The sequence below is a fragment of the Streptomyces tailanensis genome, from assembly GCF_008386495.1.
Classification (GTDB): domain Bacteria; phylum Actinomycetota; class Actinomycetes; order Streptomycetales; family Streptomycetaceae; genus Streptomyces; species Streptomyces tailanensis.
Genome location: NZ_VTHJ01000065.1, coordinates 1 through 56,234 on the forward strand (window position 1 = coordinate 1; position 56,234 = coordinate 56,234).

Genomic DNA, 56,234 nt, shown 5'->3' on the forward strand with positions numbered 1-56,234 from the left:
AGCATGGACCCCAACTCCCCTTGCGTGACCTGCGAAAACGCTAACTACCCGGCCTTGGGACAAGGCCCCAGCTCGCCTTCGCCGGGGTGCTGGCACACCAGCTGAAGCGGCGGGCCGGGGAGTTGGGGTTCGTCGTGCACAAGCGGTCCGGCCCCGTCAGCCGCGCACGTGATCGAGCCCGGACGATGCTGACCAGGGAGCGGGTGACATCGGCGCCGATGGATCCGGGGCAGCTGATCCTGTTCACCATGCCCGTACCTGGCAGCGCGAGAAGCACGTCGCCACCACTGCCTTGTGCCCGCTGCCGGACCGGGCGCAGGAGGTGTTGGACGCGTTTACCGTCGGCTACCCGAAATCCTGGATTGCCGACAAGGGCAGCGTCGTGGGCGGCGCGGCCTTGGTTCTGCATACCCTGCTGGCCAGGGTGGGCCCGCACGCGCCGATTCCTGAGCGGGATGTGCGCTCCCTTGCCGGGGCGGTGGCGGCCGGCACCGCCGCGACCCGCTGCGTGATCTCGTTCCTCAACGGCCAGGCCCTGCTGGAGGAGGACAAGATATTCGAAAGCGATGGCCAGTTGCTCACCGACGTTCAGCGCCAGCTCCACCGTTGCATCCCGGATCTGGGGGCCGAGCAACGGGACCGGCACGACGAACGGGCCCTGTCCGAGCGAATCGAACAGCTACCCGAACCGATGGCCGACCAGCTGCGCGCCTGGGTACGGGTCATGCGGGGCCGCGGCCGGTTCCAGCATCCTCCGGCGCACTACCGGCGTATCCGCCACTATCTGCGCATCGCCTGGCCTGCCCTTACGTCTTGGGCCGCTGCCGGGGAGGATCTGCGGCAGATCACCGCCGACGACGTCCGGGCCGAACTGGCCCGGCACCAGGGCAATGTGGCTCGCGGGCTGCTCAGCGTGCTGCGCAGTATCTTCCGGGCCCTGAAGCAGGAGCAGCTGATCTTCCGCAATCCCACCGCTGGGATACAGGCGTCCGCCGGAGTCCACCTGCCGCTGCCGCTGTCCAGCGACCGGCTGGCAGGGGCGCTGGACCGGCTGGACGGGCCTGCCTCCCGGCTCATCGTCGGCCTGGTCGCTATCCATGCCGTGCGCGCCGTGGAGGTCGCTCGCCTCGACCTGGCCGATGCCGATTTAGTCCGGCGGACGCTGGCGGTGCACCGCGGCGAGCACACCCACACCGTCTATCTCGACGACCTGAGCGCCCACCTCGTGGCCGACTGGCTGCGCGAACGCAGACGCCGCTGGCCCCAGGCCAGTAACCCGCACCTGATCATCACCACCCACTCCTATCGGCATCCGGCATCGCCACAGCTCAGCTACTGGCTCTGCGGGCTGCCTTCGACCGGGTCGGACTGCTGCCCCGGCAGGTGTGGGCCGACCGCATCCTGTATGAGGCACGAGAGACCGCCGATCCCGTGCACCTCGTCCATCTCTTTGGCATCCACCCCAACATCGCGGTGAAGTACGTGCACGCCGCACATCCGGACAAGGCCCTGCCCCGCATCCGCTGACCGGGCGGCTGGTCCGGTGTACTTGCTGGTCACCAGCCGGTGACGCGCTGCCAGATGTTCTGGATCGCCGGTGTGGTGTTCGTGGTTCGGGTGCTGTCGATAACGTGGTAGCCCTGGTGCTGGGCGGCGGTGGCGCAGGCGTGGTTGGGCAGGATGCGCAGGCGGGTGCCGACGGGCAGGTCGGGCAGGCGGGTGCCGTCGCGGGTGGTGAGGGTGCCGTGTTCCTGGCTTGCGGCCGTCATGACCAGGTCCGGAATGAGGGTGCCGTCCAGGTCGGTGACCAGGCCATAGCCCTGGTCCTGCGCCTGGACGGCAGTGCCGCGGTCGCGGGACATGGCCATCCAGCCGCCGTCGGTGATGATCCAGCCGTATTCGGGGCGGTGGCCGATGACGGTGACGACGACCGACAGGGCGAGGTCCTCGATGTGGCAGAGGCCGATGCCGGCCATCACCAGGTCGAAGAAGACGTAGTTACCGGCGCGCAGTTCGGTGACGCCGGTGAGGTCCTCGGCCGCGTGGGCGGTGGGGGTGGAGCCGACGCTGACGGTGGCCACGGGCAGGCCGGCCGCGCGCAGCCGATCGGCCGCGGCGACGGCGGTGTCGCGTTCGTTCTTCGCTGCCAGGCGCTGTTCCTCGGCGGTGTAGGCGAAGTACGACTCGCCCGCGTGGGTCAGCACTCCGTCCAGACAGCCCGCGTCATGCAGGATGCGGCCGATCTCGACGAGCCTGGGTGCGTCGGGCTTGAGGCCGCCGCGGTGGCCGTCGCAGTCGATCTCGATCTGGGCGGGGACGGGAAGGCCGGCCTCGCGGGAGGCTTGGGCGACGAACTCCGCCTGCTCGGTGCTGTCCAGCAGGATGCGCAGGGTGACGCCGCGGCGCAGCAGCTTGAGGACGCGCGGGAGTTTGTGGGGGTCGATGCCGACGGCGTAGGTGATGTCGGTGTAGCCGCCGTCGGCGAACGCCTCGGCCTCGGCGAGGGTGGAGACGGTGATGGGGCAGGGGGTGCCGTGGTGCAGGAGGGCGGCGACGTCGAGGCTCTTGGCCGTCTTCACGTGAGGGCGCAGGGTGACTTGAAGCCGGTCGGCCCTGGTTGCCAGTCGTTCGATGTTGCGCCGCACCTTGTGGGCGTCGACGACGGCGAACGGGGTGTCGGGATCGGCCAGGGTCCGGGGGGTGCCGGGGTCGGCGGCGGTTGCTGGATTGTTCACAGGGAGATGTCCATCTTCTTCAGGAGGGCCAGGCCCAGATACAGGTCCTGCGCGCCGATTCCGGAGCTGTCGAAGACCGTGATGTCGCTGTCGTCGGTGCGTCCCGTGGCGCGTTGGGTGAGGACCTCGCCGAGCGGGGTGAGGACCGTCTGGGCCGGGGCGTGCTGGCTCTCGCCCATGCGGCGGGCCTGCTCGGGCAGGTCGCAGAAGACGCGGGCGCGGGCGAACAGTTCGGGCGGGAGTTCCCGCTTGCCGGGGGCGTCGGCGCCCATGCAGGAGACGTGCGTACCGGGGCGGACCCACGCAGCCTCGAACAGCGGCGGAGTGTCGGCCCGGGCGGTCGTGGCGGTGACGATCACATCGGCCCGGGCACAGGCCTCTTCGGCGCCCACGCTCCGGGCGGTATACCCCTGGGCTGCCAGTACCGCGGCCATCCGCTCGGCACGCTCGGCAGTGCGTCCCACAACCAGGATCTCACCGATGGGCCGGATGCGGCTGACGGCCGCCACCTCGTAGGCGGCCTGGTGGCCGGTGCCGAAGATGGCCAGCGTGGTGGTGCCGGCGCGGGCCAGCAGGTCGACGGCGAGGGCGTCGGCCGCGGCGGTCCGGTAGGCGTTCGCGGTGCCGACCTCCAGGACGGCCGCGATCCTGCCGATCGTCTGGTCCAACAGCAGCAGGGTGGAGTGGTGGCGCGGCAGCCCGTGCTCGGTGTTGCCCGGCCAGTAGGTGCCGATCTTCACCCCGGCGTGGGTCGCGGACGCGGATGGCTTGAGGGTGAACTGGTTGCGCGGGTCGGACCCGTGTACGGCGAGACTGGGAAAGACCGTGCCGTCCACCGTCGCGGCGAAGGCGGCGCGGGCTGCTTCCAAGGCCAGATCCTCGTCCACGAGCGCGGCGGTCTGCTCCTCGGTGATGTGCAGCAGAAGGCGCGCGGCCGGTGACGGGCCGGAGCCGGTCGAGGAAGCGGGCACGGGGCCGGTGGTCGATCCTGCGGCGTTCACGAAATGCCCCTTCACTTGGCGTAGTTGTAGACGGTCGCCCGGGACACGCCCAGCAGGTCCGCGATGGCCTGTGCGGCATCACGCGAGTCGAAATGGCCGTCCTGGTGCAGCTGCCGCACCAGTGCCTTCTTGTCCTCCCGCCCCAGCGACCGGGGAGTCGCTCCGCGCTCCGCGGCCAGTTCCTCCACCGCCTGGCGCAGCTCGCGCGCGCTGCGGTCCCGCAGGGTCTCCAGGGCCTGCTCGCGGTGCTCGGTGTCCGTTGCCACGAGGCTCGACAACGCGAGCGTCACCGGTGACAGCACCGAGACGTCGAGGTTCAGGCAGAGAGCCGCGATGTACTCGCCGGCGGCGTTCTTGATCCCGATGGATGTGCTCTTCGCCGGGCGACCGTCGGGGAACTGGTTGGGGTAGTTCTGGATCACGCTGGGGTAGCCGGAGTCCTCGATACGAGCCAGGCCCAGCTCGGTGACGGAGTCCCCGACCTCGCGGCCCGAGAGGTTGTTCTCGATCACTCGGATCGCGTGCTGCGGATCCCGCAGGTCGTGCAGAACCACCTCGCACAGGCCCGGGAACATGCGGCCCAGCGCAACAGCGATCTTCTCGGCCTCATGGATGAGGTGCTCGTCCGCCTCAGCCGAGGCCGAGGTGACGATGCCCTCGCGTTCGCCCCTCTCCACACCATCAACAACGCGTGCCACAGGGCCCCCATCCTCGACTTGAACTAGATTTCTATTCTATATCTAGATAATGAGTCTAGGAATCCTCTCGACGATTGTCCAGCAGCCCTTCAGCCGACGGGGCGGTGAGCATCAGGGCGTCGCCACAGAGCCACCCGCCGACGGCCACGTTCACCCGCCTCGCTACCTGGATGATCCTCGACCAGGCCGGACTCCCACGGACCGTCCGTTGCTCCTGATCGCCGCGAACTCGCCACTGTGGCTGGCACCAACGCAGACCCTCGTGTGGGTTCGCCCGCAGACCGCTCCAAGAATCCGCGAACCCATGCGCTTCCAACTTCGACTTCCTCATGGCCAGCTGGGACCTCAAGGACCTCCGCACGATCATCGACGACTCCCTCGCCACGCTCAGCGACGTGGGAGCACCGGCCACCTGAGTGCTCTCCAACCACGACGTCATGCGCCACACCAGCCGCTACGCCCGCAAGACCGTCGCACGCTGGGTACCCAACGAGCGGTACCAGCCCCAGGGACCCGTCGTCGACCTGGACCTCGGCACCCGCCGCGCCTGCGCCGCAGCCCTGCTCATGCTCGCCATGCGCGGCGGCGCCTACATCTACCAGGGCGACGAACTCGGCCTCCCCGAAGTGGAGGACCTGCCCGAGTCCGTCCTCGAGGACCCCATCTGGGAACCTTCCGGCCACACGGAGCGCGGGCGCGACGGCTGTCGCGTGCCGATTCCCTGGTCCGGACAGACCGCACCCTTCGACTTCAGCCCCGACGACGCCTACGCCGCACCCTGGCTGCCCCAGCCCGCCAACTGGAACGAACTCACCGTGGAGGGCACAGACCGGCGACGAGACCTCGATGCTGGAGCTGTACCGCACCACACTCCACCTTCGCCGCGAGAATCCTGCCCTCGGCGACGGCACCATGACCTGGCTCGAAGCTCCCGCCGGCGTCCTCGCCTTCAGCCGCACTCCCGACTTCGTGTGTGCGGTCAACCTCTCGACCGAGCCATACCGGCTTCCCGCACAGAATCGGTCCTGAACCGCCCCGGGTTCGGTAGAGATCTCAGATTGTGGTTGTGACCTGGGGTTTCGTGGATTCCATGTAGTGGTTGGCCTCGTACTCGACGGGCGGAACGTGGCCTATCTCACCGTGGAGGCGCCGGTGGTTGTACCAGTCGATCCACTCGGCGGTGGCCAACTCGACTTGGGAGAGCGACTTCCAGGGACGCTGGGGTTTGATCAACTCGGTTTTGTACAGGCCGATCGTCGATTCCATCAGGGCGTTGTCGTACGCGTCCCCGACTGATCCAATACTCGCCGCGATGCCGTCCGCGTCGAGGTGTTCGGCGAGGCGGAACGACGTGTATTGCCCGGTGGTCCGGTGAGATCTGCCAGGTGTCACGCACACTGGTGTCGCTCAGCGTCTGTTCGCCCCGCCCGAACAACGCCGGCCGTGCCACCGAGATCAGTCGCTTCACCTGGGGCGCCCGCAGCGGAAGGCTCACCGGCCCGACCCCGGCCACCTCAAGGCCCAGGCCGGCCACCGGCACCTCCAGCCGGGCACTGAAAGCCCCCGCCGCCTTCGCCCCGCCGAGCAGCCCAGCCAGCCGTTCCCTCGGTGCCGCCACCACACGCCTGCCCTCCGGCCCCCGCGGGCCCATCGTCCTCGGCCCGATCCTACGAACCCGAGGGCACCGCCAGGACCGTAACCGTGGATGGGCCCCGCACGAGGGATCACATCCAGGTTCCGTGAGATGAGCCGCAGCGCCTGTCGGTAGGCTGCGCGGACGTGAGCGAGTATCAGTACTACGAGTTCCAGGCCATCGATCGACCGTTGACCAAGGACGAGCTCGAGCAGATGCGGGCCTTGTCGAGCCGAGCCACGATCAGCGCGACGTACTTCGCCAACGAATACCACTACGGCAACTTCCGCGGCGATGAGCGCAAACTGATGGAGCAGATGTACGACGCCCATCTGTACTTCGCCAACTGGGGCTCGCGGCGCCTGATGCTGCGGCTGCCCAGCACCCTGCTGCCCGCCCGCAGCGCCGAACCGTACTGCGTGGAAGATGCCTTGACCTGCTGGACCAGGAAAGGGCACCTGCTGCTCGACTTCTCCTATGAGGCCGAGGACGGCGGCGAGTGGGACTTCGAGACCTCCTTCACCCTCGCCTCGTTCACCACACTGCGTACCGAACTCGCCGCAGGCGACCTACGCCCCCTCTATCTGGCCTGGCTTTCCGCGCTCACCCGCTGGGAGTTGGAGGAGGACGTCGACGAGGACGAGTACACCTCCACCGTCGAGCCGCCCGTACCCGTCGGCCTTGCCCAACTCACCGGTCCGCAGCAAGCCTTGGCCGACTTCCTGCACGTCGACCCGCACCTGCTCACCGCGGCTGCCCACGCCAGCGGTGCCGCTCCTTCCCAGGCAATCGACAAGGACGCGCTCGCCGCCTGGATCCGCGCCCTGCCGCAACGTGAGAAGGACGCCCTGCTGCTGGACGCCGCCCTGGGCGCCGCCCCACAGCCGGGCCCCGCGCTGCTGACCCGCCACCGCGCCGCGACCCGCGGTACGGCCGAACCGTCCACCACCACCCGGCGCCGCTCAGCCGCGGAGCTCCTCGACGCCGCCCACGAGGTGCGCAGCGAGCACACCCGGCAGCAGAAACAGGCCGACGCCCAGGCCCGCCGGGCCAAACAGCTGGCCCGCGAGAGCCACCTGGACCGCCTGGCCGAGAACGCCGAGCAAGCCTGGCAGGACATCACCAACCTGATCGGGCAGAAGCAGCCCGGCCCCTACGACGCCGCCGTCACCCTCCTGAAGGATCTCCGCGAGGTCCACGACCGGGCGGACACCCCCGAGGCGTTCGCCCGGCGCCTGCACGACCTGCGCGAGCAGCACCGCGGCAAGCCCTCGCTGATGCGGCGCTTCACCGACGCCGGCCTGACAGCACGCTGAGGCACGCTCAGATGTGGTGGCGCGGCCCTCGGCCAGGAGGCGGAGTGCGGCGAGGGCGGCCGAGCGGCCAGTCGTGGACAGGGAGATCAGGGCGTCGATGGACCGTTCCGGTTCGAGGCAGCCGAGTTCACGACCGATGGTGCCAGAACCTCCACAGCAGCCGCTCGGTGCCCTTCACCTCCATCGCGGTGCCGTCGCCGTGGGTGAAGCCCGCAGCAAGCACCGGATGGATGGCATCGCGCAAGTCCTCGCGGAGCCGGGGCTCCGCCCACAGCGCGCCCAGGGCGCACTCGGCCACCTGCCGATCCGCTGCGGTGGTGCCGAGCCAGGCCAGCGCAGCCGTGTGCTGGCGCAGCTGTTGGCCCGTCAGCTGCGCACGGCCGGCAGCCGAGAGCTTGAGCGTACGAAGGCGCTTGGTCACCAGTCGGTGGGTGCGGGCGAGTTCGTGCAGGTCGGCCAGCTGGAACAGGTCCGCCTCGGAGCGCGGCCCCTTGCCGATCGGGTACCAATGCGGGTAGCGGGCGAACGCGGCTGCCACCAAACCGAACCTCGGCGCCCGCGCCCTGATCGGCACAGCGGCACGCACAGCAGCAACAGTGCCCCCGGCAGGAGCGGTCCTCGTCTTTCCTCCGCGCCTCACCAGCCGAGCCTTCGGCAGCCGAAGGCTCCGGTTCCTCGATGTGCAAGAGCATGAGCAAGTCGGCCGTGATCACACGGTACGCGTTGCCCAGGCGAAGCACCGTGCACGGATACTGGCCGAGCTCGGCCGGCGCGTACCCGGTGGTCCTACTGAGCGACAGTGCGCGGTTCGCCCCCGTGTCCTGGATCCGGCAGATCAGAAGATGCCCGGGCCGGGGGTCAGGATGCCGCTCGGGTCGTAGCGGTTCTTCCACGAGACGAACTGCGTCCACATCGAGCCGTAGTGCGCTTGCCAGTCGGCCTGCGTGAACGCGCACGCGCCGTGCGGGTAGCGCACGCCGCCGACGGCGGCCGCCTCCTGGTAGAGGCGGTAGTTGCGCTCCATCATCCGCGACGCGAATTCGGGATCGGGACCGGGCTCCGCCGAATCGGTCAGCACGCTGACCAGCCAGACCCAGGGGCCGCTCGCCCCGCTCGGGAGTCGCAGCAGCGGTCGGCCGTAGCTCGAACGCAGCATCGGGAAGACCAGGCCGAAACCGGTCGGGCCCAGGTCATCAGGGGTCAACGCCGGGAACACCGACTCGACGTACTGCTCGACGGCGCCGTCCGGCAGGAACAGGTCCGACCAGGGCTTGACCTTCGCGTCCCAGTCCAGGTTCGCCGAGAAGGTGTCGTACATGTTGGTGACCAAGGAGATGTAGTCGAGATAGTCGGAGTCCTCGAAGGGCGCGGTGTCCGCGGCAGGGCTGAGCCCGCGGAGCAGTCGGGACGCGTCGGGCGCATCGCCCGGGTTGTAGAAGACGGTGGCCCACAGCGTCATGGGCTGTGCCGTGCCCGGCTGGGGAATGCTGCCGAGCGAGTCGAACTCACCCCGGTTCGCAAGCACGCGGATGTCCTGGAAGAAGGTCGGAATTTCCGAGTACCCGATCCGATACGTTCGTGCCAGCTGTTTGACAGGCACCAGGTCGATGGTCGCTCGCGTAATCACGCCGCACTGGCCGAGTCCGGCGAGTGCCGCCTCGAACAGGTCACTGTTCTGTGTGTCGGAGCACCACATCAGCCGACCCTCGCCCGTGACCACCTGGAGCTGCCGCGCGTGATCGACCTGCGCGCCGGCCTGATAGGCCGACATCATCCCGATGCCGCCCATGGAAAGCGTCCCGCCGACGGTCGTCTTGATGTAGCTGGTGATCGACGCCGGCGTGAGACCCTGCTCGTACGCGGCCTTGATCAGGTCCTTCCACAGCACGCCGGCGTCGACGTCGGCGCCGCCCGTGCCGAGCGAGTGGATCGTGTTCAGTGACTGCGTTTCGATGATCAGGCCATCGCTCACGAGCGGTTGACCGAACATCGCGTGGTGCGTGCCGGCCGGTGCGACCTTGATGCCGTGCCTGTCGCAATAGCCGACCATCTTCCGGATGTCCTCGACCGACCCCGGCCGGAGCACCGCACACGGTGTGTTGAACACGATGTTGCCCTGGTCGTGCGAATTCGCCGCGATGGACTCCGCGTCGAACGTGAGGGTACCGTCAAGAGACGGCGCGGCGGCGAACGACGTACTGTCCGCGGCCTCGGCTTCGGTCACCCACTGCCGGGCGACCAGGTCGAATCCCACCACGAGCGCTACGGCCCCGGCTCCGAATCGGGACAGGAACTGACGTCTGTTGACGGGACCGCGTTCTCTGAGTGACATACCAGGCTCCGTGGTAGTGACGCGGCGGATCGTCGGCACACCGCGTCAGATTTGTCGTCACGCCTCGGAAAAAATCAGCTGAGCGAGTTATGCGGGGCCGACGGCCGTGGTCCAGCGCACGGTTCGGCGCCCAACTTCCGAACCTCGGAGATGCCGCGCCCTGCTTCCGGTGGGCACCGGACAGCGGTGCCGACGACGGGACGACCTGGCCGTCGGCGTGGCCGGTCAAACGAGTGCCCGGCCCCGGCCCCGGGTCCGGGGCCGGGGCCGGGTCTGCGGTTCCCGCCTATAGCGATCGCCCCCTGAATTCCGCTCAGTTTTCATCATTGCACCCGAGGCGCCGCCGCACGATAGGGCAAATCACCAACGGCAGCCGGATCTGCGGCCATTGACGTACCGGTCCGTGGTGGACCCACCTTGCGAAGCGGGAGGCTGCATGCCCATACCGGGCCATAGTGGCCACGATGCAGCCCGAGTCGCCACACCCCCGGCCGCAGCCGACACCACGGTCGGCCCGTGGTGTCCACCGGGGGCTTCGTGCTGCACCATGCCCTGCACATGCGCTCGGGGTTCCGTCGGCTCATGGGACGGATCAGCAAAACGCAGCGACCTTGTGCGGATTGCCCAGCGCCCGGCCAACCATGGGCAGGTTCGCGCGGGGCGCCCGTACCGTCTGGCACTCACACTGCCTGGGGCAGACCTTCTACGTCGACGAAAGCATTCATTGCTTCCCAACCCGGCTCAGTTGGGCCGGCCCCTGCTGCCGGACGGCGTCGCTGAGGGGTGCGGGACCTTCTCCTCACCCGCCCGCCTCTGGTCCTGCTCCGGTACCCCCGCCAGGGCTGCTACTTCGAACGCGACCACCAGGACTTACGGAAACGGGAGCCGGATCAGGGCCAAGTGGGCCTCCAACCGTTTTACGTGCCCAGGTTGATGAGGCGCCGGCCCTCTTCGCAGCTTGGAGGCGGCCGACCTGCAGGCGTGGCTGGTGATCAACGCTTACGCCCAGCTCCGGCTCGCGCGTCCACTGGCCACCGCTCTACGGCGCGCCCGGGGAAGCCGGCTCCGCCGGACGGACCCCACGCCCGCCGCGTCCTCAGAGGGTTCCGCAATCGCCACGTTCTCGTCCCTCACCCGTACTGCCGCGCAGTGAGACCCTCGGAGCGGCCAACCCTCGTACGAGTCCCACATATTGACGACCCGTCACCATCCGGTGCGGTGATACGATCAGCCGCACTTACCGAAGGGACGGATAGGCGCAAAAAGAGCATCTTTCGCCAAATGGTGCGGCCTGGGCGGTAACCCTGGAATGGCCGCCCTTCGGTCTGTGTGAATTGACGGGAATTCAGTAGCTGGCCTTCAGCCGCCTGAAGAGGGTCTCATGACGCAATACATACAAAGTCCGGCGCTCTGGGCTCTCCTTGCCGTAACCCTTGTCGCCATCGCCCTAGTCGTTCGCCAGCGAAGGGCGGCGCGGAAATTACGGCAGGAGATCGCGGGGCTCAGAAACCACTACGGTGAGCTGGAGAGCCATTACTCGGAGTCCGTCCGGGAAGCCCAGCAGGAAGCCGAGGGAGAAACGAGGACAGCCCTGAAGTCCGCCATGCGGACACTGCAGGGTCTCGCTGCCGAGCAGCAGCGCATCATTTCCGGGCTGCAGCGGAAGTACGGCGACTCCGTCATGCTCCAGGACCTCCTGGAGATCGACCACATGAACGCGCAGTTCGGTCGGCGTGCGCAGTCCATCGCCGTGCTGTGCGAGGGCTGGCTCGGGCGGCACCGTGACGTGGCCTCGGTGTTCGACGTGGTCCGCAGCGCCCAGGGCAGGATTCGGCACTTCCAGCGGGTGGAGATCCTGTCGAAGGTCGACTTCGGTGTCACCAGCCGGGCCGTGGAACCGGTGGCGCTGGCGCTGGCCGAGCTGCTCGACAACGCGACCAGCTACTCCAGCCCGGACACCGTGGTCGAGATCAACGTCCGTACCGTGCCCAAGGGCGTCTGCATCGTCGTCGACGACGCCGGTGTCGGTATGAACGAGGAGGAGAAGGCCAGGGCCGAGAAACTCCTGACGAGCGAGCGGGCCACCGGCGTCTCGGGCCTGGGCAACCCTCCGCAGTTCGGCTTCGCGGTGATCGGTGTGCTCTGCGAGCGGTTCGGCTTCACGGTCTCCGTGGACTCCACCTCCCCCTACGGAGGTGTGCGGGCGGTCGTGCTGCTGCCCGACGAACTGCTCACCAGCATGCCCGAGCCGAGGCAGCCTTCGGACCCGACGGAATCGCCGGCGCCGCGGAAGACGCCGTCGGCCATCGACGCGGGTCCCGCGGTGTACGAGAACGAGCCCGAGCCCTCGCTGCCCGTCGGCACGACCGACGACGGGCTGCCCAAGCGGCGGCGCAAGCGGCCGATGGCTCTGGTCTCGACCGGCCCGTCCACCTCCTCGCCCTCCTCGCCGACCTCGAAGCGCCGGAGTGAGGAGACGGCAGCGATCATGGCCGCCTTCAAGCAGGGCACGGACGCCGGCCGCGCCACGCATTCGGAGGCCGCGGAGCGGCCGAGCAGCACCCGTGAGGCAAGCAGCGAAGGACACGAGGGCCGATGAACAACGATCTTTCATGGATGCTTGACAGCGCCTTGGAGATCCCCGGAGCTCTGCACGCGGTTCTGGTCTCCGCCGACGGGTTGCTGAGGGCCCGTTCGAAGGACGTACACAGGGACGACGCGGAAAAGGCGGCCGCCGCGATGAGCGGCATGCAGTCGTTGAGCCGATCGCTGGCGTTCTTCTGCTCCCGGTCGGATCTGCGGTGGCAGCAGACGCTGGTCGAGTTCGACGGCGGCTGGATCTTCCTGATCTCGGCCGGTGACGGCGCCTATCTCGCCGTGTCGGCCTCCTCCGACGTCGACATGGCGGACATCACCTTCCGCATGCAGCAGCTGGTCGGCCAGTTGGGCAAGGTAATGACCGCTCCGCCTCGGGAGAGCAGCGTGATAGGGCCATGACCGATTCCGACAAGCGGGAGCACGAGGCCGCCGAATTAGTACGTCCGTACGTCATCACAGGCGGCCGCAGCCTCCCGGGCGAGCACCAGTTCTCCCTGATCACGCTGGTCACGGCGGCGGCCGACCAACAGCAGCGGCCTGCCCGCCTCTCGCCCGAGGAACAGAACCTGCTGCGGATGTGTGTCGGCGGTTATCTCTCCGTCGCCGAGATAGCGGGCCATATGCACCTGCCGGTGGGGGTGGTGAGGATTCTGCTGGCCGCTCTTTCCGAGGCCGGTTATCTCGTCGCCCGCCCGCCGGTGCCGCGTGCCCCCGTCGCCAACCTGCAGATTCTCCAGGAGGTGCTCAATGGTCTCCAGTCCAAGTTTGGATGAGCGGGCGTACGTCCAGGGCGGCGAGACGCAGACCGCCGTGAAGATCCTGGTCGTCGGGCACTTCGCGGTGGGCAAGACCACGTTCATCGGGTCGATCTCCGAGATCTCTCCGCTCTCCACCGAGGAGACGATGACCCAGGCGGGCGAGGCGATCGACGACCTCAAGGGGGTCCAGGGCAAGACCACCACCACGGTCGCCATGGACTTCGGACGCCTGACCGTCAGCGACCGCGTGGTGCTGTATCTCTTCGGCACACCCGGCCAGCAGCGCTTCGTGCAGATGTGGGAGGACATGGCCCGCGGCGCCCTCGGGGCGCTGGTGCTGGTCGACCCTGAGAGGCTGGCCGACTCCTTCGCCGTGATCGACCTGATCGAGCAGTACGGACTCGACTACGCGATCGCGGTCAACCGCTTCGACGGTACGTCGAAACGTGACGAGAGAGCGCTGCGCGAGGCGCTGGATCTGCTCGACGACACCCCCATCGTCACGTGCGACGCGCGTGACGAGCGGTCGTCGGCCGAAGCACTGATCACACTCGTCCGCTATTTGATGGACCGTGCCCGTTAGGAGCAGAGCAGACATGACCCCCGATTCCACCCTCCCCGCACCCCCACCCGGCTGCCCGGCCCATGACAGCGGACAGCGCGTGCCGCTGTACGGCACGGAGTACGCGGCCGATCCCCAGGCGTACTACGCGCACATGCGTCACTACGGGCCGACGGCGCCGGTCGAGATCGCGCCCGGCGTGGACGCGACCCTCGTCACGGACCACGCGACGGCGCTGCAGCTGCTCCAGGATCCCGGCAACTTCCGTAAGGACGCACGCCGTTGGCGCGACGTCGCCGAGGGCAAGGTCGGCCCGGACAGCCCGGTCGTGCCGATGCTGGGGTACCGGCCCAACTGCATGTTCACCGACGGCGCCGAGCACGCGCGCCTGCGCCAGGCGGTCACCGACAGCCTCGCCAAGGTGGACTCCCGCCGACTGAGCGACATGACCAAGCGGGCCTCGGACTACCTCATAGCCCAGGTGGCCTCCCGCGGTTCGGTCGACCTGATGAACGACTACGTCAAACAGCTGCCGCTGCTCGTGTTCAACGAGCTCTTCGGCTGCCCGGCGGACATCGGTGACCGGGTCGTCTTCGGCATCTCCGGAGTCTTCACGGGCGTCAACGCCGAGAAGGCGAACGCGGTGCTGGGTCAGGCCGTGTTCGAGCTGGTGGCGCTCAAGCGGGCCAGGCCGGGCGACGACGTCGCCTCGTGGCTGATACGGCACGAGGCACGGCTGACCGACGAGGAACTGGTCCATCAGCTGATCCTGCTGCTCGGCGCCGGCGCGGAACCGCTGCGCAACCTCATCGGCAACACCCTGCACCGGCTGCTTCTCCACGACCAGTACGCCGACGGCGGCCTGATCGAGGAGGCCATCGACGACACGCTGTGGGAGAACCCGCCCATGGCGAACTACGCGCCGCACTATCCCGCGGCCGACATGGAGTTCGGCGGGACGAAGCTGAGGGCGGGCGATCTGATCCTCGTCAGCATGACGGCCGCCAACACCGACCCCGCGCTCGCGGCGGCCCGCCGGGCGGGCGGCAGGCGGGCCCACTTGTCATGGAGCGCCGGCCCGCACGCCTGCCCGTCCAAGGAACTCGCCCGGCTCGTGACCATGGTGGCCATCGAGAACCTGCTCAACCGGCTGCACGACATCGAACTCGCGGTGCCCGAGGACAGCCTGACCTGGCGGCCCGGCCCCTTCCACCGCGCGCTGGCCGCGCTTCCCTGCCGCTTCACCCCGCAGGTCGTGCCGCAGCCGAACCCGCCGCGCGCGACGGAGACATCCGTACGCGGCGACCACGCCACGGCGGGGCGGAAACCCGAGCGCGCGGGCGTGTGGGGCTCCTTCCTGTCCTGGTTGAAGGGGTGACGTACACAACAGCCTGTAACACAGGACACTGCATGAGTATTCAACCAAGGGGGTAGTAAAGCGGCGGCATTCGTGGTGAACAACGAACAAAGGGAGGTGTCGTGGACCACATATCCACCGACGCCGCTTCAGCTCCACATCCGGACGTTTCCCGCCGCTCCCGACGACACACCGCGTTACGGAACGCAAAGCCTCCCAGGGGCGTGACCCGCCTCCACCAGTCGCCACGAGACGAGATACCCGCCCTGGTCGGCGGGTATCTTTCTATGTCCCCTCGCGCCCTCGGCCCCCGCGCCCTCGGCCCCCGCGAGTCAGGGCTCCTGCCCGGGGGCTCGCGCCCGCACCCCGAGCAGCGGGGAGACCACCGTTGAGCGCCTTCGGGTCCGGCGCCGGGAGGGCCCAAGGCGCTCAGACGCTCGGCGGGCTCGTGACAGGCCAATTGCTGCGGTTGTGCCAGGTGTCGGGGCTCGAACGATCCGACGCGGAGACGTACGCACACGTACTGACCGACTCGCTGGGCGCAGTGGCCGAACGGCCCCTGGACCTGCCGCCCCCCTCCCGGAGTTTCCTGTCCGACGATTCCACGCCGGTGGAGTTCTCGCTCTCCTTCGCGCCGGACGCGCCGCCGACACCGCGCGTGCTGCTGGAACCAGGATGCGGTGCCGACAACCTGAGGGAGAACGGCCGAACCGGGCTGCGAGTCGTCCGGTCGATGGCCCGGCGTTGGGGCTTCGCCACCGATCAACTCGACGTTCTGGAGGACCTGTTCTTCCCTCCCGACCCCGAGGGTCCCCTGGGGCTCTGGATCGCGCTGGAGTTGCGCCCCGGCGGTATCCCCAAGGCCAAGGTGTACCTGAACCCCGCGGCGGCCGGCTCGACGCGGGCCGCCGAGACGGTACGGGAAGCGCTGGACCGCCTCGGCCACCGGCACTCCTTCGACTCGATACCACCGGCCGACGACTACCCGTTCTTCGCACTCGACCTGGGCGACTGGGAAGCGCCGCGTGTGAAGATCTACGCCACTCATCACGGGCTGCCGGCAACAGCCGCGGGCGGTCTGTGCCGGATGGAATCCGGGCCCGACGGCGAGACGTTGGAGGAGTTCCTCCGCCTGGCGGGCGGATTCGACGAGGGAACGGAGAACTCGCGGGCCCCGCTGGAGGCGCGATTCGACCGGCGGCCCATCCTCTCCTGCCATTCCTTCACCCGGACGGTCGGCGGGCCCACCGGTTTCACCCTGCACGTCCCGGTCAGGGACTACGCCCGGAACGACAGGGAGGCGCTCAAGCGGGCGAGGGCCGTCTTCGGCCGCCACGGCCTGAACGCCGCCGTACTCGACCGGTCGTTGGCCGCCGTCACCTCGCGGCCGCTGCGGGACGGCGTGGGGCTCATCGCGTACGTGGCACTGGCCCACGAGCAGGGCCGGCCGGCCCGGGTGACCACGTACATCTCGTCGGAAGCCTACGAGGTCCGGCCGCCGAACACCCCGCTGCCGCCTCAGGAGATGGCTCCTATCGGACAGTATGAGCCCAGTCGTCGACACATCAGCCATGAAGCAGCCCACAGCACGTCAGGAGCAAGGATCAGCGTGGAGCCCTACCGCATCAAAGTCGTCGAGCCCATCGCGCTCACCACTCGGGAACAACGCGAAGCGGCATTGAAACGAGTGCACTACAACCTCTTCGACCTGCGTGCCGAGGAGGTGACCATCGATCTGCTCAGCGATTCGGGAACCGGTGCCATCTCGGCCGCGCAACTCGCCGCGGGCATGGAGGGCGACGAGTCCTACGCCGGCTCGCGTTCCTTCTACCGCTTCCACGAGACGGTGACGGAGCTGACCGGCTACTCGCACATCCTGCCGGCCCATCAGGGACGTGCCGCGGAACGCATCCTGTTCACGACGCTTCTCGAACCTGGCGGAATCGTCCTGTCCAACACTCACTTCGACACCACACGGGCGAACGTGGAGCTCTCGGGATGTCAGGCGCATGACATACCCTGCGCCGAGGCCCGGGACCTGGACAGCGCGCGGCCCTTCAAAGGGAACATCGACCTGAACGCGCTACGGCGAACGCTCGACGGACCGGACGGTTCCCGCGTACGCGTGGTGATCATGACGATCACCAACAACGGCGGCGGCGGCCAGCCGGTCTCCATGGAAAACCTGCGGCAGACCGCCGAAATCTGCCGCCAGCATGGTATTCCCATGATCCTGGACGCCGCCAGGTTCGCCGAGAACGCCTGGCTGGTGACCCGCCACGAAGCGGCCTACCGCGGCCGCACTCCCCGCCAGGTGGCTGAAGAGGCGTTCCGCCTGGCCGACGGCTGCGTTATGAGCGCCAAGAAGGACGGCATCGTCCACATCGGCGGCTTCATCGGGCTCAACGACCCGGAACTCGCCGAAAAGTGCGAACGGCTCCTCATCGCCACCGAGGGCTTCGCCACCTACGGCGGCCTCGCGGGACGCGACCTCGACATGATGGCCACCGGCCTGCTGGAAGTGACCGAGCCCGCGTACCTCGCGGAGCGGGCCGACGTCGCCTCCCATCTCGCCGACCGCGTCCGCGCTGCGGGCGTCGACATCCTCGAACCCCCGGGGCTGCATGCCCTGTACCTCAACGCCGGACGCCTGCTCCCCCACATACCTCCACACCACTACCCCGGCCACGCCCTCGCCTGCCGCCTCTACCTCGAAGGCGGCATCCGATCGGCCGAACTCGGTTCCCTCTACCTCGGCGAGGAGGACGAGGAAGGCAACCCCATCAAGAGCGCGCCGTACGAGCTGGTCAGGCTGGCGCTCCCGCGCCGTGTCTACACGCGCAGCCACTACGACCACGTCGGCAGGACCCTGGAACGGATCGCCAAGGACGCGGAATCCGTACACGGCTACAGGATCGTCGACCAGTCCCCGATTCTGCGGCACTTCCGCGCCAAACTGCAGCCGGTGACCAACTGAAAGCCGCCTCTCAAGCGCCCCTGACAGGACAGACCTTGGCCGCGGAAGGTCCCAGCCCGAGGCACCACCGCGGCAACACCATGTGAGCTACCCTCTGCGGCCTGCCTTCAGTTGATCAAAAACCCCCTGAGCGCTGTCCCGTAATTGATCTACGACGTGCTGATTGACCGGCCTGTTTCTTCGTCAGCCGGCGAGGGCGAAGTTGTACAGGCGGGCGATGCCGAGCATGGCGTGGTGGACGCCACCGCCCTTGAGGCGGCAGCCGCGGAGGACCTTCCAGGTCATCATGCGGGCGAAGGCGTGCTCGGCGCGGGCGCGGACCTTGCGGTGGGAGGCGTTGTGTTCCTCTTTCCAGGCGGAGAGTTCGGCCTGGCCTTTCTCGCGGCGGTGCGGGATGACCAGGCCGGTGCCCTGGTAGCCGCCGTCCGCGATCACCGTCGTACGGCCGACGGCGGCTTTCGCACCGGACAGCTCCCACGCCTTGCAGTAGTTGCGGTTGCCGGGCAACGGGCGGCCGACCGCGACGACCAGCCGGGTGTCGGCGTCGATCACGACCTGGTGGTTGGTGGAGTACCGGTAGTTCTTCGACTGCTCGGCGATGCTGTGGTCGCGGGTGGGGACGAGGGTGCCGTCCACGATCAGCACGGTGTCCTTGCGGAACCGCTTGCGCTGCTGGAGAGCCAGCGCGGGCCCGAGGTGGTTGATGATGCGGTCGGCCGCCGACTTCGACACCCCGAACAACGGGGCGAGCTGGCGCAGGGTGAGATTGGTGCGTCAGTAGGCGGCGACCAGCAGGACCCGGTCCTCCAGCGGCGGGCTCCAGGGCCGGCCCTCGCGAACTGGGTCCGCCCCTTCGCGTCGCAACGCACAGCAAGATCATCTCACCCGTGACCAGCAGTTACGGGACAGCCCCTAGGTGCTACGGAAGGCATTCGATCGCCTCGGTCGGTAGCACGACGGGACCATCCGGGTGCTCGTCGCCGATCACAGCAGTCTGCACCAGCCGCCGACAAGGTCAGCTCCGGACCAGGTTCTTCTCCATGACCTCGATGTAGTTGAAGATGAAGTGGTCCCTGATGCCATCGCTTCCCGGGGCGAGGAGGTCGGTCGTGAGGCCCTTGGCCCGGTCGGTCAGCCCACTCAGCAGAGGCAGGGATTCGCGCAGCTTGCCGGTGGAGTCGAGGTACCGCAGCAGTTGGGTGTGGGTGTAGACGGGCTCGGGTGGCAGGTGGGGCACGATGTCGTTGTTGTTCACAAAGCGGTGTGTGCGCTTGGCGAACGCCTTGTCACAGGCGGCGGCAAGCACCCGGTCGGACACGCGGGGCTGACCGAAGGTGATGATGCCGTCGGCCAGCAGATTCGGCTCCTCGAAGTGCAGCCGCGCGCCGGCGAGCATGGCGAGGGTACCCCCGAGGCTGTGCCCGGTGATCCACACCGTCTGGCCGTTGGTCCGCGAGACCTCCAGCACCTCCTTGACCTGCGGAAAGACCGAGTCCAGTGCCTCGCCGAAGCCGTAGTGGACGAACCCCTTCGCCCCCCGGGCCGGGCCACGGCGTGCTGATGTCCGAGAGCCAGTCCTTCATGTTCAGCGGCTCGGTCCCCCGGAAGGCGACGACGATCATGTCGTCGCTCGCCATGGTGTACGCCTGCGTGTCCTCCGCAGGAAGGGCGGCGTGAACGCCGTGCGGTGGTGATAAACCTGGCCGAAGCCCCACTGCTCGGCCTGGGCCTTGATGGTGGCCTCGTCCTTGTAGGCGAGCTCGGAAGCCCGGCACATCCAGTAGGCGTGCTGCAGGTTGTAGGTCTTCGTCTGGTGATCGATTGCGGGGATGGGCATCGCGTTCTCCCGGTGCAGACAGGTCAGGGACAAGGCCACGGAATGGGGCCTTGATTGTCATAGCCGCACACAGCCCGTATGGGATGCAGTCGGCACAAAGATCACCTGGACGAGGCGCCGCCGAATGGACGATCAGCAAGTCGGCGTGTTAGTCCGTACTTAGCAGCGGGCCAAGGCACGGTGGCGGGCTGGTCCAGCGCGGAGGGGGCGGTTTGCACTAGGCGCACCAGCCGGTGCGCGTGCCGGCCGCCAGTCACTGCGCGCTCCTCAGCTTCAAGGTGCGGGAAGGACAGCCAGTACTCCCGCAGAAATGTCGTCGGCATGGCCTGCCCAACTGGCGAATCAGTGGGGGCGTTGGTGGAGGGCCGAACTCGCGGGAAGGGCTCGGCGGCGGGAGGGGACCTGGCCGGCGATCCGCGTGAGGGCGAAGGCCGGGTGCGGCTCTTCGCCGACTGGGTCGGCGTCCGCTCCGGCAGGGGCACCGGCCACACCTGGGGTGTCGGGGGTACCCCCGGTCATGCGCCGCTCGGGCAACCGGTTCTCGATGAGGCCGCGGCCCCCCACACCGGCATGGCCTCCCGCGACAGCACCGCCGCCTTCATCGGCCACGACTGACGCCGAACGCCTCCTCCGGATCCCCGAGGACACGGCATGCGGGCAGCCGCCCGCACGCCCACCGATGCGGTAGCGGCCCGTCCTCACTTCGCGGGCGACGGTGTCGAGCCGGCCGCGTGGCGTGAACTGAGACGGAGCCTCAGTCCGGCCGCCGGTCTCTACCACCCGGAGGGCGCGGAGTGCGCGGCACGGGCGACGCCCGACAACCAACGTTACGCATCCGTCCGCCCGGCCGGTGTCCTCGCGTGCGCGACCGAAGGCGACGTGGCGGCCGCGATCCGGTGGTGCGCCAAGCACGGCGTGACCTTCGCGCCTCGCTCCGGCGGGCACAACTACGCGGGCTACTCCACCACTCCCGGTCTGGTGATCAGCCTGCGCGCGCTGAAAGGGGTGGTCCCACAAGGGCGGCGGCTGCGTCTGGAGGGCGGCGCCACGAACTCGGACGTGTACGCGGCCCGTGCGGCCAACCTCTACTTCCCCGGTGGGCGCTGCCCGGACGTTGGCGTCGCCGGGCTCACCCTCGGCGGCGGGCTCGGGTTCAACGACCGTAAGTGGGGCCTGACCTGCGACCGGCTCACCGAGACCCGGGTCGTGCTCGCCGACGGGACGCTGGTACGCGCGGCCCACGACGAGAACGCCGACCTGTTCTGGGCCTGCCCGGGCGGGGCCGGCGGCAACTTCGGCATCAACACCGGCTTCGTCTTCGACGCCGTGTCCGTCGCCCGGCTGCGCGCCACCGTCTTTGACCTGACGTTCGCACTGGACGCGGGCCTGAAGGTGATGGAAGAACTGCGGCACATCCTCGACGCGGACCGCGACAACGACTTCGACGTACGGATCGGCTTCAAGCATGCCGGCGACGGCACCACGCTCTGGCTCCTCGGGCAGCGGCTCGGCGACGAGAACGCCCTACGACGCCTGCTCACGCCTCTTCTGCGGCTGCGACCGACGCGGACCTTCATCGAGGAACGCGGATTCTGGTCCGCGCAGGACTACCTCATGGAACCCCTCGGAGCGAAGGAGGCCTACGCCCCAAGTCCCTTGTCCCCGACCAGTGGCCCACTCCCGACACGGTGGCCGCCGTCGCCGACTGGACACGCGGCTGGCAGCCGGGACCCGGCCGGGCCACCGGCTACGTGACCCTGTTCGCCATGGGCGGCGACAGCGCCGCGCCCCGTCCGGACGAGACGGCCTACCCGCACCGCGGCGCGACCTTCGTGATCGACATCGGCACCCACTGGAAACCCGGCACCCCGCCCACCGAGGTATACACCCTCCTCGAACAGACGTGCACCGCCCACCACATGCTCCGCCGCCGCCTGTCCACCCACGCGGCCTACGTCAACTTCCCCGACCCAGACCTGTACGACTGGCAGCACGCCTACTACGGCCCCAACTACGACCGCCTCGTCGCCGTCAAGCGACGCTACGACCCCGCTGCCCGCTCTGTTCCGCTACACCTCACTGACGCCGGCCTGACAACCCGGTGAGGCGCGCGCAGATCTGGTCGCGTGGGCCCTCGGCCACGAGGCGGAGGGCGGCGAGGACGGCAGGGCGGCTGACCGGCCCGCGGTGCATGGGGGCCAGCACCTGGACGTCGCGGCGCGGGTCGAGGCGGAATTTCCGCGGAATCCGCCTGGCCACCACGTCGACGTTGAGACCGGCCGCGTTGTCGGTGTCGTCCTCCGCGAAGAGAAAGAAGTCGCGCAGGCCGTCCGTCAGCGAGGGCAGGCCCTGGTTGATCCAGTGGGCGTTGGTCACCACCGTGGACTGCTGCGCCTGTCGGAAGATCCTGGTCAGCCGTACCGAGGGGATCGGGCCGCAGGTAGGGGCCATCCATGAAGCGCCTGCACAAGCTCATTTGATGCTCACCACAGAAACCCGCCAAGCCCAGCGACCAACCTCGCTGTCTGTCGAAACTGCACAGCCCCATGCCGTCCGTCCCCTTCCCTCGGACACGCGACACATCACACACCGGTCGAAAGGAGCGAGAGGCCTCTGACGACGCATCACGCACAGCTGTCCACCGGCTGTCCACCGGACGCGCCGCCCCTCGGACCAATTCAACACTTCAGTGCAGCAAAACCGCAGGTCAAAGCCCCTTGGGCTAGCCATGCGCGACAGGTGGTAGATCAACGACCTACGCATTGCGATGCGTAGACGCCAACTGTCCGATTAGCCCGAATTCCAAGGTCACCCTAAAAAGAAACCCCAGGTCAAAGGCTTGACCTGGGGTTCACCACAGAGCCGCCTTCGGGATTCGAACCCGAGACCTACGCATTACGAGACCATGAGTGATCGTGTTGCGTAGTGCCTCGTCGTGCTACCCAGTGACGTTTGCGCTGATCAGAGCATGCGCAGCGGGTTGACCCCTGCCGGCCTGTGATGCGCTGTCCAAAGGCGTCTGTCCACCGGCTGTCCACCGGACGGGACTACACCTGCATTGCACGAGCGCGCCAGCCAACCCTCGGAGGACTTCCCACTCGCACCCTGAGTGAGTGCAGAAGCTATTGTCGACAACTGACAGCGCGCTCAGCACCACATCGCTTGCGCATCACGACGGACCGAATTTCTGACCGTACCCACGACCGTCAGCCAGCCACCGTTCTCTTCAGCCCGGCGTCGCGCCTCTGGTTCAGCACCGCGTCGGCCGGGCTCAGGTCCGCCACGCCAGTGCCGCGGTAGGCGATCCGGACCACGGTGACCTTGCCGAACACCGTGGCCAGCGTCCGGTGCTGGCCCCGCTCGATCCTCGAGCGCCGACACCGGCGCTGTCCACGACCTCTTCACGACGCGCCTCGTTGCTGGCCCGCAGAGTTAGGTGGTCCTGGAACAACTGGGCGGGTGACCTCGCGCGTCCTCACCCCCAGCAGATTCTCCAACTGCGCGTGCGTCATCACCGCCACCTCCGAGGCCGCCAACTACGCACACGACGCCGCGAACATGCCCACCGAGGCAGCGAAAGCATCTTCACCTCCGCGAGCGCGCTCTGGGCGGGCCCCACCACGCTCACCATCCCTGCTTCCTGCCGTCGACCTTGAACGGCCCGAACGACGGCTCGGCCAGGATCCCGCGCTCCACCAGCCGCTACAGCTTCGAGCGCATCCCCTCGACATGCCGCGGCTCGGTCGCCAGCCCCAGCTGCTGGCAGACCTCTCCCCTTACGGCAGGCTCGACCCCGGCGACGGTAGAAGCCGACACGACCAACCACATCCCGAACCTCTGCGAATCACCCCAACGAGGCACCCTCAGAAGATCTACACCCAACTCGCTTTCCAACTGTTCGTGTGAAGCACAACAGCGACGGCTCTGCAGGACTACCCGCTCACCGGTCCGGACAAAAAAGAACCTTTGGGTCTTTGACCTGGGGGTTCATCACGGAGCGGGTGGCGAGAATCGAACTCGCTCTCTCAGCCCGGGAAGCGACGGCGCTCGGGCACGGGCACGCTCTGGGCACGGCTCCGCGGATCGGGGTGCCCGGTTGGCCCGGCAGAGCCCGGACTGGCCCTGACACTCGGAGCGGCCCAGCAGGGCCGTCGCGACCGCACATGGCTGAGGTCACCGCGGTCACCAATTCGGCACTTCGATGGTGGCGTCATGAGGGCTTGGAGCTCGTGGCTCGCTTCCTGGCGATGCAGGTTGTCCGGGCGCCGGAGCCGGACCTGGGAACGGATCGCCGCAGGGCTTTGACATGGTCGTCGCCGGGTCGATTCCCACGCGGTCAGACCCAAGGCTGACCGAGATGACCTATTCCGTACGACGCCCCGCTGGCTTTCTGTGTGGGAAGGGCGCATTGACCAGCGCTGAGGCGGCTGTGACGAGTAGGGGCTCGAGATGTCGAATGGCTTGTTTGGAGTAGTTGCAGGAGGCACTTTATTAACGCATGATGATTTAATCTTTACCTTTGTGCGGGATTTGTTGGCTGCCCGTTCCGCGCTGGTGAGTGAGCGGCACAGTCAGTGGTCGATGGGGGAGATGGCAGTGGGGTACGAGGCACACGACGATTTAAGACGCCGATTCACCTGCCGGATGGAGCCTCGGGCGCGCAGGCGGCCGTGTGTACGTCCTCCCCGGCCGTTCGGGGCGTCATCGGAGATCAACCACCTATGCGTCGAACGCCGTCGGGCGCGTCCGAACGGGCTCCGATACACCCGTGTGAGGGAGTGGCACGGCGCGAGGTGCTCGCGGCTGTCTCCTATCGCCTGTTGGGATGTTCCCCGAGCCCTGTTCGAACGGCGGCCCGCGGCCGCCCCTGGCGTCTTGATCCTGACGCAGACGTAGGTCTAGGCGCGTAGGTGTAGGCGCATGCGGAAGGCCGCGGGCCACCGTGTCAAGTATTCGTGTCAGTAGGGGATCTGCGCCTCACGGGCTCAGTGGGCGCGCTTCAGGGATCCCTTTTTGCACTGCAGCGAGAAAAGCTCCTCGGGAGGAAAATCAGCCATGTCCGTCGTCCGTGTGCTCCTCGCCTGCGAGAACAAACTCCTCCAGGACGCTGTGGCCGGGGTTCTCTCCCTGCAGCAGGACATCCAGGTGCTCGGCGCGGCGGGAGTGAGCGAAACTGTAGGCCGCGCCGTCGCGTTACACCCCCACGTCGTGGTACTGGCCCCGTGGGCGACTCCTGTGGCGGCCCGCACCGTGCAAGTCCTGCGAAGAGCGGCGCCGAGGGCGGCGGTGCTGGTGTTCGGCGCGCCCGGTGTCAGCCGCACGCAGATCATGGCGGCGGGTGCGCACCGGTACCTGCCCGAGGGATCGGGTCAGGAGGAATTGCTGTCTGCTGTACGGGAGTTCGCGGAGACCCATGCGGCTGCCGCACCCGTGCCGCAGCCCGACATCAGACTGTCGCCACGCCAGCAGGAGGTACTGGCGCTGGCCGCGGAAGCCCTGTCGAACAAGCAGATAGCCCGAAGCTTGGATATCAGCATCGGCACGGTCAAACGGCACCTGCACGTCGTCTTCCAGAAACTGGGAGCGGTGTCCCGGCTGGACGCTGTCGCGCGAGCCCATGCCGCAGGGCTGCTGTCCGTCGTCGGCGGACCGGCCGCAGCAGGCTCCAGGCCCGCCGACCGTCTGGTCCTCACGAAGATCTGACGGGACTTAACGCAGATCTGACATGGACAGCATTGTGCCCGGGGGAGAGAGCGAAGAAAGTAGTGAGTACGTTCCGGTGAGTTGTTCCCGAGGGTAATCCCGGGGCGAGGCGGAGTGGGATAGCTCGAACCGTTGAACCTTGTCTCTGATGGCAGGGTTACACATGGGTGAATGGAGCCCCCGTGATCAATGTGTTTCAGCCCAGCCTGGGTCAGGAAGAACTCCAAGCTCTCGCGGAGGTTTTCTCGGACAACTGGCCCGGGCACGGGGCGCGGACCGCCGGGTTCGAGAAGGAGTTCGCGGACCATATCGGTGTGCCCGGCGAAAACGTGCTCTTTCTGAACAACGCCACGGCGGGACTTTTCCTCGCCATGGAGCTGCTGATGTTGAAGCCCGGCGACGAGGTGGTCCTGCCCTCGGTGAGCTTTGTGTCGGCGGCCAACGCCATCGCGGCCACCGGTGCGGTCCCCGTCTTCTGCGACGTGGACCCGCACACGCTCAACCCCACCGTGGAAGACATCGAGAGCGCGCTGACGCCCAGGACACGAGCCGTGTGCGTGCTGCACTACGGCGGATACCCGGGGGAGGTGGCCCGGATCGCGGACCTGTGCCGCAGCCGTGGCATTCCGCTGCTGGAGGACGCGGCCTGTGCCGTCGCCTCCCGTGTGGAGGGGCGGTCCTGCGGCACGTTCGGAGAGTTGGCTACCTGGAGTTTCGACTCCATGAAAACCCTCGTCACCGGAGACGGTGGAATGCTCTACGTACGGGACGAGAAGCTGATGGCAACCGCCCGTCGACTGGCCTACTACGGCACTGGACAGCGGAGTGGCTTCACCTCCGCACGGGTCTCCGACCGGTGGTGGGAACTGAACGTGGAGGGGTTCGGGCGGCGGCTCATCGGAAATGATCTGACGGCGGCGATAGGCCGTGTACAACTGCGCAGGCTGCCCAATTTCATTTCCTCCCGTGAAAAGGTCGCGGCACGCTACACCGCGTCGCTGGCCGATATGGAAGGCGTGCGGCTCCCGCCTCCCGCGCCGTCCGGCCACACCCTTTCCCACTATTTCTACTGGGTGCAACTGGACAGCAGTATTCGGGACCAGGTGGCCGCGGACCTCCGGGACCGGGGTATCTACACCACGTTCAGGTATCCGCCGCTGCACCGGGTCCCGGCATACGGATCCCGAAAGATTCTGCCGGCCACCGACCGGGCGGCCGAGGAGACCCTGCTGCTGCCCCTTCACCAGGGGCTGTCCGAGGAGGATGTGGAGCAGGTGGTGCGCGAGTTCAGGGCGGCCGTGGCCCGGCGGGGCGGTGGGGGCACGTGAAGATCCAGACCACCGCACTCGAGGGGGCGTACGTCGTCGAGCCCGAGCACCTCGACGACGTACGCGGCACGTTCTACGAGGCGCTGCGCACCGAGGAGCTCCAGCGGGTCACCGGACGGTCCTTCTCCGTGGCGCAGGTCAATTACTCGGTGTCCCGGTACAACACCCTGCGCGGCCTGCACGGCGTCACCGATCCGCCGGGGCAGGCGAAGTTCGTCACCTGCGTACGGGGCGCGCTGCGTGACGTCATCGTCGACCTGCGGCCCCAGAGCCCGACGTTCGGCGCCTTCCACATGAGCGTCCTCGACGCCGCCCGGGGGAACGCGGTCATGATCCCCGAGGGGTTCGGGCACGGCTTCCTCGCGCTGACGGACGACACCTGCGTCTGTTACCTGCTGTCCACCGCCCATGTCCCGGGCACGCAGATCGACATCGACCCCCTGGACCCCGAACTGGCTATCCCGTGGGGGTTCGAGGAGCCTCCGCTCATGTCGCAGAAGGACGCGCGGGCGCAGAGTCTGCGCTCCGTGCTGGCGTCCGGAGTGCTCTCTTCCAGCTCCCCGAAGCCGTGATTGACCTCAACTGCGGTTGAGGTCCTAGGGTCTGAGCGACCCCCACGGGCCGATCCCGTCGGCCGTCACCGAAAGGAAGAGTGCTGATGCAAGAGAGCTCGTTACGGGCGACCAAACGGGAGTGGATCGGCCTGGCCGTACTCGCGCTTCCCTCCATGCTGGTCACGATGGATCTGACCCTGCTGCACCTGGCGGTGCCGCAGATGAGCGCGGACCTGAACCCCAGCAGTTCGCAACTGTTGTGGATCACGGACATCTACGGCTTCCTCATCGCCGGATTCCTCGTCACGATGGGCACGTTGGGCGACCGCGTGGGACGCAGGCTCCTGCTGATGCTCGGTGCCGGCGCCTTCGGTGTGGCCTCCGTCCTCACGGCGTACGCCGAGACGCCGGAGATGCTCATCCTGACGCGCGCCGTGCTGGGCGTGGCCGGAGCGTGTCTGGCTCCCTCCACCCTGTCGTTGATCCGTAACATGTTCCCCTCACCCACCCAGCGCACCACCGCGGTCACCATCTGGTCGACGAGCTTCATGCTGGGCGGCGCACTGGGACCGGTGGTCGGCGGCGTCCTTCTGGAGTACTTCTGGTGGGGCTCGGTCTTCCTGCTGGCCGTACCGGTGATGGTGCTGCTGCTCGCCCTCGGCCCCTTCCTGCTGCCGGAGTACCGCAACCCGCAGGGCGCGCGGGTCGACCTGATCAGCTCACTGCTGTCGCTGATCGCCGTGCTCGCCGTGATCTACGGCCTCAAAGAGGTGGCCAAGTACGGCCTGGAACCTGTCCCGCTCGTGGCGATCCTGGTCGGCGCCGCCGTTGGCTACGTTTTCGTGCGGCGTCAGCGCACGCTGGCCCACCCGCTGCTCAACCTGAGCCTGTTCACCAACCGAGCCTTCAGCGCCTCCCTGTCGACCCTGCTGCTCACCGTCATGTTCCTGATGGGGATCCAGTTCGTCATCGCGCAGTTCCTGCAGAGTGTGCTCGAACTCTCCCCGCTCGACGCAGGGTTGTGGCTGCTGCCCGCAGTGATCTCCGGCATGGTCGCGGCCCTGGCCGCCTCCGGCATCGTCGCCAAGGTGCGCCCGGCCTATGTCTTCGGTGCCGGGATGATCCTGGCCGCCGTGGGGTTCATGGTTCTCTGGGGAGTCTCCGCGGACTCCGGGCCCGGCGTGGTGATGCTGGCGTCGATCCTGATGTTCGCCGGTCTGGCCCCGGTCTCCGCGCTCGGAATCGACATGATCGTCGGCGCCGCACCGCCGGAGCAGGCCGGACCCGCCGCCGCGATCTCGGAGACGTCCAACGAGTTCGGTGGCGCCCTCGGCATCGCCGTGGTCGGCAGCATCGGCACCACCGTGTACCGGAGCAGCATGGCCGACAGCTACCCGGACGGCGTGCCCGCCGGTGCCGACGACACGCTGGCCGGGGCGCTGGAAGCCGCAGCGCGCATGCCGGGTGTGGCGGGCGAGGCCCTGGCCGCTGCGGCACGCGACGCATTCGCCAAGGGCCTGCAGGTCAACTCGTTCGTGGCCATGCCCCTGATGCTCCTCATGGCACTGGGCGTCGCCTTCCTGCTTCGGCAGGTGAAGCCCGCCGCGCACGAGGAGGAGACGTCGGCCACCGCCGAGCAGGTCGTCCCCGCCACCGGCGGAACAGAAGTTTCGACGATCCGGTAAGAGCCACACCGCACAACAGAAGCCAGCCCGCACGTCTCACCTTCGCAGGGGTGTCGCCTCGCCACGGGGCGGCGCCCCTGCTTCCTATGCGCCGCCGTGGTCCGCCGCACGCGGCACGTGGCGGAGGAGAGGAAAGCCATGAAGGCCCTGGTGCTCGCGGGCGGAGCGGGAACCCGCTTACGCCCGTTCAGCTACTCGATGCCCAAGCAGCTCATACCCATCGCGAACAAGCCCGTCCTCGCGCACGTCCTAGAGAACATCAGGGACCTGGCCGTGACGGACGTCGGGATCGTCGTGGGTGACCGCTCCTCGGAGATCGTCGAGGCGGTCGGCGACGGATCCCGATTCGGCCTGAGGATCACGTACATACCGCAGACGGAGCCCCTGGGACTGGCGCACTGCGTGCTGCTCGCCCGCGACTTCCTGGGTGACGATGACTTCGTCATGTATCTCGGCGACAACATGCTCCCCGAAGGTGTCAGGGACATCGCCGCCGAGTTCCGCGCGCGGCGGCCGGAGGCCCAGGTCGTCGTGTACAAGGTGGCCAACCCCCAGGCATTCGGCGTCGTCGAACTCGGGGCGGACGGTTCTCTCCTGCGGCTCGTGGAGAAGCCGCACGTGCCACGCAGCGATCTCGCCCTCATCGGCGTGTACTTCTTCACGCCGGCCATCCACGAGGCGGTCGCGGCGATCAGCCCGAGCGCCCGCGGGGAACTGGAGATCACCGACGCCGTCCAGTGGCTGCTCAACAGTGACGCGCAGGTGACGGTCAGCAGGTACACGGGCTACTGGCGGGACACGGGACGGGTCGAGGACGTCCTGGAATGCAACCGCGACCTCCTGCGGGACCTCAAGCACTCGGTTGAGGGCGTGGTGGACGAGTCCTGTCACATCCGCGGGCCGATCGTCGTCGAGGCTGGCGCCCGCGTGACCCGCTCATGCATCGACGGGCCGGCCATCATCGGCGCCGGCACCGTCGTGGAGGACAGTCACATCGGTCCAGACACCTCGATCGGGCGAGGGTGCGAACTTCGGGGCACCCACATCGACTTCTCCATCGCCCTGGACGGTGCCCGGATTTCGCACGTGACCGGACTGCACGGTTCGCTGATCGGTCGTGGCGCGACGGTCGGACCCCGGACCGACCAGACCGCGCACCACCGGCTGGTCGTCGGTGACCACACACACATCGAGGTGTCGGCATGAGGATCATGGTGACCGGCGGCGCCGGTTTCATCGGTTCGCACTACGTACGCACCCTCCTCGCCGGAGGGTACCCGGGAAGCGACAACGTCTCGGTCACCGTGCTGGACAAGCTCACGTACGCGGGCAACCGGGCGAATCTGCCCCCGTCCCATCCGTACCTGGATTTCGTACACGGCGACGTGTGCGAGCCGTCCCTGCTGCGGGACCTGCTCCCAGGACATGACGCCGTGGTGCACTTCGCCGCGGAGTCCCATGTGGACCGGTCCGTCGCGTCCTCCGGGGAGTTCATCCGGACGAACGTCGGCGGCACGCACGCCATACTCGACGCGGTCCTGGCCACGGGCGTTCCTCGGGTCGTGCATGTCTCCACCGACGAAGTGTACGGATCCATCGACCAGGGGTCCTGGACGGAGGAGTCGCCGCTCCTGCCCAACTCCCCGTACGCCGCGAGCAAGGCGGCCGCCGACCTGGTCGCCCGCTCTTACCACAGGACGCACGGCCTGGACGTCTCGATCACCCGCTGCTCCAACAACTACGGCGCCTACCAGCACCCGGAGAAGCTGATCCCCCTGTTCGTCACCAACCTGTTCGAAGGACGGACCATCCCGCTCTACGGCACCGGTGACAACCGGCGCGAGTGGCTGCACGTGGACGACCACTGCCGCGCGGTGCACAGCGTGCTGCTCGGCGGCAGGGCCGGCGAGGTCTACAACATCGGCAGCGGCAGCGAGTACAGCAACCTCGCGGTGACGGAACTGCTCCTCAAGTTGTGCGATGCCGACCGTTCCATGATCCGCCACGTCACGGACCGCAAGGGGCACGACCGCCGCTATGCGCTCGACGACACCAAGATCCGTGAGGAACTGGGCTACGCGCCCGCGGTCTCCTTCGCCGACGGACTGGCGGACACAGTCGACTGGTACCGGTCGAACCCGGCCTGGTGGAAGGCGGCCTGGTGGAAGGCGGCGAAATACGGAACCGACGGCGAGCAGGCCACGGACGCTCACGCCGTCGGCACGCGGATCGCGGAGCACGAGGGCGTGGCCCGGTGATCGGGCAGCGCACGGCCGCGGTGGGCCCACGCTTCTCGGAGCGGATCCTGCGGCCCCGGGCGGACGCCGCGCACGCTGAGCGTGTAGCCGCCTCGTTGGCCGCGCGGGACAGCGCGGTGAAACCCACTGCGGAGGTGACCCGATGGCTGGAGAAGCGGCGCGACGCCCACGCCTTCCGGGTGCGCCGGATTCCCTTCCGCGAGCTCGACGGCTGGCACTTCGCCGCGGACACGGGCAACCTCGTCCACCGCAGTGGACGGTTCTTCACGATCACGGGACTTCATGTGTCGGTCGAGGGCGACCGCACGACGTCCTGGCGGCAGCCGGTGATCTGGCAGCCCGAGACCGGGATCCTGGGCCTGCTCGCGAAGGAGATCGACGGCGTTCTGCACTTCCTGATGCAGGCCAAGATGGAGCCGGGAAACCCCGGCATGCTCCAGCTCTCGCCGACCGTCCAGGCCACGCGCAGCAACTACACGCGGGCCCACGGAGGAGCGAGGGTGAAGTACCTCGATTACTTCGTCAGCCCCGAGCCCGGCCGTGACCACGTTCTCGCAGACTCCCTCCAGTCCGAGCACGGCTCGTGGTTCCACCAGAAGAGCAATCGCAACATGGTGGTGGAGACACGGGACGACCCCGTCGTGGACGAGGACTTCTGCTGGCTGACCCTCGGCCAGATCGGTGAACTCCTCCGCCTCGACGACGTGGTGAACATGGACGCGCGCTCGGCGCTCGCCTGTGCGCTGCCCGACGACGGCCCGCAGGCGCTGCACCCGGACACCGACGTGGTCTCCTGGCTGACCGCGGAGAGGTCCCGGCAGCTGCTGCTGGCCCGTCCGACGCCGCTTCGCGAGGTGGCGGGATGGACCCTCGGCGAGGAGGCGATCGAGCGCCCCGACAGCCGCTACTTCCGGGTGGTGGCCGTCGCGGCGGAGGCACCCACCCGGGAGGTGACCGGCTGGTCCCAGCCCCTGGTCGAGCCCTGTGGCGAGGGGATTGCCGCCTTCCTGACGCGCCGTTTCGGAGGCGTACGGCACTTCCTGGCGCAGGCCCGCGTCGAGGGGGGACTGGTGCACGGGCCGGAGATCGCGCCCACAGTCCAGTGCACACCCGGCAACTACGCGCACCTTCCCCCGGCTGAGCGTCCCTTGTTCCTGGACACCGTCCTGGCCTGCGCCGAAAGCCCTCGGATCCGCTACGAGGCGGTCCACTCCGAGGAAGGGGGACGGTTCCTGAACGCGCAGAGCCGTTACCTGGTCATCGAGGCGGACGAGGAGCAGGCGCCCCTCGAACCGCCGCGCGGCCACCGCTGGGTGACGTACGGCCAGCTCGCCGCCCTGGCCCGGCACGGGCACTACCTGAACGTCCAGGCCAGGACCCTGCTCGCCTGCATCGGCACCAATCCCGAGTTGCAAGGAGACGCCCTGTGATCACCGATTCCACAACGGAATCCATGGCCTACAGCACCGAGCACGCCGAGATATACGACAGGATCCACGCGAGCCGCGGCAGGGACTGGGCCGCCGAGGCCGACACTCTCGCGGACATCGCCCTTGAGCTGCGGCCCCGGTCGGCCTCCCTCCTCGACATCGCCTGCGGCACGGGTGAGCACCTGCGGCGCTTCGCCGAGCGCTTCCCCACCGTGGCCGGAGTGGAACTCTCCCAGGGCATGTGCCGGATCGCCCAGGGGAAGCTGCCCGCGGTCCCCGTCCATCAGGGTGACATGCGCGCGTTCGAGCTGGGGCAGCGCTTCGACGTCGTCACCTGCATGTGCTTCTCGCTGGGCTACATGACCTCGGTCGACGAGCTGAACCAGGCCGTCGCGAGCATGGTGCGGCATCTGAACCCCGGTGGTGTCGTCATCGCTGAGCCGTGGTGGTTCCCGGAGAGGTTCCTCGACGGGTTCGTGTCAGGCGCGGTGACCCAGGACGAGCACGGCGTGATCAGCCGCGTCTCGCATTCCGTCCGGGAGGGGCGCAGGAGCCGTATGACCGTCCGCTACACGGTCGCCAACCCGGCCGGCATCAAGGACTTCACCGAAACCGAAGTGCACTCGCTGTTCACACGCGACGAGTACGAGACCGCCTTCCTCCTCGCTGGTGTGAAGGCGGTGTTCCGCGAAGGCGGGCCCAACGGGAGGGGCCTGTTCGTCGGGACGCACACGTGATCCACGGCCACCCACACCCCGAGGAGGACCCATGCGTGTCATGATCGCGACGTTCCCGTCGACCTCGCACCTCTACCCCGTCATCCCTCTCGCCTGGGCCCTGCAGAGCGCGGGCCACGAGGTCTGCGTCGTGGGCCACCCCGGTATGGGTTCGGACGACATGGCGGCCACCGTAACCGCTGCCGGAGTGATGGCCGTACCCGTGGGGGAGAGCGTGGCCACCGCCGACGTGGAGGCGGCGGAGGAGGGCAGCCACCTCGACATCCCACCCGACGCCTTCGCCCTCGACGTGCTGACCAGCGGCCCGGCCGAGTGGGAACTGCTCCAGGAGCGGCTCCTGTCGATCATCGGCCAGTGCTATCCGCTCGGCGACAACAAGGGCATGGTCACCGATCTGATCGACTTCGCCCGCTCATGGGGGCCCGACCTCGTGCTGTGGGACCCCCTGTGCCTGCCCGCCGCGGTCGCGGCACGGGTCGCCGGAGCCGCCCACGCCCGCGTCCTCTGGGGCCAGGACAAGATGGGATGGGTCTGGGAGCGGGCCAGCGGACGCTCCGCCGAACGCGACCCGATGGCACGGTGGATGCGGCCCCTGCTCGATCGGTACGGGCTCGACTTCTCGGAGGAGATGCTGCTCGGCCAGTGGAGCGTGGACCTGGTCCCGCAGGCGGCGCGGCTCCCTCTGGACACCCGTACCGTGCCGCTGCGATGGGTGCCGTACAACGAGGCGTCAGTCGTCCCCGAATGGCTTCGGGACCCCCCGGAGCGCCCCCGTGTCTGCCTGACCCTGGGCGTCAGCTCGCGGCACCTGTTCGGGAAGGACACCGGCTTCCCGCTGGAGGAGATGCTCGACGTCGTGGCCGGCTTCGACATCGAGGTGGTGGCCACACTGAACCGGGCGCAGCTGACGGGCCTCGACCGGATCCCGGAGAACGTTCGTACCGTGGACTTCGTCCCGCTCAACCAGTTGCTTCCCTCGTGCGCGGCCATCGTCCACCACGGCGGCTGGGGCACCTTCTCCGTCGCGGCCACGCACCGGGTGCCGCAGCTCATCCTCCCGGTGCCCACGTGGGACGAGCGGGTCGCCGCGCGGTACGCGGCACAGCGCGGCGCGGGCCCGCTGCTGCACCCTGCGAAGCTCACCCCGGACGAGCTGGGCCGGCAGCTCCGCCGTGCCCTAGAGGAGCCCGGCTTCCGGCAGGGCACGGCTGAACTCCAGAGCGACCGTCTGGCCGCACCCTCGCCGGCGGAGGTCGTCCCCGTCCTGGAGCGGCTGACAGCGCATCACCGCGGCCTGCCGCCCGGCTGAGCCGGTCCGGGACCCGCTCGGCAGCGCATGGCCGAAACCGAGGAGTGAGCGATGGAGTACACACAGCTGGGTCGCACCGCCCTGCGCGTCAGCCGACTGTGCCTGGGCACGGTCAACTTCGGCGGCAGGGTTGACGAGGAAGCGGGTCACCGTCTCATGACCCGGGCGCTGGAGCACGGGCTGAACTTCCTGGACACCGCCGACATGTACGGCTGGCGCGTCCACAAGGGCTACACCGAGGAGACCATCGGCCGCTGGCTCGCCGGCGACCCCACGCGCCGGGACCGCGTCGTGCTGTCAACCAAGGTGGGCAACGAGATGTCCCCGGCGCCCAACGACAGCGGGCTGTCTGCCCGTCACATCGTCGCCTCCTGCGAGGCGTCGTTGCGGCGGCTGGGTACTGACCGGATCGACCTCTACCAGATGCACCACATCGACCGCAGCGCGCCCTGGGATGAGATCTGGCAGGCGATGGACCTGCTCGTCAGCCAGGGCAAGGTCCTCTACGTGGGCTCCTCCAACTTCGCGGGCTGGCATGTCGCGATGGCACAGGAGGCGGCGCTGCGCCGGCATTCGCTGGGACTGGTGTCGGAGAGCTGCGTCTACAACCTGGTGACCCGCCAGGTCGAACTCGAACTGCTTCCCGCGGCCCGGGCCTACGGCATGGCGGTGCTTCCCTGGTCCCCGCTGCACGGCGGTCTGCTGGGCGGCGTCCTGGACAAGCTCCGCGAAGGTACGGCCGTCAAGTCGGCACAGGGCCGTGCGGTGCCGGCGCTCAAGGAGCACGAGCAACGCATCGAGTCGTACGAGAACCTGTGCAGGGAGATCGGCGAGCCGCCCGCCCGGGTAGGCCTGGCCTGGGTGCTGTCGCGCCCCGAGGTGACCTCGCCGGTGATCGGACCCCGTACGGACGAGCAGTTGGACGGTGCGCTGGCCGTGCTGGGGCTCCGGCTCGGCCCCGACGTCCTGAGCCGTCTGGACAAGCTTTTCCCCGGGCCGGGTGCCGAGGCGCCGGAGGCGTGGATCACCGCGTGAGCCGCCCGCACCCTCGCGTCGCCCGGTCGCCGTGTGCGACCGCCCTGTCCCGTGCCCAAGGCGCGTGCGACGTGTCCTGTTCATCCCGTTTCACCCCTTTCGCACCGATACTTCCGAGGAGCCATGCAATCGAGATATCCGGCGTCGGCCGATCCCGTGCCGTACGCGCGTCGTTGCGCACAGGCGTTGAACAGCCTGCATTCCATCCTCTACTTCACCGCCGACCTGCGTGAGGAACTCGCTCCCTTCGGCGTCGAGGAGCACTCCAGCGTCTACATGGCGGGCCGTGCCGCGCCGCTCGGGGCGGTCGGCTCCGAGCTGGTCACCGGCGTGTTCAACTCCTTCGCACCCGGCTTCGTAGCCTCCAGAGTGCCCGGAGTATGGGACAGCGTCTCACCGGAGCGGGCCGTCGAGGCCCGCCAGAAGGCCGCGGGCACGGTTCTGCAGCGCCTGCTGGGACGGGCCGTCGTCGACTCGCGGGCTATGGCGGATGCAGCCGAACTGGCCACCGAGGCCGCCGCGGCGGGGCTGCTCGCAGGCCGGCCCCTCCACGCCGCCAACGCCGCCCTGGCCCGGCCGGACGAACCGCACGTGGCCCTGTGGCACGCCGCGACGCTTCTGCGCGAGCACCGCGGGGACGGACATGTCGCGGTGCTCGACTGGTTCGAGGTCACGGGCATCCGGTCGCTGGTCATCGACTGCGCCAGCGGTCACGGCATGCCGAAGGAGATCGTCATGCCGATGCGCGGCTGGACCGAGGAGGAGTGGTCGGCTGCTCGCGACCACCTGGCCGCGAGCGGCCTCATCGACGGCCAGGGCAGGCTGACCGCGCAGGGAGCCGAACTGCGCGACGAGATCGAGTACGACACCAGCAGGCTCGACCGGCAGCCCTACGAGGCCCTGGGCGGCGAGCGCACCGAGAAGCTGGCGAGGTTCGTACACGGACTGGTCAACAGCGCGGCGGACGCCGGAGTGTTCCCTCCCCCGCTGCGTGACTTCTTCGCCCCGCCCACCGAGAAGTGGAACGACCTGTGAGGCGCGCCGCCCGCAACGCGTGCGACCGCCCCCCCCCCCCGGAGAGAGGACCGAACATGACGTCAGCCCTGGCACCGGGCGTTCCGGCACTGTTCTCGCCCGCGTACTACCAGAATCCGCACCCCACCCTGACCTGGCTCCGCGACCATTCCCCCGTCCACGAGTTCCTCTTCCCGGTCGGCGAGGTCCGGACCTGGATGGTGACGCGGTACGACGACGTCAGGGCGGTCCTCGCCGACTCCCGGTTCAGCGCGGAGACCGGCGCCTGGGCGGGCGACGACTTCCGTGAGGCGGGGCTGGTCAGCGCCGCCGGGACGATCCTCGAGCGGGGCATCGCCGTCATCGATCCGCCGGACCACACGCGACTGCGCAGGCTGGCGATGAGTGCGTTCACCACCCGACGGGTCGAGCAGTGGCGGGACACCGTACGGTCCGTCGTCGACCACGTGCTGGACGACTGTGCCCGGCGCGACACCTTCGACGTGATGGACGACTACGCGGGCGAGGTTTCGGCCGGGGTGCTGAGCGCCATCCTCGGCTTCCGCATCGAGCGGCACCGTGAACTCGTCACCGCCCTCAACGAGGCGTTTCCCTCCGACCCGGCCCTGATGCACCGCGTCCCGGCGGCGTTCGGCAGGATCTGCGAGTACGCCGCGGAACTCGTCGAGGACAAGCGGCGCCACCCCGCCGACGACCTGACCTCGGCCTTGATCCAGGCCCGCGACGAGGACAACCGGCTCGACGGCGACGAACTGACCGGCCTGGTCGCCGCATTCATCATGGGCGGCAGCGACACGGTACGCGGCTTCATCGGCAACGCCACCTACGCGCTGCTGGACAATCCCGGGGAACGCGCCCGGTTGCGCACGGGGCCCGGCCTGGCCAGGAGTGCCGTGGAGGAACTGCTGCGCTACGAAGGAGCCTTGCACACGGCGCTGTTCCGGGTCACCACGGAGCCGGTGGAACTGTCGGGCGTCAAGCTGCCCGCTGGCGCCCCCGTGATCGCCGGGCTGCTCGCGGCCAACCGCGATCCGCGGCGCTTCGCCGAGCCGGACCGCCTCCGTTTCACCGGCGAGAGCCCGCGCCACGTCGCCTTCGGACACGGGCTGCACAACTGCATCGGCGCCGCCCTGGCGCGGATGGAGGGCGAGATCGCGATCCCCGCCCTGGTGACCCGCTTCCCCGGCCTGACGCTCGCGGTGCCCCGGGACCAGGTGCACTACATCGAGAACTGGGCCATCCGGCGGCTGACCTCGCTTCCCGTCACCCCGCGGGCGGAGCACGGAGAGCCGTGATGCGAGCCGTGGCACACGTGGACCGGACACTCTGCTTCGGCACCGGGATGTGCGAGGCGATGGAACCCACGCTGTTCGAGCTAGCCGACGACGGACACGCCGTCTTCCGCACCACCGGGAACGGGGAGAGCGAGGGGCACGACGTGGGTGACGACACCGAGCTGACGCGGCTGCGGGAGATCGCCGAGTGCTGCCCGGCCGGCGCGATCACGGTGACCACGACACAGAGCCAGGTACGAAAGGCGCACCCAGGCATGGAATGGGATGTGATCGTCGTCGGGGCCGGCCCGGCGGGGCTCATGCTCGCCGCGGAGCTGCGGCTGGCCGGAGCGGCTGTCGTGGTCCTGGAGAAGGAGGGCGGCCCCAGCTCCGAGTCCCGCGGCATGGGGTTCACGGCCCGCACCCTGGAGGTTTTCGAGCAGCGGGGGCTGCTGGAGAGGTTCGGCCCTCTCGGGAGGGCGCCGGGCGGCCACTTCGGGAGCGTGCCGGTGGACTACGCGGTCGGGGACGGCGCGCACGCGAGCGCCACCGGTGTCTCCCAGGCGCGCACTGTGGCGGTACTGGGCAAGTGGGCGCAGGAACTCGGCGTCGAACTCCGCTACGGGCACCGGGTGGTCGCCGTAAAGGACGAGGGCGGTCAGGTCACGGTCGGGGTGGAGACGGCCGCCGGGGAGCAGCGGCTGACCGCGCCCTACCTGGTGGGGTGCGACGGCGGTCGCAGCCTTGTACGCCGGTCGAACGGCTTCGACTTCCCCGGTACCGACGCGACGACGGAGCTGCTGCTCGCCGACGTCCGCGGCCTGAAGTTGGACCCCCTGTGGTCGGGAGGGCGGCGCCCCAAGGGCATGCTCCTCGCGGCACCGCTGCCCAACGGGGTGATGCGGGTGGTCGTACATGAACGCGGTAGGCCGCCCAGGGCACGTTCCGGGCCGCCCGAGTTTCACGAAGTGGCCGAGGCGTGGCAGCGGGTCAGCGGAGACGACATCTCCGGGGCCACACCCGTCTGGGTGAGCTCCTTCGGGGACGCGGCCCGGCAGGCGAGCGAGTACCGGCGCGGCCGAGTCCTGCTGGCCGGCGACGCCGCGCACGTGCACCTGCCGGCCGGCGGTCAGGGCATGAACGTGAGCATCCAGGACGCCGTGAACCTGGGCTGGCGGCTGGGAGCCGTGGTGACGAGCCGCGCGGATGAGTCCGTCCTGGACGCATACCACGCCGAACGGCACCCCGTCGGCGCGGAGTTGGTGCGCAGCACGCGCGCCCAGGCGGCACTGTTCCTCGGCGGCGAGGAGATGCAGCCGCTGCGCGAGGTGCTCAGCCACATCTTCCAGGGTGAGGAGGCGGCCCGGGAACTGGCCGGCATGGTCAGCGGACTCGACATCCGCTACGACGTCGGCCCGGGCGACCACCCGCTGCTCGGCCAGCGGCTGCCGAGGACCCCTCTCGCCCTGCCGGACGGCGGCCGGGTCACCAGCATGGAACTGCTCCACCCGGCCCGAGGAGTGCTCCTGCTGCTCGGTCCGGACCACAGCCGCACGGCCGTCGCCGAGGGCTGGAAGGACCGGGTCGACGTGGTGACCGCCCGTCTCGCCAACGACCCCGAAGTGAGCAAGCTATCCGGCACGGACGCCCTCCTGGTCAGGCCGGACGGGTATGTGGCGTGGACGAGCGCCGACGGCGACCTCGAGACGGCCCTGCGCCGCCACTTCGGCCAGGCCTCGGTGTGAGCCCCCAGCAAGGACGAACCTTCGTACGGAACACCTCGCGCGCAACCCGGACGTACGGGAGAGGACCAGCCCTCGTGGAGACGACCATGACCGACAGCGTTGCCGAACAGACCACCACGCCGGACATCGCGCGCCCCGACGCCCGCGCGGTCTTCGTCAGCCACTGGTACGTGGGAGACCCCGACCGGGCGCGGTCCGTGCTCGACGAGGTCACGGACGCCTGGCGGCGGGCCCCGTGGCCCGAGGAGGTCCTCACCTTCTCGTGCTACCTGAGCGTGGAGGGCGACACGGTGATGACATACACGCAGTGCTCCGGTGCCACCACGTACCGGCGGTTTGTCGGTGCCCTGCCCGTCGCCGTCGCCCGTAGGGAGCCCGTCGAGTACCGGCTGCACCGCAGCGTGGTGACGGAGCTCGCGGCCGAGCCGCCGGGGGCGCTCGTCACCGCCATGTTCGACGTGGACGGGCCCGAACGCCAGCGGTTCATCGTGGATTCCATCGCACGCCGGCTCGAGGAGGCGCCGGCGGACGAGCACGCGGGCATGATCGGCTCCCATTTCCACCTGAGCGTCGACGGGACACGGGTGACCAACTTCGCGGAGTGGACGACCGACGAGGCACACGTCGCGTTCCTGGAGGGCGGCACACGGCACGGCAATCTGCGGGTCACGGAACAGACGCCGGGCGTGCGCCCGATCGGCTTCAGGCGCTACCACCTGCACCGGAGCCTCGGCTCGTGAACGTCCGGAAACCGCCCTCAACCGGGCCCGATCAGGCACCTCGGGAAGGTTAACCTGCAGGCGGGGCAGAGGAGTTCGCGCTTGTGAAGGCCATGCCCCGGACAGTTCCCGACACCGAGGAGAACCCGCGCATGACCCCTCCGACGACGGCCCCCTTCCCGGACGTCAGCCGCTCCGACTGCGGCATAGTCCTGGTCACGCCGCTGTACGTGGGCTCAGCCGACGCCCAGCGTGCCGAGGCCGAACGAGTCATGGCCCCCTACCGGGAAGGACCGCTCCCGGAGGGCATGCTCTCGATGAGCGTCTTCACCTGCACCGAGGCGGAGAACGTGCTGACGTACGCGCAGTGGACCTCCGACGAGGTCTACCGCGAGTACGTCCGCGACACCGGCCGGTACGAGAGGGAGCCCGACGCCGTCGAACCCGTCCGGTACCGGCTGTACCGGGGCCGGGTCCTGGAACCCGGAAGCGTCCCCACTCTGCTCGTTCCACCTGTCTTCGACGTCGACGGCCGGGAGCGGCAGCGGCGCGCGGCGGACAACCTGCTGGACGGACCGCTCGGCACGCCGTTCCCCGGCCTGGTCTCCTCGCACTTCCACATCAGTGTGGACGGCACGCGAGTTCTCAACTGGGCGCAGTGGGTGGACGAGGAGTCCCACGAGCGCTTCATGCAGAGCGAGCGCCCCAAGGAGTGCTTCGAGGCGCTCACCATGCCCGGAGTTCGCGGCATCGGGGGCAAGCGCTACCGCCTGGCCGACTCGGTGGTGCGCTGACAGAAAGACATCCGCTTCGGGACAGAGCGCTCCGAACGGGCTGACATTGGTGGGCAGGGCCCCTGTCCGAACGGCGATCCCTCGGATCAGTCGTCCGGACAGGGGCCCTGCGCGTGCCGGACGACCGCCGGCCGTTCGCCGCCTGCCCGTGTGGACGCCGGCCCTGGGTCAAGGAGGAGATGCAGATGGACACAGATGTGATCGTCGTGGGCGCCGGTCCGGCCGGGCTCATGCTCACCGGCGAGCTGCGCCTGGCAGGCGTGGACGTCATCACGCTGGAGAAACTCCCCGAACGGACCGGCGAGTCACGGGGACTGGGTTTCACCGCCCGCACGATGGAGGTCTTCGACCAGCGTGGCCTGCTGAGCCGCTTCGGGGAGGTGGAGACCAGCAACGTCGGCCACTTCGGCGGGCTGCCCGTCGACTTCGGCGTGCTCGAGGGCGCCCACCAGGCCGCCAAGACCGTTCCCCAGTCCCACACCGAGGCCGCCCTGGAAGCCTGGGTCGGCGACCTTGGGGGTGACCTGCGCCGCAGCCACGAGGTGCTTTCCGTCACCGGCGAGGGCGACCACGTCACTGCTGAGGTGCGCACTCCGGACGGTGACTCGGTACGGCTGACAGCCCGATACCTGGTCGGCTGTGACGGCGGGCGCAGCATGGTCCGCAAGGCGGCCGGGTTCGACTTCCCCGGCACCGCCGCCACGATGGAGATGTTCCTCGCCGACGTGCGCGGCCTGGAGCTGGCACCCCGGATGATCGGTGAGACCTTCGAGGGCGGCATGGTCATGGTCGGCCCGCTGCCCGGCGGTGTCACCCGGCTCATCCTGTGTGAACGCGGCACCCCTCCGCAGCGCCGTACCACGGCCCCCTCCTACGAGGAAGTGGTCGCCGGCTGGAAGCGGGTCACAGGGGAGGACATCTCGCACGGTGAACCGGTGTGGGTCAGTTCCTTCGGGGACGCCACCCGGCAGGTCACGACGTATCGGCTCGGTCGTGTCCTGCTCGCGGGAGACGCCGCCCACATCCATCTGCCGGCCGGTGGGCAGGGCATGAATACCAGCATCCAGGACGCCGTCAACCTCGGTTGGAAGCTCGCCGCGGTCGTCCGGGGCCGGGCCGGCGAGGAACTGCTCGACACGTACCACACCGAGCGCCACCCCGTCGGCACGCGTCTGCTGCTGAACACCCGCGCGCAGGGCCTGCTCTTCCTCTCCGGACCGGAGATGCAGCCTCTGCGCGACGTCATGAAGGAACTGATCGCGTATACGCCGGTCGCACGGCATCTGGCCGCCATGGTCTCCGGCCTTGAGATCCGCTACGACCTGGGCGGCGGCGACCATCCGCTGCTCGGCCTGCGCATGCCGAACCTGCCGCTGACGGCTGCCCGCGGCGCCACCAGCAGCACCGAGTTACTCAGGCCTGGCCGCGGCGTCCTGCTGGACCTGGCGGACAACCCCCATGTACGGCGCCGGGCCCTCGACTGGAGCGACCGCGTCGACATCGTCACGGCCACCCCGAGGAAGCCCTCGCAAGGGGACCTGGCGAACACCTCGGCCGTGCTGCTGCGGCCCGACGGCCATGTCGCCTGGGCGGCGCCCGGCTGCCACCAGGACCTGCCCACCTCACTCGCACGGTGGTTCGGCCCCGCCCGGACCGCCTGACCCCTCCACCACGGGAGACCATCCATGCACAGCACCCTGATCGTTGCCCGGCTCGCGCCCGAGTCCGCCGGGCAGGTCGCCGAACTGTTCAAGGCCTTCGACGACACCGAGATGCCCCACCGCATGGGCACCCGCCGCCGGCAGCTCTTCTCCTACCGTGGCCTCTACTTTCACCTCCAGGACTTCGACACGGACGACGGCGGCTCGCGCATCGAGAACGCCAAGGACGACCCTCGCTTCGTCCGCATCAGCGATGACCTCAAGCCCTTCGTGCAGGCCTACGACCCAACGACCTGGCGCTCCCCGAAGGACGCCATGGCCACCCGCTTCTACACCTGGGAGGCGAAGCAGTGAGTGCCCGGCGCGTGGCCGTCACCGGTGTAGGCGTCGTCGCCCCCGGTGGTGTGGGCGCCAAGCACTTCTGGAGCCTACTGAGCGAGGGACGCACCGCGACCCGCGGCATCACCTTCTTCGACCCTTCGCCCTTCCGGTCCAGGGTGGCCGCCGAGATCGACTTCGTCCCGGAGGAACACGGTCTCTCCCCGCAGGAGATCCGGCGCATGGACCGGGCCGCTCAACTGGCCGTGGTCGCGGCTCGGGAGGCCCTGGCCGACAGTGCCATGACCGACGCGGGCATCGACCCGTATCGCACCGGCGTCGTCGTCGGTACCGCGGTGGGCGCGACGATGACCCTCGACGAGGAGTACCGCGTCGTCAGCGACGGCGGTCGACTGGAACTGGTGGACCACCGCTACGCACCGCCCCATCTGTACGAGGCGTTCGTACCGAGCTCCTTCGCGGCCGAGGTGGCCCGGTCCGCCGGAGCGCACGGCCCCGTCGCCGTGGTGTCCACCGGCTGTACGTCCGGGATCGACTCGGTCGGCCACGCCGTGGAGCTCATCCGCGAGGGCAGCGCCGACGTGATGGTGGCCGGCGCCTCCGACGCGCCGATCTCCCCCATCACCATGGCCTGCTTCGACGCGATCAAAGCGACCACGCCCCGTACCAACGACCCCGGCACCGCGTCGCGGCCCTTCGACGGCACCCGCAACGGCTTCGTCCTGGGCGAAGGCTCCGCGTTCTTCGTTCTGGAGGAGCTGGAGAGCGCACGCCGCCGCGGGACGCACGTCTATGCCGAAATCGCTGGCTACGCCACCCGTTCCAACGCCTACCACATGACCGGACTGCGCCCGGACGGCGCCGAGATGGCGGAGGCCATCCGCAGCTCCCTCAACGAGGCCCGGCTGGCCCCGCAGGACGTCGACTACATCAACGCCCACGGCTCTGGCACCAAGCAGAACGACCGGCACGAGACCGCCGCCTTCAAACGGAGCCTGGGCGCACACGCGTACGCGGTGCCCGTCAGCTCCATCAAGTCCATGGTCGGCCACTCGCTGGGCGCCATCGGCTCCATCGAGATCGCCGCATGCGTCCTGGCAATGGAGCACAACGTCGTCCCGCCCACCGCCAACCTGCACACCCCCGACCCGGAGTGCGACCTGGACTACGTACCGCTGACCGCGCGTGAGCACGTCACTGACACCGTGCTGACCGTCGGAAGCGGCTTCGGCGGTTTCCAGTCCGCGATGGTGCTGGCCCGGCCCGAGAGGAGCCCGGCATGAGCCCCGCCGCGACATCGGTGGCCATCACCGGGCTGGGCGTGGCCGCGCCCAACGGCCTCGGCACGGAGGACTACTGGGCGGCCACCCGCGTCGGCAAGAGCGGAATCGGCCCGGTGTCCCGGTTCCGGACGGACGGGTATCCGGCGACACTGGCGGGCGAGGTGCCCGGATTCGAGGCGGCCGATCACCTGCCCAGCCGACTGCTTCCCCAGACCGACCACATGACACGGCTCGCCCTGGCGGCGGCCGACTGGGCGCTCGCGGACGCCGACGTGGACCCGTCCGCACGGGACGGCTTCGACATGGGCGTGATCACCGCCGCCTCCTCCGGCGGCTTCGAGTTCGGCCAGAACGAACTGCGCAAACTGTGGAGCCAGGGCAGCCAGCACGTGAGCGCCTATCAGTCCTTCGCCTGGTTCTACGCGGTCAACAGCGGCCAGATCTCCATCCGCAACAACATGAAGGGCCCCAGCGGCGTGCTGGTGGCCGACGGGGCCGGCGGGCTGGATGCCCTCGCCCAGGCACGGCGCGCCATCCGCAAGGGAACCGGACTGGTCCTGTCCGGAGCCGTGGACGCCTCGATCTGCCCCTGGGGCTGGGCGGCCATGCTCACCAGCGGCCGGCTCAGCACCCGCGACCGTCCCGAACGGGCCTTTCTGCCCTTCGACCGGGATGCTTCGGGGCACGTGCCCGGTGAGGGCGGCGCCCTCCTCGTCCTGGAGGACACGAAGGCGGCCCGCCGGCGCGGCGCCCATGTCTACGGCACCCTCGACGGCTGTGCGTCCACCTTCGACGCGGCCCCCAGCCGCGACGGGACGGGCGGGCTGGAACGCGCGATACGGATCGCCCTCGCGGACGCCGACGCCACCCCCGCCGTTGTGGACGTTGTCTTCGCGGACGCCGCCGCCGTTCCTGAACTCGACCGGGCCGAGGCCGACGCGCTGCGGGCCGTTTTCGGTGAGCGGGGGGTGCCCGTCACCGCTCCCAAGACCATGACGGGCCGCCTCTACTCGGGCGCGGCACCACTGGACGTCGCCACCACCCTGCTGGCCATGGCGGAGGGGATCATCCCGCCCACCGTGCACAGCCGACCCGATCCCGGCTACGGCCTGGACCTTGTGACCGGCGAGCCACGCACCGCCGAGGTGCGCTGCGCCCTGGTCCTGGCCCGCGGTCACGGCGGGTTCAACTCCGCCGCGGTGCTGCGCGCGGCCGACTGAACGGTCCGGGCCGTGCCCGGCCCCGCCCCACCACGGATCCGCGCACCACGGCGTGGAGCCGCCGGCACCACCTGCCACGAAGGACACGGAAGGACACAAGGAAGACATGTCTGCTTCATTCACCTTGGACGACCTCAAGCGCATCCTCCTTGAGGGGGCGGGCGCCGCAGAGGGTGTGGACTTGGACGGCGACATCCTGGACACCTCCTTCACCGACCTGGGATACGAGTCCCTCGCCCTGCTGGAGACGGGCAGCCGCATCGAGCGTGAGTGGGCCATCACCCTGGACGACTCCGCCCTGACGGACGCCGCCACCCCGCGCGGGCTCATCGGCATCGTCAACCGGCACATCACTGCGGCCGCCGCCTGACCCGTTCCGTCACCCCGGCCGCCCGGCGGACCCTTACCTGCGCCACCGAAGCCACGCCCGTTGAGGCCGATCAGGCACTCAGGGCCCCGACCTACGGAGTCCCCATGTCCTCAGCCCCTCGTCTCGCTCTCGTCACCGGTGCCACCAGCGGCATCGGGCTGGCCGTCGCGCGCTTGCTCGGAGAGCAGGGCCACACGGTCTTCCTCGGTGCCCGCAACGCCGAGAACGTTGTCGCCACCGTCAAGCAGCTCCGCGCCGAGGGCATCGACGCGCACGGCACCGAACTGGACGTGCGCGACGACGCCGGCGTGCACGCCTTCGTAAAGGCCGCCGTGGCCCGCCACGGCAGCGTCGACGTCCTGGTCAACAACGCCGGCCGGAGCGGTGGCGGCGTCACTGCCGACATCGGCGACGAGCTGTGGCACGACGTGATCGACACCAACCTCAACAGTGTCTTCCGGATGACCCGCGAAGTGCTCAACACTGGCCGGATGCGGTTCAAGAGCCGCGGCCGCATCATCAACATCGCGTCCACCGCGGGCAAGCAGGGCGTGGTGCTCGGTGCTCCGTACTCCGCCTCCAAGCACGGCGTCGTCGGCTTCACCAAGGCCCTCGGCAACGAGCTGGCGCCCACAGGCATAACCGTCAACGCGGTCTGCCCCGGCTACGTGGAGACCCCCATGGCGCAGCGCGTGCGCGCCGGTTACGCCGCGGCCTGGAGCACCGACGAGGGGACCGTCCTGGAGAAGTTCCAGACGAAGATCCCGCTCGGCCGCTACTCCACCCCCGCCGAAGTCGCAGGCCTGGTGGGTTACCTGGCCTCCGATTCCGCCGCGTCCATCACCTCCCAGGCCCTGAACGTCTGCGGCGGCCTCGGCAACTTCTGAGCCACGTCGCCCGCCCACCCTCGAACACCGACCGAGGAGACTTGAACATGCCGCAGTCCACCGCACTGCGCGAGGTCGAGCACGAGATCATCGTCTCGGCGCCCGCCGTCGCCGTCTACCGCCTGATCGCCGAGGTGGCCAACTGGCCACGGATCTTCCCTCCTACGCTCTACGTCGACCATGTGGAGCGCGGCGCCGAGTGCGAGCGCATCCGTATCTGGGCGACCGCCAACGGAGAGGCCAAGAACTGGACCTCACGCCGCACCCTGGACGAAGTAGCCCGGCGCATCGACTTCCGCCAGGAGGTCTCCACCCCGCCCGTCGCCGAGATGGGCGGAGCGTGGATCGTCGAGGAACGCGACGCGGCGACCAGCCGCATCCGCCTGCTGCACGACTACCGGGCCGTCGACGACGACCCGGCCTCGCTGGAGTGGATCGAGCAGGCCGTCGACCGCAACTCGCAGTCCGAGCTCGCGGCGCTGAAGGAGAACATCGAACGCGCCCACGCCATGGCCGACCTCACTTTCTCCTTCGAGGACACCGTGCACATCGCCGGATCGGCCAAGGACGCGTACGACTTCATCAACGACGCACACCACTGGTCCGAGCGGCTGCCGCACGTGGCCTCCGTACGGCTGACGGAGGCCACCCCGGGCATGCAGACCCTGGAGATGGACACCCGAGCCAAGGACGGTTCCACCCACACCACCAAGTCTCACCGAGTCTGCTTCCCCCACCGCAAGATCGCCTACAAGCAGGTCACGCTGCCCGCGCTGATGACCCTGCACACCGGCGTGTGGACCTTTGAGGAGACCGAAGGCGGCGTCGCAGCCACCTCGCAGCACACCGTCGTGCTCAACACCGCGAACATCACCGAGGTCCTCGGCTCGGACGCCGACGTGGCCCGCGCCCGCGAATACGTCCGTACCGCGCTCAGCACCAACAGCCGCGCCACGCTCCAGCATGCCAAGGAGTACGCCGAGGCCAAGCGCTGACATGGGCGCCGCACTCGACACGGAGGTGCTCGTCGTCGGCGCCGGCCCGGTCGGGCTGATGCTCGCCGGTGAACTCCGGCTGGGCGGCGCCGAGGTGCTCGTCGTCGAGCAGCGGGACGAGCCCACCACCGAGTCCCGGGCCTCCACGCTGCACGCTCGCACCATGGAGATCCTCGGCTCCCGGGGCCTGCTCGACCGGCTGGGCACGGTGCCGAACGAACCGCGCGGCCACTTCGGTGGCATCCCCCTGGATCTGACGCTTCCGAGCACCCACCCCGGGCAGTGGAAGGTCCCCCAGACGCGTACCGAGGAGCTGCTCGGGGCGCGGGCGGCCGAACTGGGAGCGCGGCTGCTGCGCGGTCACCGGCTGCGGGCCCTGGCCCGGCACCGGGACCACATCGAGGCCGAGGTGGAATCGGCGGGGGGCACCGTCCGGTTGCGCGCCCGCTACCTAGTCGGCTGCGACGGCGAGCGCAGCAGCGTACGGCAACTGGCCGGCATCGGTTTCCCGGGCCAGGCTGCGGAACGCGAACTCCTCCGGGCCGACGTCGCCGGTCTCGACGTGCCCGACCGCCGTTTCCAGCGGCTGGACCGGGGCCTGGCCATCGCGGCCCGGCGCGCCGACGGGGTCACCCGGGTGATGGTCCACGAGTTCGGCACCCCGCCCCGCGAGCGCACGATACCGGCCGGCTTCGACGCACTCGCCGCCGCCTGGCGACGGGTCACCGGCGAGGACATCGCGTCCGGTACCCCGCTGTGGGTCAACTCCTTCGACGACACGACCCGGCAGGCGGCCACCTACCGCGACGGCCGGGTTCTGCTGGCCGGTGACGCGGCGCATCGCCAGATGCCGATCGGCGGTCAGGCCCTGAACCTGGGGCTCCAGGACGCCGTGAACCTCGGCTGGAAGCTGGCCCAGCAGGTGCGCGGCAAGGCGCATCCGGAACTCCTGGACACCTACCACAGTGAACGGCACCCGGTCGGCGCCCGGGTCCTGGCCAACATCCGAGCCCAGGCCACGCTGCTGATGGGCGGTCCGGAAACCGAGTCCGTCCGAGCGGTCATGGCCGAGCTGATCACCTATGAAGAGACCCGTGCCCATCTCGCCGGGATGGTCGGCGGTCTCGATGTCCGCTACGACGCCGGTCTTGGCAACCACCGCCTCCTCGGCGCACGGCTGCCGCTCGCCCCTCTGGCCGGCGCGGACGGTGAGCCCCTCACCTCGGCCGAGGCGCTGCGCACGGGCAAGGGGCTGCTGCTCCGGCTCGACGGCGACGAGACACGGACCGCTGCCCTGCGCCGGGCCGCTGCGAGCCGCGCGGACCGCGTCCTCACGGCACGCGGTGCCGGTGGTGGGCGGTCCGGATCGCCGACCGGCACCGGAGCGGTGCTGGTGCGCCCCGACGGCCACGTTGTCTGGGCAGGCCAGGGCACCGAGGGCCTTGGTGACGCGCTGGAGCGCTGGTTCGGGACGGCCGACGCGCCGGCCGTCCGTACGACATTCCCCGCGGCCTCCGGGTTCGCGGGACAGACGAACGAAAGGAACCCGATGGGCAAGCTCACAGGAAAGACGGCGCTGGTCACCGGATCAAGCCGCGGCATCGGCCGGGCCACGGCCGTCCGCCTGGCCCGCGAGGGCGCGCTGGTCGCCGTGCACTACGCGACGAACAAGAACGCGGCCGACGACACCGTGGCGGCCATCGAGAAGGACGGCGGGAGCGCCTTCGCGGTCCGCGCCGAACTGGGCACGCCGGGCGACGTTCACGAGCTCTTCCTGGGGCTCGAGGCGGGCCTCAAGGAGCGCGTCGGCGTCGCCGACCTGAACATCCTCGTCAACAATGCCGGTGAAATGGGTGGAGTGGCGGTGGAGGACACCACACCCGAACAGTTCGACCGGCTGGTGGCCGTGAACGCGAAGGCTCCCTTCTTCCTCATCCAGCGGGCGCTGCGGAACATGCCCGACGGCGGGCGCATTGTCAGCATCTCGTCCGGGCTGACGCGAGTCGCCAACCCGGACGAGATCGCCTACGCCATGACGAAGGGCGCGGTCGAACAGCTCGCCCTGCACTTCGCCAAGTACCTGGGTCCGCGGGGCATCACCGTCAACAGCGTCGCGCCGGGCATCACCCGCAACAGCAACCCGGTCTTCGGCATCCCCGAGGCCGTCGAACAGATGGCCGGGCTGTCCGTGTTCAACCGGGTGGGCGAGCCGGAGGACGTCGCCGACGTCGTGGCGTTCCTCGCCAGCGACGACGCCCGCTGGGTCACCGGGGCCTTCCTCGACGCCACCGGCGGCACGCTGCTCGGCTGAGCCCCGTCCGAGGGTCCGGCCGTGTGCCGGGCCCCGGACATGCCCCGTCCACCACCCCACATCCGGTCGACCAATCCACGGGGAGAGGACCATGACGTCATCCACGGCCCCGCTGCCCACTGCCGCGGCAGGGCTGCGGCGGTGGGCCCTGCTCGCCGTTCTCGCGGGCAACATGCTGCTCGACGCGTTGGAGGTCTCCGTACTCGTCGTCGCCGCGCCAGCCATCGGCGCGGATCTGGGTCTGCCGCCGCAGGGCGTCCAATGGACGATGAGCGGCTTCGCCCTGGGCTTCGCCGGGCTGCTGCTGTACGGCCCGCAGCTCGCGGAGCGCCGGGGCCGGCGCCGGACCTACCTGGTGGCCCTGGCCCTGTTCGCCGCGGCCTCGCTGGCCGGCGCGGTCGCGACGGATCCGGTCGTGCTCGTGGTCACCCGTTTCGTCAAGGGGTGCTGCGCTGCCCTCACCGCGCCCATGGGGCTCGCCATCATCACCTCCGCTTTCACCGAGGGACCGGTCCGGCGGCGCGCCGTGTCTGTGTACGCCCTCTTCGGGGCGGCCGGCTTCACGGTGGGTCTCCCGCTGTCAGGCCTGCTCACAGAGTGGGACTGGCGGTGGGCCCTGGCCTTCCCGGCGCCTGTCGTCACCGTGCTCTTCGTCGTCGGGACTCGGGTCATCCCCCGGGACACACCGGCTCCCGGCGCGGGCACGGGCCGCCCCGACGCCGCCGGGGCCCTCCTGCTCACCGGCGCCCTCACCGCTCTGGTGGGCGGGTTCACCCTGGTGCCCGCCGACGGCTGGACGGGGCCGCGCGGGAGCGGCCTGCTGCTGCTCTCCGTGACCCTGTTCGCCACCCTCGGCCTTCGTGAACGCGTGGTGTCCCGACCGCTCGTCCCGGCTTCGCTGCTGCGCGCCCCCGGTCTCGCGCGCGCGGCGCTCGTGGCGGCTTGCCTCAACGGGGCCTACCTGAGCACGCTACTGACGGCCACCCTCCACCTTCAGTGGCGGGCGGGGCACGGCCCGTTGTGGACGGCGCTGGCGTTTCTGCCCGCGAGTGCCCCGCTCGCCTGCTCCGCCCTGCACTCCGGCCGGATGATAGGGCGGTTCGGCACCCGGCGTCCGATCGCCGCAGGGATGTCGCTGGCCCTGGCCGGATTCGTCCTGCTGTGGCACCGAGGGCTGACGGCCCCCTACCCGACCGGGCTGCTCCCCGCACTCCTCCTGGTCGGCGCCGGGTTCGTCCTGGCCTTCGCCGCGCTCAACACCCAGGCCACCGTCGGCGTACCGGACAGCGGCAAGGGCCGGGCGAGCGCGGCATATCAGACAGCGGTCCAGGCCGGGGCCGCCCTGTTCCTGGCGCTGACGGCCGCCCTGCTGCCTTCCGCGTCCGGTCCGGCGGCGTCGGCCCACAAACCGGTACTGACCGCCGTGGTCATCGTCGCCGCGCTCGGTTGGCTCTCCGCGCTCGGCGGGCTGCGGCCCGGCGATTCGTCCCGATCACCCTCGTGAAAGGAGGACGTCATGAGCTCCCGTGAACCGCTCGTGGTGGGGACCGGATCCCCACGCCCGGCGGTAGGCGGCCCGGCGCGCGCGTCGCACGCGTCCGTTCCGGGTTTCACCGCCGTACCGGAGAAGGGCGAATCACCTTTGCTCGCAGGGGAGGAGGACCGGGACGACGCGGAGTCCCACATCGTCCGGGGCATCGACTGAGTCTCGGTGGTTCTCCGCCGTCGTCCCGAGCGGGGCGGTCAGCCCCGGCCCGCGCGCTCCACCCGGCGGGCGAAGACGGAGTGCACCTCAGACTCGCGGTAGTAGGTGCGCCCGCCCCGGCGGCAGCGACCCCAGCCGTGCTCGGAGGCGAGCCGGTACACCGTGCCGGTGGACACCTGGAACACCCGGGCAATGTGGTCTACGCCCAGCCAGCGCTCCGGCTGCCGGCCGCCTTCGTCGGCGCGGGCGGCAGCCATCCGGCGCACCAGCAGGGTCCACTGCCGGCTCGGCCAGCAATGGCGCTCCTCCGCCGTACAGGTGACGAGGTCAGGGCTCTCGCCGAGGGTGGCGTGTGCCGTGGCGACCAGCTCTCCGGCGCACCGAGGTTCGGGGCAGGGCCCCAGGTGGAGCCGTCCGGGAGCCGCGTCCGGGCGGGCCACTCGCCGGGCCTCGACGACCGCGGCCGCGAGTTCCTGGCACACGTCGGCTGCGGCCTGGTGAGCGGCGAGCCACTCCACCTGGGACTTGAGGAAGGCGGCGCGGGCCTCCATGTCGCGGGGCGGGGCCGCCGCGTTCCGCTCCAGGGCGACCAGCGAGGCCCAGGAGCCGAGCAGCGCAAGCAGGTCGGCGCGGATCCGGGCTGCAGCCTCGTTGAAGGGTATGCCCGTGGGCGCGCCGCCCCCGCTCGTACGCTCACGGAACGGCAGTTGGGTCGTACAGGACAGCATCTCCCCGCACTCGCGGTAAAGGTGCGCGGCCTCGGTGATGTGCAGGATCAGCCGGTCACGGCAGCTGCCGCACAACCGGAGCCCGGGGGCGGCCGTCCGGGCCGTTCGCCCGGTCGCCTCACGACTCGTCCAGGAGCAACCGACGCAATCCGTACGCGCTTCGGAGGGTGCCTGAGAGTGTGGCGGCATGAGGGTTCCTTCCGAGAGGACTGGGGGGGGGAAGAAAGTGCGCCCGCGCGGTCACGGTTGGCCGAGGCGGAAGCCGACACCCCGCACGGTGCGGATCCAGTCGGCCGAGCCGAGCTTCCGTCTCAGCGTGGCCACATGGGTGTCCAGAGTGCGGCTCTGCGCCGTTTCCGTCTCCTGCCATACGCACTGCATGAGTTGCTGACGGCTCACCACCGCGCCCGGCCGCACCATGAGCACGTGCAGCAGGTCGAACTCCTTGCGGGTGAGGTCGAGCCGCTCGCCGTGGAGTTGCGCCGAGCGGACGACGGGATCGAGAACGAGCGGTTCCAGACGCAACACCCGCTGCTCCTGGCGGGTTGGGGAAGCACGGCGCATCACGGCCTCCATGCGTGCCAGGAGTTCCTGGAAGCCGTACGGCTTGACGATGTAGTCGTCCGCGCCGGCCCGCAGACCCAGCACACGGTCCGTCTCGTCGGCGCGAGAGGTGACGGCCAGCAGCGGGACGTCCGAGGTCGCCGTGAGGGACCGGCACATGTCCAGGCCGTCCACGTCGGGGAGTTCAAGGTCCATCAGGATCACCTCGGCGTCCTGCCGTGCCCGGAGCGCCTCCAGGCCGGTTCTCGCACGGCGTACTCGGTGCCCGTGCTCCTCCAGGTGCCTGCTGAGGCTGCTGGCCGCCCGGTCGTCGGCCTCGATGACTAGCACCTGCCACCGGCTGGTGTCCGGTAAGGGGGTGCCTTCCGCCCCGAACCGTTTGGACGGTTCGGGGCTCGTACGAAACCGACTGGCCTGTTGCGACACGTGCTCCTCCTGCGGAATGGCTGTGGGGGGCGGGAGAACGAGGGCCCATTCGCTCGAGAACGGATGCTCTGTGTGGGACACCGGTACGCTTCGGTTCGCGTAGTGACTCTGGCATACGTACTGGCCGGTCGGTGCGGTTGATGGCACCTTGGTTGACCATGCTCCTCAACTACCTTGCGCCAAAGGATCTCTTGCTCATCCCTGTCGCCGTCCGCCCCGGAGAAAGTCTGCCGCCGACCGTGAAGTTTATGATCACGGGCGAGGAGCGTGCGTCCCCCCGATGCGGCACCGATGCCGACGCGACAGCGACGTGGTGCCCCTGGAGGGCCAAGTGAAAGGAACTGGCATGAACAACGAGCACTTAAGACTGGCCGTAGTGGTCGGCAGCGTCCGTAACGGCCGGATGGGCCTCGACGTGGCCCGTTGGGTGGCCGCCAGGGCGGTCTCGCACGGGAGGTGGGACGTGGACCTCCTGGACCTCGCCGATCACCCACTGCCTCTGGACGTCCCGGGTATGGGCCGGCCCCTGGACGCCGAGGTGCAGCGCATCAAGGACGGGATCACGCCCCGGATGGCCGCAGCCGACGCCTTCGTGGTGGTCACACCCGAGTACAACCACTCCTTCCCGGCGTCGCTCAAGAACGCGATCGACTGGCATCTGCAGGAGTGGGCGGCCAAGCCGGTGGGCCTTGTGTCTTACGGGGGAATGGGTGGGGGCCTGCGGGCCGCGGAACATCTGCGGCAGGTGTTCCCGGAGGTGCACGCGCTGACCATCCGGGAAACGCTCTCCTTCCACAACGCGTGGGGAGCTTTCGACAACGGGGGAGCGCCGCAGGGCGCGGAGGTGGCGGCTAAAACGTTCCTCGACCAACTCGCCTGGTGGGCGGACGTGTTGCGCAACGCCCGGCTCAAGCGCCCCTACCAGTTCTGATCCACACCATGGTGTCGGCCACCACGGTCGGGCCCTGAGAGGGCGCTCCGTCGCCTGGCAGGCCGGCCTCGGTTCACCGCGGCGGGAGATAAGGCCGAGCAGGAGGGGCCGGGCTGCCCGTCCCTCCTCTCACACCGCCGAACCTGTGGGCCACGCACCCGGCGGTTCAACGAGCCGATCTCAACCCGGGTCGGCCAGGTCGGCGGGTCCCCCTGGGGCACCTCACGTCCTCCCCGGCTGCTCGACAACATACGGAGATCCCATGTCACAGTCCGTCCCAGCGCCGATGACACCGAAACGAACGCCGTCGTCCCGCGTCGTGGAGAAGGTCGAGTTGGCGGCGGGGGACGTACGGTTGTCGGGGCTGCTTGCCCTTCCACCCGGGCAGGAGCCGCGCGCCGTGCTCGTCGCCCTCCATGGCGGGGGAATGGGCGCGGGCTACTTCCATGGCCAGGCCGATCCATCCACCTCGTTGCTGTCCCTTGCAGCCGCGGCCGGTTACGCTGCCCTCGCCTTGGACCGCCCCGGCTACGGCGCTTCCGCGGGCCGTCTGCCACACGGCATGCGCTTGGCCGAGCAGGCCGCCCGCGTGCGGGCAGCGCTGCGTACGTACGCCGTCGAGCGTGCGCGAGGAGCCTCGTTCTTTCTGGTGGGCCACTCGCTTGGCGGCAAACTCGCCCTGACCACGGTCGCGACGGCGGAACCGGAGGACAGGCTGTTGGGGGTGGACGTCTCGGGAGTGGGTGAGCGATGGGCCCTGTCGCCCACCCAACTCGCCGCTGTCGGGCAGCGACACGACCACCGCCTGCACTGGGGGCCGCTCGCACTGTATCCACCCAGTACGTTCCAGCTGGCGCAGCACCTTGTCGGCCCCATCCCGCCCCGCGAGGCCGAGGAGATCCCTCACTGGCCTCGGCAGTACGCCGGACTGGCCCACCGCATCCGTGTCCCGGTGCGCTTCACCTTCGCCGAACACGAGCGCTTCTGGGCCTGTGACCCCGCAGCTATACGGGAACTGACCGCCCCCCTGCTCTCCCCGCTGGTGCGCACCGACCGTCTGACGGGCGCCGGACACAACATCAGCCTCGGCTACGCGGCACGCCGCTATCACCTGAGCGTGCTGTCCTTCCTGGAGGAATGCCGCGCCCGCGCCACCCGCTGAACATCGAACGACGACACCGTCCCCGCCGAATGCGTCGAAGTGGCTGCACTTTCCGTTGAGTTGGTCGAGCTGGGCAAGGTCGGCCAGGTAGTAGAGGAGTGCTCGTTCGGCCACGCGCTTGCGGCCGAGATAGGGCCAGACCGCCCTCTCTTCGTCGGCGAGAGGGAGCGCCCGCAGGGCGATTTCAAAGTCGCAGTGGTAGCAGAAAGTTGCAGGTCACGGTGGTGTGACGCCTGCTGGCC

General features: G+C 69.2%; 49 protein-coding genes and 4 pseudogenes. 40 read left to right on the top strand and 13 right to left on the bottom strand.

Annotation, left to right across the window (positions count from 1 at the left end; genetic code table 11):
* Nucleotides 1–325 precede the first annotated feature (325 nt).
* Nucleotides 326–1,477 carry a site-specific integrase gene (locus F3T56_RS46605; protein WP_172639325.1) on the top strand — a complete coding sequence of 384 codons (1,152 nt, stop codon included), beginning with the start codon at nt 326–328 and terminating at the stop codon, nt 1,475–1,477.
* A 79-nt stretch (nt 1,478–1,556) separates the two neighbouring features.
* Here the strand turns inward: F3T56_RS46605 and F3T56_RS37205 are convergent, their stop codons facing one another.
* The 3 genes from F3T56_RS37205 to F3T56_RS37215 are packed head-to-tail and all read right to left on the bottom strand — an operon-like array spanning nt 1,557 to nt 4,389.
* A complete protein-coding gene (locus F3T56_RS37205; protein WP_149829851.1) occupies nt 1,557–2,735 on the bottom strand; it encodes a DSD1 family PLP-dependent enzyme in 1,179 nt (392 codons plus the stop codon).
* Complete coding sequence (locus tag F3T56_RS37210; protein ID WP_246204267.1) at nt 2,732–3,736, bottom strand: ornithine cyclodeaminase family protein; 1,005 nt, start codon at nt 3,734–3,736, stop codon at nt 2,732–2,734. Before F3T56_RS37210 ends, F3T56_RS37205 begins: the two co-directional genes overlap by 4 nt.
* Nucleotides 3,737–3,747: 11 nt before the next feature.
* Entirely contained in the window at nt 3,748–4,389 is a 642-nt protein-coding gene (locus F3T56_RS37215; RefSeq protein WP_246204270.1) for a helix-turn-helix transcriptional regulator, read from the bottom strand.
* Between the two features lie 482 nt (nt 4,390–4,871).
* Between F3T56_RS37215 and F3T56_RS50490 the strand changes: the two genes are divergently transcribed.
* Nucleotides 4,872–5,504 (top strand): alpha-amylase family glycosyl hydrolase, encoded by a 633-nt coding sequence (locus F3T56_RS50490; protein ID WP_484422110.1) that lies wholly within the window; start codon nt 4,872–4,874, stop codon nt 5,502–5,504.
* On the opposite strand, the pseudogene F3T56_RS37225 reads toward F3T56_RS50490, so the two are convergent.
* Nucleotides 5,488–5,793 (bottom strand): annotated as a pseudogene (locus tag F3T56_RS37225) (integrase core domain-containing protein); the annotation flags it as partial. The gene F3T56_RS50490 and the pseudogene F3T56_RS37225 sit on opposite strands and share 17 nt — an antisense overlap.
* A 420-nt stretch (nt 5,794–6,213) precedes the next feature.
* Between F3T56_RS37225 and F3T56_RS37230 the strand changes: the two are divergent.
* A complete protein-coding gene (locus F3T56_RS37230) occupies nt 6,214–7,383 on the top strand; it encodes a hypothetical protein (protein ID WP_149829855.1) in 1,170 nt (389 codons plus the stop codon).
* A gap of 127 nt (nt 7,384–7,510) precedes the next feature.
* Here the strand turns inward: F3T56_RS37230 and F3T56_RS37235 are convergent, their stop codons facing one another.
* Together F3T56_RS37235 and F3T56_RS37240 are read right to left on the bottom strand one after the other, a co-directional pair.
* A complete protein-coding gene (locus tag F3T56_RS37235) occupies nt 7,511–7,921 on the bottom strand; it encodes a hypothetical protein (RefSeq protein WP_149829856.1) in 411 nt (136 codons plus the stop codon).
* A gap of 297 nt (nt 7,922–8,218) precedes the next feature.
* Entirely contained in the window at nt 8,219–9,715 is a 1,497-nt protein-coding gene (locus tag F3T56_RS37240) for an FAD-binding protein (RefSeq protein WP_149829857.1), read from the bottom strand.
* Between the two features lie 1,381 nt (nt 9,716–11,096).
* Between F3T56_RS37240 and F3T56_RS37245 the strand changes: the two genes are divergently transcribed.
* The 6 genes from F3T56_RS37245 (at nt 11,097) to F3T56_RS49880 (ending at nt 17,967) form a co-directional block, all read left to right on the top strand.
* A complete protein-coding gene (locus F3T56_RS37245) occupies nt 11,097–12,314 on the top strand; it encodes a sensor histidine kinase (protein WP_149829859.1) in 1,218 nt (405 codons plus the stop codon).
* Nucleotides 12,311–12,712 (top strand): roadblock/LC7 domain-containing protein, encoded by a 402-nt coding sequence (locus tag F3T56_RS37250; RefSeq protein ID WP_149829860.1) that lies wholly within the window; start codon nt 12,311–12,313, stop codon nt 12,710–12,712. Before F3T56_RS37245 ends, F3T56_RS37250 begins: the two co-directional genes overlap by 4 nt.
* Complete coding sequence (locus F3T56_RS37255; RefSeq protein ID WP_149829862.1) at nt 12,709–13,086, top strand: DUF742 domain-containing protein; 378 nt, start codon at nt 12,709–12,711, stop codon at nt 13,084–13,086. The genes F3T56_RS37250 and F3T56_RS37255 overlap by 4 nt, the downstream gene beginning before the upstream one ends.
* On the top strand, nt 13,061–13,654 hold the full coding sequence (locus tag F3T56_RS37260; protein ID WP_149829863.1) for a GTP-binding protein: 594 nt from the start codon (nt 13,061–13,063) through the stop codon (nt 13,652–13,654). Before F3T56_RS37255 ends, F3T56_RS37260 begins: the two co-directional genes overlap by 26 nt.
* Nucleotides 13,655–13,667: 13 nt before the next feature.
* Complete coding sequence (locus tag F3T56_RS37265) at nt 13,668–15,011, top strand: cytochrome P450 (protein WP_149829865.1); 1,344 nt, start codon at nt 13,668–13,670, stop codon at nt 15,009–15,011.
* Between the two features lie 367 nt (nt 15,012–15,378).
* The gene (locus tag F3T56_RS49880) at nt 15,379–17,967 is read left to right on the top strand and encodes a tryptophanase (protein WP_149829866.1); all 2,589 of its coding nucleotides are present in this window, start codon (nt 15,379–15,381) and stop codon (nt 17,965–17,967) included.
* Nucleotides 17,968–18,150: 183 nt separating this feature from the next.
* Here F3T56_RS49880 and F3T56_RS37275 read toward each other — a convergent pair.
* From F3T56_RS37275 to F3T56_RS50305, 3 genes and pseudogenes are all read right to left on the bottom strand, one after another.
* Nucleotides 18,151–18,831, bottom strand: a pseudogene (locus F3T56_RS37275) (transposase); the annotation flags it as partial.
* Nucleotides 18,832–18,982: 151 nt separating this feature from the next.
* A pseudogene (locus F3T56_RS50300) lies at nt 18,983–19,486 on the bottom strand (lipase family protein); the annotation flags it as partial.
* 99 nt (nt 19,487–19,585) lie between these two features.
* Nucleotides 19,586–19,804, bottom strand: a complete 219-nt coding sequence (locus F3T56_RS50305; RefSeq protein ID WP_425473712.1) for a hypothetical protein — start codon at nt 19,802–19,804, stop codon at nt 19,586–19,588.
* Nucleotides 19,805–20,161: 357 nt separating this feature from the next.
* On the opposite strand from F3T56_RS50305, the gene F3T56_RS37285 reads away from it, so the two are divergent.
* From F3T56_RS37285 to F3T56_RS37295, 3 genes are read left to right on the top strand one after another with little or no spacing between them, the layout of a single operon-like run.
* Nucleotides 20,162–20,419 carry a hypothetical protein gene (locus F3T56_RS37285; RefSeq protein ID WP_149829868.1) on the top strand — a complete coding sequence of 86 codons (258 nt, stop codon included), beginning with the start codon at nt 20,162–20,164 and terminating at the stop codon, nt 20,417–20,419.
* Nucleotides 20,420–20,455: 36 nt separating this feature from the next.
* Nucleotides 20,456–21,559, top strand: a complete 1,104-nt coding sequence (locus F3T56_RS37290; protein WP_149829869.1) for an FAD-binding oxidoreductase — start codon at nt 20,456–20,458, stop codon at nt 21,557–21,559.
* An 11-nt stretch (nt 21,560–21,570) separates the two neighbouring features.
* Nucleotides 21,571–21,909 carry a BBE domain-containing protein gene (locus F3T56_RS37295; RefSeq protein WP_149829871.1) on the top strand — a complete coding sequence of 113 codons (339 nt, stop codon included), beginning with the start codon at nt 21,571–21,573 and terminating at the stop codon, nt 21,907–21,909.
* Between the two features lie 69 nt (nt 21,910–21,978).
* Here the strand turns inward: F3T56_RS37295 and F3T56_RS37300 are convergent.
* Together F3T56_RS37300 and F3T56_RS49515 are read right to left on the bottom strand one after the other, a co-directional pair.
* Nucleotides 21,979–22,237 (bottom strand): annotated as a pseudogene (locus F3T56_RS37300) (SF1B family DNA helicase RecD2); the annotation flags it as partial.
* 773 nt (nt 22,238–23,010) lie between these two features.
* Entirely contained in the window at nt 23,011–23,136 is a 126-nt protein-coding gene (locus tag F3T56_RS49515; protein WP_281291950.1) for a hypothetical protein, read from the bottom strand.
* Nucleotides 23,137–24,859: 1,723 nt separating this feature from the next.
* Between F3T56_RS49515 and F3T56_RS37305 the strand changes: the two genes are divergently transcribed.
* The 25 genes from F3T56_RS37305 (at nt 24,860) to F3T56_RS37425 (ending at nt 52,181) form a co-directional block, all read left to right on the top strand.
* Nucleotides 24,860–25,507: a response regulator transcription factor gene (locus F3T56_RS37305; RefSeq protein ID WP_149829872.1), complete on the top strand. Its 648-nt coding sequence runs from the start codon at nt 24,860–24,862 to the stop codon at nt 25,505–25,507.
* Nucleotides 25,508–25,689: 182 nt separating this feature from the next.
* The gene (locus tag F3T56_RS37310) at nt 25,690–26,835 is read left to right on the top strand and encodes a DegT/DnrJ/EryC1/StrS family aminotransferase (protein ID WP_149829874.1); all 1,146 of its coding nucleotides are present in this window, start codon (nt 25,690–25,692) and stop codon (nt 26,833–26,835) included.
* Nucleotides 26,832–27,407, top strand: a complete 576-nt coding sequence (locus F3T56_RS37315) for a dTDP-4-dehydrorhamnose 3,5-epimerase family protein (RefSeq protein ID WP_149829875.1) — start codon at nt 26,832–26,834, stop codon at nt 27,405–27,407. The genes F3T56_RS37310 and F3T56_RS37315 overlap by 4 nt, the downstream gene beginning before the upstream one ends.
* A gap of 86 nt (nt 27,408–27,493) precedes the next feature.
* Complete coding sequence (locus F3T56_RS37320) at nt 27,494–29,074, top strand: MFS transporter (protein WP_149829877.1); 1,581 nt, start codon at nt 27,494–27,496, stop codon at nt 29,072–29,074.
* A 138-nt stretch (nt 29,075–29,212) separates the two neighbouring features.
* Complete coding sequence (locus tag F3T56_RS37325; RefSeq protein WP_149829878.1) at nt 29,213–30,280, top strand: glucose-1-phosphate thymidylyltransferase; 1,068 nt, start codon at nt 29,213–29,215, stop codon at nt 30,278–30,280.
* Complete coding sequence (gene rfbB, locus F3T56_RS37330; RefSeq protein ID WP_149829879.1) at nt 30,277–31,332, top strand: dTDP-glucose 4,6-dehydratase; 1,056 nt, start codon at nt 30,277–30,279, stop codon at nt 31,330–31,332. The genes F3T56_RS37325 and rfbB overlap by 4 nt, the downstream gene beginning before the upstream one ends.
* Nucleotides 31,332–32,762 carry an NDP-hexose 2,3-dehydratase family protein gene (locus F3T56_RS37335; protein ID WP_425473714.1) on the top strand — a complete coding sequence of 477 codons (1,431 nt, stop codon included), beginning with the start codon at nt 31,332–31,334 and terminating at the stop codon, nt 32,760–32,762. The genes rfbB and F3T56_RS37335 overlap by 1 nt, the downstream gene beginning before the upstream one ends.
* 23 nt (nt 32,763–32,785) lie before the next feature.
* The gene (locus tag F3T56_RS37340) at nt 32,786–33,499 is read left to right on the top strand and encodes a class I SAM-dependent DNA methyltransferase (RefSeq protein WP_149829881.1); all 714 of its coding nucleotides are present in this window, start codon (nt 32,786–32,788) and stop codon (nt 33,497–33,499) included.
* A 31-nt stretch (nt 33,500–33,530) separates the two neighbouring features.
* Nucleotides 33,531–34,808 (top strand): activator-dependent family glycosyltransferase, encoded by a 1,278-nt coding sequence (locus F3T56_RS37345; protein WP_149829883.1) that lies wholly within the window; start codon nt 33,531–33,533, stop codon nt 34,806–34,808.
* A 51-nt stretch (nt 34,809–34,859) separates the two neighbouring features.
* A complete protein-coding gene (locus tag F3T56_RS37350) occupies nt 34,860–35,843 on the top strand; it encodes an aldo/keto reductase (protein WP_149829884.1) in 984 nt (327 codons plus the stop codon).
* A 123-nt stretch (nt 35,844–35,966) separates the two neighbouring features.
* Entirely contained in the window at nt 35,967–36,878 is a 912-nt protein-coding gene (locus F3T56_RS37355; protein ID WP_149829885.1) for an SCO6745 family protein, read from the top strand.
* A 56-nt stretch (nt 36,879–36,934) separates the two neighbouring features.
* Nucleotides 36,935–38,173: a cytochrome P450 family protein gene (locus F3T56_RS37360; RefSeq protein ID WP_149829887.1), complete on the top strand. Its 1,239-nt coding sequence runs from the start codon at nt 36,935–36,937 to the stop codon at nt 38,171–38,173.
* On the top strand, nt 38,173–39,897 hold the full coding sequence (locus F3T56_RS37365; protein WP_149829888.1) for an FAD-dependent monooxygenase: 1,725 nt from the start codon (nt 38,173–38,175) through the stop codon (nt 39,895–39,897). The genes F3T56_RS37360 and F3T56_RS37365 overlap by 1 nt, the downstream gene beginning before the upstream one ends.
* Nucleotides 39,898–39,983: 86 nt before the next feature.
* Complete coding sequence (locus F3T56_RS37370; protein ID WP_149829890.1) at nt 39,984–40,637, top strand: antibiotic biosynthesis monooxygenase; 654 nt, start codon at nt 39,984–39,986, stop codon at nt 40,635–40,637.
* 131 nt (nt 40,638–40,768) lie between these two features.
* Complete coding sequence (locus F3T56_RS37375) at nt 40,769–41,410, top strand: antibiotic biosynthesis monooxygenase (protein WP_149829891.1); 642 nt, start codon at nt 40,769–40,771, stop codon at nt 41,408–41,410.
* 185 nt (nt 41,411–41,595) lie between these two features.
* The gene (locus F3T56_RS37380; RefSeq protein WP_149829892.1) at nt 41,596–43,071 is read left to right on the top strand and encodes an FAD-dependent monooxygenase; all 1,476 of its coding nucleotides are present in this window, start codon (nt 41,596–41,598) and stop codon (nt 43,069–43,071) included.
* A gap of 24 nt (nt 43,072–43,095) precedes the next feature.
* A complete protein-coding gene (locus F3T56_RS37385; RefSeq protein ID WP_149829893.1) occupies nt 43,096–43,425 on the top strand; it encodes a TcmI family type II polyketide cyclase in 330 nt (109 codons plus the stop codon).
* On the top strand, nt 43,422–44,693 hold the full coding sequence (locus tag F3T56_RS37390; protein ID WP_149829895.1) for a beta-ketoacyl-[acyl-carrier-protein] synthase family protein: 1,272 nt from the start codon (nt 43,422–43,424) through the stop codon (nt 44,691–44,693). Before F3T56_RS37385 ends, F3T56_RS37390 begins: the two co-directional genes overlap by 4 nt.
* Nucleotides 44,690–45,913 carry a ketosynthase chain-length factor gene (locus F3T56_RS37395; protein ID WP_149829896.1) on the top strand — a complete coding sequence of 408 codons (1,224 nt, stop codon included), beginning with the start codon at nt 44,690–44,692 and terminating at the stop codon, nt 45,911–45,913. Before F3T56_RS37390 ends, F3T56_RS37395 begins: the two co-directional genes overlap by 4 nt.
* Nucleotides 45,914–46,019: 106 nt before the next feature.
* Nucleotides 46,020–46,283: an acyl carrier protein gene (locus F3T56_RS37400; protein WP_149829898.1), complete on the top strand. Its 264-nt coding sequence runs from the start codon at nt 46,020–46,022 to the stop codon at nt 46,281–46,283.
* A 104-nt stretch (nt 46,284–46,387) separates the two neighbouring features.
* The gene (locus tag F3T56_RS37405; protein ID WP_149829900.1) at nt 46,388–47,170 is read left to right on the top strand and encodes an SDR family NAD(P)-dependent oxidoreductase; all 783 of its coding nucleotides are present in this window, start codon (nt 46,388–46,390) and stop codon (nt 47,168–47,170) included.
* A gap of 47 nt (nt 47,171–47,217) precedes the next feature.
* Nucleotides 47,218–48,165, top strand: coding sequence for an aromatase/cyclase (locus F3T56_RS37410; RefSeq protein ID WP_149829901.1), 948 nt, complete (start codon nt 47,218–47,220; stop codon nt 48,163–48,165).
* Nucleotide 48,166: 1 nt separating this feature from the next.
* Nucleotides 48,167–50,476, top strand: coding sequence for an SDR family oxidoreductase (locus tag F3T56_RS48640; RefSeq protein ID WP_149829903.1), 2,310 nt, complete (start codon nt 48,167–48,169; stop codon nt 50,474–50,476).
* Between the two features lie 91 nt (nt 50,477–50,567).
* Nucleotides 50,568–51,980, top strand: a complete 1,413-nt coding sequence (locus tag F3T56_RS37420) for an MFS transporter (protein ID WP_149829905.1) — start codon at nt 50,568–50,570, stop codon at nt 51,978–51,980.
* A gap of 12 nt (nt 51,981–51,992) precedes the next feature.
* Nucleotides 51,993–52,181, top strand: coding sequence for a hypothetical protein (locus tag F3T56_RS37425; protein WP_149829907.1), 189 nt, complete (start codon nt 51,993–51,995; stop codon nt 52,179–52,181).
* A gap of 38 nt (nt 52,182–52,219) precedes the next feature.
* On the opposite strand, the gene F3T56_RS37430 is transcribed toward F3T56_RS37425, so the two are convergent.
* Both F3T56_RS37430 and F3T56_RS37435 read right to left on the bottom strand, forming a co-directional pair.
* Complete coding sequence (locus tag F3T56_RS37430; RefSeq protein WP_149829908.1) at nt 52,220–53,098, bottom strand: helix-turn-helix domain-containing protein; 879 nt, start codon at nt 53,096–53,098, stop codon at nt 52,220–52,222.
* A gap of 51 nt (nt 53,099–53,149) precedes the next feature.
* Nucleotides 53,150–53,899, bottom strand: coding sequence for a response regulator transcription factor (locus tag F3T56_RS37435; RefSeq protein ID WP_149829910.1), 750 nt, complete (start codon nt 53,897–53,899; stop codon nt 53,150–53,152).
* Nucleotides 53,900–54,245: 346 nt separating this feature from the next.
* Here F3T56_RS37435 and F3T56_RS37440 point away from each other — a divergent pair, with 346 nt between their 5' ends.
* From F3T56_RS37440 to F3T56_RS47185, 3 genes are all read left to right on the top strand, one after another.
* Nucleotides 54,246–54,830: an NADPH-dependent FMN reductase gene (locus tag F3T56_RS37440; RefSeq protein ID WP_149829911.1), complete on the top strand. Its 585-nt coding sequence runs from the start codon at nt 54,246–54,248 to the stop codon at nt 54,828–54,830.
* Nucleotides 54,831–55,116: 286 nt separating this feature from the next.
* Nucleotides 55,117–55,992 carry an alpha/beta hydrolase gene (locus tag F3T56_RS37445; protein ID WP_246204269.1) on the top strand — a complete coding sequence of 292 codons (876 nt, stop codon included), beginning with the start codon at nt 55,117–55,119 and terminating at the stop codon, nt 55,990–55,992.
* Between the two features lie 39 nt (nt 55,993–56,031).
* Nucleotides 56,032–56,234, top strand: a 203-nt coding sequence (locus F3T56_RS47185) for a hypothetical protein (protein ID WP_216373054.1), incomplete at its 3' end; no start/stop codon positions are given.

What these genes read in the sequence shown, in the direction of transcription:
- F3T56_RS50490 (WP_484422110.1), top strand. Translation starts at nt 4,872, where the DNA reads ATGCGCCACACCAGCCGCTACGCCCGCAAGACCGTCGCACGCTGGGTA.
- F3T56_RS37240 (WP_149829857.1), bottom strand. Translation starts at nt 9,715, where the DNA reads ATGTCACTCAGAGAACGCGGTCCCGTCAACAGACGTCAGTTCCTGTCC.
- F3T56_RS37245 (WP_149829859.1), top strand. Translation starts at nt 11,097, where the DNA reads ATGACGCAATACATACAAAGTCCGGCGCTCTGGGCTCTCCTTGCCGTA.
- F3T56_RS37250 (WP_149829860.1), top strand. Translation starts at nt 12,311, where the DNA reads ATGAACAACGATCTTTCATGGATGCTTGACAGCGCCTTGGAGATCCCC.
- F3T56_RS37255 (WP_149829862.1), top strand. Translation starts at nt 12,709, where the DNA reads ATGACCGATTCCGACAAGCGGGAGCACGAGGCCGCCGAATTAGTACGT.
- F3T56_RS37260 (WP_149829863.1), top strand. Translation starts at nt 13,061, where the DNA reads ATGGTCTCCAGTCCAAGTTTGGATGAGCGGGCGTACGTCCAGGGCGGC.
- F3T56_RS37265 (WP_149829865.1), top strand. Translation starts at nt 13,668, where the DNA reads ATGACCCCCGATTCCACCCTCCCCGCACCCCCACCCGGCTGCCCGGCC.
- F3T56_RS50305 (WP_425473712.1), bottom strand. Translation starts at nt 19,804, where the DNA reads ATGCCCATCCCCGCAATCGATCACCAGACGAAGACCTACAACCTGCAG.
- F3T56_RS37290 (WP_149829869.1), top strand. Translation starts at nt 20,456, where the DNA reads ATGCGGGCAGCCGCCCGCACGCCCACCGATGCGGTAGCGGCCCGTCCT.
- F3T56_RS37295 (WP_149829871.1), top strand. Translation starts at nt 21,571, where the DNA reads ATGGGCGGCGACAGCGCCGCGCCCCGTCCGGACGAGACGGCCTACCCG.
- F3T56_RS37305 (WP_149829872.1), top strand. Translation starts at nt 24,860, where the DNA reads ATGTCCGTCGTCCGTGTGCTCCTCGCCTGCGAGAACAAACTCCTCCAG.
- F3T56_RS37320 (WP_149829877.1), top strand. Translation starts at nt 27,494, where the DNA reads ATGCAAGAGAGCTCGTTACGGGCGACCAAACGGGAGTGGATCGGCCTG.
- F3T56_RS37325 (WP_149829878.1), top strand. Translation starts at nt 29,213, where the DNA reads ATGAAGGCCCTGGTGCTCGCGGGCGGAGCGGGAACCCGCTTACGCCCG.
- rfbB (WP_149829879.1), top strand. Translation starts at nt 30,277, where the DNA reads ATGAGGATCATGGTGACCGGCGGCGCCGGTTTCATCGGTTCGCACTAC.
- F3T56_RS37340 (WP_149829881.1), top strand. Translation starts at nt 32,786, where the DNA reads ATGGCCTACAGCACCGAGCACGCCGAGATATACGACAGGATCCACGCG.
- F3T56_RS37345 (WP_149829883.1), top strand. Translation starts at nt 33,531, where the DNA reads ATGCGTGTCATGATCGCGACGTTCCCGTCGACCTCGCACCTCTACCCC.
- F3T56_RS37350 (WP_149829884.1), top strand. Translation starts at nt 34,860, where the DNA reads ATGGAGTACACACAGCTGGGTCGCACCGCCCTGCGCGTCAGCCGACTG.
- F3T56_RS37355 (WP_149829885.1), top strand. Translation starts at nt 35,967, where the DNA reads ATGCAATCGAGATATCCGGCGTCGGCCGATCCCGTGCCGTACGCGCGT.
- F3T56_RS37360 (WP_149829887.1), top strand. Translation starts at nt 36,935, where the DNA reads ATGACGTCAGCCCTGGCACCGGGCGTTCCGGCACTGTTCTCGCCCGCG.
- F3T56_RS37365 (WP_149829888.1), top strand. Translation starts at nt 38,173, where the DNA reads ATGCGAGCCGTGGCACACGTGGACCGGACACTCTGCTTCGGCACCGGG.
- F3T56_RS37370 (WP_149829890.1), top strand. Translation starts at nt 39,984, where the DNA reads ATGACCGACAGCGTTGCCGAACAGACCACCACGCCGGACATCGCGCGC.
- F3T56_RS37375 (WP_149829891.1), top strand. Translation starts at nt 40,769, where the DNA reads ATGACCCCTCCGACGACGGCCCCCTTCCCGGACGTCAGCCGCTCCGAC.
- F3T56_RS37380 (WP_149829892.1), top strand. Translation starts at nt 41,596, where the DNA reads ATGGACACAGATGTGATCGTCGTGGGCGCCGGTCCGGCCGGGCTCATG.
- F3T56_RS37385 (WP_149829893.1), top strand. Translation starts at nt 43,096, where the DNA reads ATGCACAGCACCCTGATCGTTGCCCGGCTCGCGCCCGAGTCCGCCGGG.
- F3T56_RS37395 (WP_149829896.1), top strand. Translation starts at nt 44,690, where the DNA reads ATGAGCCCCGCCGCGACATCGGTGGCCATCACCGGGCTGGGCGTGGCC.
- F3T56_RS37400 (WP_149829898.1), top strand. Translation starts at nt 46,020, where the DNA reads ATGTCTGCTTCATTCACCTTGGACGACCTCAAGCGCATCCTCCTTGAG.
- F3T56_RS37405 (WP_149829900.1), top strand. Translation starts at nt 46,388, where the DNA reads ATGTCCTCAGCCCCTCGTCTCGCTCTCGTCACCGGTGCCACCAGCGGC.
- F3T56_RS37410 (WP_149829901.1), top strand. Translation starts at nt 47,218, where the DNA reads ATGCCGCAGTCCACCGCACTGCGCGAGGTCGAGCACGAGATCATCGTC.
- F3T56_RS48640 (WP_149829903.1), top strand. Translation starts at nt 48,167, where the DNA reads ATGGGCGCCGCACTCGACACGGAGGTGCTCGTCGTCGGCGCCGGCCCG.
- F3T56_RS37420 (WP_149829905.1), top strand. Translation starts at nt 50,568, where the DNA reads ATGACGTCATCCACGGCCCCGCTGCCCACTGCCGCGGCAGGGCTGCGG.
- F3T56_RS37425 (WP_149829907.1), top strand. Translation starts at nt 51,993, where the DNA reads ATGAGCTCCCGTGAACCGCTCGTGGTGGGGACCGGATCCCCACGCCCG.
- F3T56_RS37430 (WP_149829908.1), bottom strand. Translation starts at nt 53,098, where the DNA reads ATGCCGCCACACTCTCAGGCACCCTCCGAAGCGCGTACGGATTGCGTC.
- F3T56_RS37440 (WP_149829911.1), top strand. Translation starts at nt 54,246, where the DNA reads ATGAACAACGAGCACTTAAGACTGGCCGTAGTGGTCGGCAGCGTCCGT.
- F3T56_RS37445 (WP_246204269.1), top strand. Translation starts at nt 55,117, where the DNA reads ATGACACCGAAACGAACGCCGTCGTCCCGCGTCGTGGAGAAGGTCGAG.